At 65.9% G+C, this 56,674-nt stretch carries 55 protein-coding genes, 2 tRNA genes and 1 pseudogene; 45 read left to right on the forward strand and 13 right to left on the reverse strand.

What is annotated here, in order from left to right:
- Window positions 1–364: hypothetical protein (locus tag WDU99_RS06780; protein ID WP_337331690.1), on the forward strand; the 364-nt coding region annotated here is incomplete at its 5' end.
- Window positions 365–393: 29 nt separating this feature from the next.
- On the opposite strand, the gene WDU99_RS06785 is transcribed toward WDU99_RS06780, so the two are convergent.
- The 4 genes from WDU99_RS06785 to WDU99_RS06800 form a co-directional block, all read right to left on the reverse strand.
- The gene (locus tag WDU99_RS06785) at window positions 394–1,842 is read right to left on the reverse strand and encodes a rhamnulokinase (RefSeq protein WP_337331934.1); all 1,449 of its coding nucleotides are present in this window, start codon (window positions 1,840–1,842) and stop codon (window positions 394–396) included.
- Window positions 1,843–1,993: 151 nt separating this feature from the next.
- Window positions 1,994–4,030: a bifunctional aldolase/short-chain dehydrogenase gene (locus WDU99_RS06790; protein ID WP_337331691.1), complete on the reverse strand. Its 2,037-nt coding sequence runs from the start codon at window positions 4,028–4,030 to the stop codon at window positions 1,994–1,996.
- 68 nt (window positions 4,031–4,098) lie between these two features.
- Window positions 4,099–4,860, reverse strand: a complete 762-nt coding sequence (locus tag WDU99_RS06795) for a DeoR/GlpR family DNA-binding transcription regulator (RefSeq protein WP_337331692.1) — start codon at window positions 4,858–4,860, stop codon at window positions 4,099–4,101.
- Between the two features lie 52 nt (window positions 4,861–4,912).
- Window positions 4,913–5,962 carry a LacI family DNA-binding transcriptional regulator gene (locus WDU99_RS06800; RefSeq protein WP_337331693.1) on the reverse strand — a complete coding sequence of 350 codons (1,050 nt, stop codon included), beginning with the start codon at window positions 5,960–5,962 and terminating at the stop codon, window positions 4,913–4,915.
- A gap of 201 nt (window positions 5,963–6,163) precedes the next feature.
- On the opposite strand from WDU99_RS06800, the gene WDU99_RS06805 reads away from it, so the two are divergent.
- From WDU99_RS06805 to WDU99_RS06840, 8 genes are all read left to right on the forward strand, one after another.
- Window positions 6,164–7,210: an autoinducer 2 ABC transporter substrate-binding protein gene (locus WDU99_RS06805; RefSeq protein WP_337331694.1), complete on the forward strand. Its 1,047-nt coding sequence runs from the start codon at window positions 6,164–6,166 to the stop codon at window positions 7,208–7,210.
- 87 nt (window positions 7,211–7,297) lie between these two features.
- On the forward strand, window positions 7,298–8,812 hold the full coding sequence (locus WDU99_RS06810) for a sugar ABC transporter ATP-binding protein (RefSeq protein ID WP_337331695.1): 1,515 nt from the start codon (window positions 7,298–7,300) through the stop codon (window positions 8,810–8,812).
- A gap of 1 nt (window position 8,813) precedes the next feature.
- Complete coding sequence (locus tag WDU99_RS06815) at window positions 8,814–9,827, forward strand: ABC transporter permease (protein ID WP_337331696.1); 1,014 nt, start codon at window positions 8,814–8,816, stop codon at window positions 9,825–9,827.
- A 13-nt stretch (window positions 9,828–9,840) separates the two neighbouring features.
- Window positions 9,841–10,881, forward strand: coding sequence for an ABC transporter permease (locus WDU99_RS06820; RefSeq protein WP_337331697.1), 1,041 nt, complete (start codon window positions 9,841–9,843; stop codon window positions 10,879–10,881).
- The gene (locus tag WDU99_RS06825; protein WP_337331698.1) at window positions 10,878–11,441 is read left to right on the forward strand and encodes an RpiB/LacA/LacB family sugar-phosphate isomerase; all 564 of its coding nucleotides are present in this window, start codon (window positions 10,878–10,880) and stop codon (window positions 11,439–11,441) included. The genes WDU99_RS06820 and WDU99_RS06825 overlap by 4 nt, the downstream gene beginning before the upstream one ends.
- Before the next feature lie 13 nt (window positions 11,442–11,454).
- Entirely contained in the window at window positions 11,455–12,204 is a 750-nt protein-coding gene (locus tag WDU99_RS06830; protein WP_337331699.1) for a glutamine amidotransferase, read from the forward strand.
- Window positions 12,180–13,634 carry a rhamnulokinase gene (locus tag WDU99_RS06835; RefSeq protein ID WP_337331700.1) on the forward strand — a complete coding sequence of 485 codons (1,455 nt, stop codon included), beginning with the start codon at window positions 12,180–12,182 and terminating at the stop codon, window positions 13,632–13,634. Before WDU99_RS06830 ends, WDU99_RS06835 begins: the two co-directional genes overlap by 25 nt.
- A 23-nt stretch (window positions 13,635–13,657) precedes the next feature.
- The gene (locus WDU99_RS06840; RefSeq protein WP_337331701.1) at window positions 13,658–14,434 is read left to right on the forward strand and encodes a class II aldolase/adducin family protein; all 777 of its coding nucleotides are present in this window, start codon (window positions 13,658–13,660) and stop codon (window positions 14,432–14,434) included.
- 53 nt (window positions 14,435–14,487) lie between these two features.
- Here WDU99_RS06840 and WDU99_RS06845 read toward each other — a convergent pair whose 3' ends face one another.
- Genes WDU99_RS06845 through WDU99_RS06855 form a run of 3 tightly spaced genes read right to left on the reverse strand, consistent with a single transcriptional unit; the run spans window position 14,488 to window position 17,302 of the window.
- A complete protein-coding gene (locus tag WDU99_RS06845) occupies window positions 14,488–15,789 on the reverse strand; it encodes an MFS transporter (RefSeq protein WP_337331702.1) in 1,302 nt (433 codons plus the stop codon).
- Between the two features lie 2 nt (window positions 15,790–15,791).
- Window positions 15,792–16,955, reverse strand: coding sequence for an L-rhamnose isomerase (rhaI, locus tag WDU99_RS06850; protein ID WP_337331703.1), 1,164 nt, complete (start codon window positions 16,953–16,955; stop codon window positions 15,792–15,794).
- A complete protein-coding gene (locus tag WDU99_RS06855) occupies window positions 16,952–17,302 on the reverse strand; it encodes an L-rhamnose mutarotase (RefSeq protein ID WP_337331704.1) in 351 nt (116 codons plus the stop codon). The genes rhaI and WDU99_RS06855 overlap by 4 nt, the downstream gene beginning before the upstream one ends.
- Before the next feature lie 160 nt (window positions 17,303–17,462).
- Between WDU99_RS06855 and WDU99_RS06860 the strand changes: the two genes are divergently transcribed.
- Entirely contained in the window at window positions 17,463–18,476 is a 1,014-nt protein-coding gene (locus WDU99_RS06860) for a LacI family DNA-binding transcriptional regulator (RefSeq protein ID WP_337331705.1), read from the forward strand.
- A gap of 59 nt (window positions 18,477–18,535) precedes the next feature.
- Window positions 18,536–18,626 (forward strand) — tRNA-Ser (locus WDU99_RS06865).
- Between the two features lie 117 nt (window positions 18,627–18,743).
- Here the strand turns inward: WDU99_RS06865 and WDU99_RS06870 are convergent.
- Window positions 18,744–19,808 (reverse strand): integrase core domain-containing protein, encoded by a 1,065-nt coding sequence (locus WDU99_RS06870; protein ID WP_420063988.1) that lies wholly within the window; start codon window positions 19,806–19,808, stop codon window positions 18,744–18,746.
- 43 nt (window positions 19,809–19,851) lie between these two features.
- Between WDU99_RS06870 and WDU99_RS06875 the strand changes: the two are divergent.
- Window positions 19,852–20,770: pseudogene (locus WDU99_RS06875) on the forward strand (DDE-type integrase/transposase/recombinase); the annotation flags it as partial.
- 323 nt (window positions 20,771–21,093) lie between these two features.
- Here WDU99_RS06875 and WDU99_RS06880 read toward each other — a convergent pair.
- From WDU99_RS06880 to WDU99_RS06890, 3 genes are all read right to left on the reverse strand, one after another.
- Window positions 21,094–21,459 (reverse strand): L-rhamnose mutarotase, encoded by a 366-nt coding sequence (locus WDU99_RS06880; protein ID WP_337331706.1) that lies wholly within the window; start codon window positions 21,457–21,459, stop codon window positions 21,094–21,096.
- Complete coding sequence (locus tag WDU99_RS06885) at window positions 21,456–22,532, reverse strand: zinc-dependent alcohol dehydrogenase (RefSeq protein ID WP_337331707.1); 1,077 nt, start codon at window positions 22,530–22,532, stop codon at window positions 21,456–21,458. The genes WDU99_RS06880 and WDU99_RS06885 overlap by 4 nt, the downstream gene beginning before the upstream one ends.
- Window positions 22,533–22,620: 88 nt before the next feature.
- Window positions 22,621–23,382 (reverse strand): IclR family transcriptional regulator, encoded by a 762-nt coding sequence (locus tag WDU99_RS06890; protein ID WP_337331708.1) that lies wholly within the window; start codon window positions 23,380–23,382, stop codon window positions 22,621–22,623.
- 112 nt (window positions 23,383–23,494) lie between these two features.
- Here WDU99_RS06890 and rhmD point away from each other — a divergent pair, with 112 nt between their 5' ends.
- From rhmD to WDU99_RS06960, 14 genes are all read left to right on the forward strand, one after another.
- On the forward strand, window positions 23,495–24,715 hold the full coding sequence (gene rhmD / locus WDU99_RS06895; RefSeq protein ID WP_337331709.1) for an L-rhamnonate dehydratase: 1,221 nt from the start codon (window positions 23,495–23,497) through the stop codon (window positions 24,713–24,715).
- Entirely contained in the window at window positions 24,712–25,782 is a 1,071-nt protein-coding gene (locus tag WDU99_RS06900) for a Gfo/Idh/MocA family protein (RefSeq protein WP_337331710.1), read from the forward strand. The genes rhmD and WDU99_RS06900 overlap by 4 nt, the downstream gene beginning before the upstream one ends.
- 10 nt (window positions 25,783–25,792) lie before the next feature.
- Window positions 25,793–26,830 (forward strand): LLM class flavin-dependent oxidoreductase, encoded by a 1,038-nt coding sequence (locus WDU99_RS06905; RefSeq protein WP_337331711.1) that lies wholly within the window; start codon window positions 25,793–25,795, stop codon window positions 26,828–26,830.
- Between the two features lie 11 nt (window positions 26,831–26,841).
- On the forward strand, window positions 26,842–28,059 hold the full coding sequence (locus WDU99_RS06910) for a Gfo/Idh/MocA family protein (RefSeq protein ID WP_337331712.1): 1,218 nt from the start codon (window positions 26,842–26,844) through the stop codon (window positions 28,057–28,059).
- On the forward strand, window positions 28,056–28,547 hold the full coding sequence (locus WDU99_RS06915; RefSeq protein ID WP_337331713.1) for a VOC family protein: 492 nt from the start codon (window positions 28,056–28,058) through the stop codon (window positions 28,545–28,547). Before WDU99_RS06910 ends, WDU99_RS06915 begins: the two co-directional genes overlap by 4 nt.
- Window positions 28,544–29,680 carry a mandelate racemase/muconate lactonizing enzyme family protein gene (locus tag WDU99_RS06920; protein WP_337331714.1) on the forward strand — a complete coding sequence of 379 codons (1,137 nt, stop codon included), beginning with the start codon at window positions 28,544–28,546 and terminating at the stop codon, window positions 29,678–29,680. Before WDU99_RS06915 ends, WDU99_RS06920 begins: the two co-directional genes overlap by 4 nt.
- Window positions 29,677–30,747: an NAD(P)-dependent oxidoreductase gene (locus WDU99_RS06925; protein ID WP_337331715.1), complete on the forward strand. Its 1,071-nt coding sequence runs from the start codon at window positions 29,677–29,679 to the stop codon at window positions 30,745–30,747. The genes WDU99_RS06920 and WDU99_RS06925 overlap by 4 nt, the downstream gene beginning before the upstream one ends.
- Window positions 30,744–31,610 carry an amidohydrolase family protein gene (locus WDU99_RS06930; RefSeq protein ID WP_337331716.1) on the forward strand — a complete coding sequence of 289 codons (867 nt, stop codon included), beginning with the start codon at window positions 30,744–30,746 and terminating at the stop codon, window positions 31,608–31,610. Before WDU99_RS06925 ends, WDU99_RS06930 begins: the two co-directional genes overlap by 4 nt.
- A 28-nt stretch (window positions 31,611–31,638) precedes the next feature.
- Complete coding sequence (locus tag WDU99_RS06935) at window positions 31,639–31,935, forward strand: putative quinol monooxygenase (protein ID WP_337331717.1); 297 nt, start codon at window positions 31,639–31,641, stop codon at window positions 31,933–31,935.
- Window positions 31,932–32,966 (forward strand): fumarylacetoacetate hydrolase family protein, encoded by a 1,035-nt coding sequence (locus WDU99_RS06940; protein ID WP_337331718.1) that lies wholly within the window; start codon window positions 31,932–31,934, stop codon window positions 32,964–32,966. Before WDU99_RS06935 ends, WDU99_RS06940 begins: the two co-directional genes overlap by 4 nt.
- Window positions 32,953–34,377, forward strand: a complete 1,425-nt coding sequence (locus WDU99_RS06945; RefSeq protein WP_337331719.1) for an NAD-dependent succinate-semialdehyde dehydrogenase — start codon at window positions 32,953–32,955, stop codon at window positions 34,375–34,377. Before WDU99_RS06940 ends, WDU99_RS06945 begins: the two co-directional genes overlap by 14 nt.
- 99 nt (window positions 34,378–34,476) lie before the next feature.
- Window positions 34,477–35,787: an ABC transporter substrate-binding protein gene (locus WDU99_RS06950; protein ID WP_337331720.1), complete on the forward strand. Its 1,311-nt coding sequence runs from the start codon at window positions 34,477–34,479 to the stop codon at window positions 35,785–35,787.
- 125 nt (window positions 35,788–35,912) lie between these two features.
- A complete protein-coding gene (locus WDU99_RS06955; RefSeq protein ID WP_337331721.1) occupies window positions 35,913–36,749 on the forward strand; it encodes a carbohydrate ABC transporter permease in 837 nt (278 codons plus the stop codon).
- A complete protein-coding gene (locus tag WDU99_RS06960) occupies window positions 36,746–37,570 on the forward strand; it encodes a carbohydrate ABC transporter permease (RefSeq protein ID WP_337331722.1) in 825 nt (274 codons plus the stop codon). The genes WDU99_RS06955 and WDU99_RS06960 overlap by 4 nt, the downstream gene beginning before the upstream one ends.
- A gap of 20 nt (window positions 37,571–37,590) precedes the next feature.
- Here the strand turns inward: WDU99_RS06960 and WDU99_RS06965 are convergent, their stop codons facing one another.
- Entirely contained in the window at window positions 37,591–38,436 is an 846-nt protein-coding gene (locus tag WDU99_RS06965) for a LysR family transcriptional regulator (RefSeq protein ID WP_337331723.1), read from the reverse strand.
- On the opposite strand from WDU99_RS06965, the gene WDU99_RS06970 reads away from it, so the two are divergent.
- The 12 genes from WDU99_RS06970 (at window position 38,435) to WDU99_RS07025 (ending at window position 50,038) form a co-directional block, all read left to right on the forward strand.
- Window positions 38,435–39,817: an MFS transporter gene (locus tag WDU99_RS06970; RefSeq protein WP_337331724.1), complete on the forward strand. Its 1,383-nt coding sequence runs from the start codon at window positions 38,435–38,437 to the stop codon at window positions 39,815–39,817. The genes WDU99_RS06965 and WDU99_RS06970 overlap by 2 nt on opposite strands.
- Window positions 39,818–39,946: 129 nt before the next feature.
- Window positions 39,947–41,248 carry an ABC transporter substrate-binding protein gene (locus tag WDU99_RS06975; RefSeq protein WP_337331725.1) on the forward strand — a complete coding sequence of 434 codons (1,302 nt, stop codon included), beginning with the start codon at window positions 39,947–39,949 and terminating at the stop codon, window positions 41,246–41,248.
- A gap of 73 nt (window positions 41,249–41,321) precedes the next feature.
- Entirely contained in the window at window positions 41,322–42,233 is a 912-nt protein-coding gene (locus WDU99_RS06980; protein WP_337331726.1) for a carbohydrate ABC transporter permease, read from the forward strand.
- Window positions 42,191–43,129 (forward strand): carbohydrate ABC transporter permease, encoded by a 939-nt coding sequence (locus tag WDU99_RS06985; protein ID WP_337331727.1) that lies wholly within the window; start codon window positions 42,191–42,193, stop codon window positions 43,127–43,129. The genes WDU99_RS06980 and WDU99_RS06985 overlap by 43 nt, the downstream gene beginning before the upstream one ends.
- Before the next feature lie 47 nt (window positions 43,130–43,176).
- Window positions 43,177–43,935, forward strand: a complete 759-nt coding sequence (locus WDU99_RS06990; RefSeq protein ID WP_337331728.1) for an SDR family oxidoreductase — start codon at window positions 43,177–43,179, stop codon at window positions 43,933–43,935.
- A 352-nt stretch (window positions 43,936–44,287) separates the two neighbouring features.
- Window positions 44,288–44,908 (forward strand): amino acid deaminase, encoded by a 621-nt coding sequence (locus WDU99_RS06995; RefSeq protein ID WP_337331729.1) that lies wholly within the window; start codon window positions 44,288–44,290, stop codon window positions 44,906–44,908.
- An 87-nt stretch (window positions 44,909–44,995) separates the two neighbouring features.
- Window positions 44,996–45,706, forward strand: a complete 711-nt coding sequence (locus WDU99_RS07000; RefSeq protein ID WP_337331730.1) for an HAD family hydrolase — start codon at window positions 44,996–44,998, stop codon at window positions 45,704–45,706.
- Between the two features lie 7 nt (window positions 45,707–45,713).
- Window positions 45,714–46,724 carry a phosphate/phosphite/phosphonate ABC transporter substrate-binding protein gene (phnD, locus tag WDU99_RS07005; protein WP_337331731.1) on the forward strand — a complete coding sequence of 337 codons (1,011 nt, stop codon included), beginning with the start codon at window positions 45,714–45,716 and terminating at the stop codon, window positions 46,722–46,724.
- 39 nt (window positions 46,725–46,763) lie between these two features.
- A complete protein-coding gene (gene phnC / locus WDU99_RS07010) occupies window positions 46,764–47,549 on the forward strand; it encodes a phosphonate ABC transporter ATP-binding protein (RefSeq protein ID WP_337331732.1) in 786 nt (261 codons plus the stop codon).
- Complete coding sequence (phnE, locus tag WDU99_RS07015) at window positions 47,546–48,376, forward strand: phosphonate ABC transporter, permease protein PhnE (protein WP_337331733.1); 831 nt, start codon at window positions 47,546–47,548, stop codon at window positions 48,374–48,376. The genes phnC and phnE (WDU99_RS07015) overlap by 4 nt, the downstream gene beginning before the upstream one ends.
- A complete protein-coding gene (phnE, locus tag WDU99_RS07020) occupies window positions 48,373–49,191 on the forward strand; it encodes a phosphonate ABC transporter, permease protein PhnE (RefSeq protein WP_337331734.1) in 819 nt (272 codons plus the stop codon). Before phnE (WDU99_RS07015) ends, phnE (WDU99_RS07020) begins: the two co-directional genes overlap by 4 nt.
- Window positions 49,169–50,038, forward strand: coding sequence for a MurR/RpiR family transcriptional regulator (locus WDU99_RS07025; protein ID WP_337331735.1), 870 nt, complete (start codon window positions 49,169–49,171; stop codon window positions 50,036–50,038). The genes phnE (WDU99_RS07020) and WDU99_RS07025 overlap by 23 nt, the downstream gene beginning before the upstream one ends.
- Before the next feature lie 23 nt (window positions 50,039–50,061).
- On the opposite strand, the gene WDU99_RS07030 is transcribed toward WDU99_RS07025, so the two are convergent.
- Window positions 50,062–50,928 carry an LLM class flavin-dependent oxidoreductase gene (locus WDU99_RS07030; protein ID WP_337331736.1) on the reverse strand — a complete coding sequence of 289 codons (867 nt, stop codon included), beginning with the start codon at window positions 50,926–50,928 and terminating at the stop codon, window positions 50,062–50,064.
- Window positions 50,929–51,259: 331 nt separating this feature from the next.
- Between WDU99_RS07030 and trxA the strand changes: the two genes are divergently transcribed.
- The 7 genes from trxA (at window position 51,260) to WDU99_RS07065 (ending at window position 56,673) form a co-directional block, all read left to right on the forward strand.
- Entirely contained in the window at window positions 51,260–51,640 is a 381-nt protein-coding gene (gene trxA, locus WDU99_RS07035) for a thioredoxin (protein WP_337331737.1), read from the forward strand.
- 99 nt (window positions 51,641–51,739) lie between these two features.
- Window positions 51,740–53,359: a sodium-dependent transporter gene (locus WDU99_RS07040; protein WP_337331738.1), complete on the forward strand. Its 1,620-nt coding sequence runs from the start codon at window positions 51,740–51,742 to the stop codon at window positions 53,357–53,359.
- On the forward strand, window positions 53,356–53,490 hold the full coding sequence (locus WDU99_RS07045) for a methionine/alanine import family NSS transporter small subunit (RefSeq protein ID WP_337331739.1): 135 nt from the start codon (window positions 53,356–53,358) through the stop codon (window positions 53,488–53,490). Before WDU99_RS07040 ends, WDU99_RS07045 begins: the two co-directional genes overlap by 4 nt.
- An 83-nt stretch (window positions 53,491–53,573) precedes the next feature.
- A complete protein-coding gene (locus tag WDU99_RS07050; protein WP_337331740.1) occupies window positions 53,574–54,221 on the forward strand; it encodes a GntR family transcriptional regulator in 648 nt (215 codons plus the stop codon).
- Window positions 54,222–54,896 (forward strand): asparagine synthase, encoded by a 675-nt coding sequence (locus WDU99_RS07055; RefSeq protein ID WP_337331741.1) that lies wholly within the window; start codon window positions 54,222–54,224, stop codon window positions 54,894–54,896.
- Window positions 54,897–54,966: 70 nt separating this feature from the next.
- Window positions 54,967–55,039, forward strand: a tRNA-Arg gene (locus WDU99_RS07060).
- Between the two features lie 116 nt (window positions 55,040–55,155).
- Window positions 55,156–56,673, forward strand: coding sequence for an L-serine ammonia-lyase, iron-sulfur-dependent, subunit alpha (locus WDU99_RS07065; RefSeq protein WP_337331742.1), 1,518 nt, complete (start codon window positions 55,156–55,158; stop codon window positions 56,671–56,673).
- The last annotated feature ends 1 nt before the right edge of the window (window position 56,674 follow it).

The raw sequence follows: 56,674 nt of genomic DNA on the forward strand, positions 1-56,674 counted from the left end.
GTCCCGTGACAAGGTGGGTTTCGTCGGGGACAATGAAGGGATGCTGACCATGAACGAGCCGCAGGTGTGGACGCTGATCGGTGTGTTCGCCGGGTCGCTCGGCATCATCGTCACGCTGGTGGTGGCGATGATGAAGAACATGGCCACAGGCTTGCGGACCGAGATGCGGCTGGGCTTCGAAGCAGTCGGGGTCAGATTCGACGCTGTTGACAGACGATTCGACGGGATAGACAAGCGCCTTGACGGTGTCGACAAGCGCCTTGACGGTCTCGACAGCCGCGTAGGTCGGTTGGAAGCGCGATTCGACCACCTCGAGCGCGATGTGACGACGCTGTTCCGTCGGGACTTCGGCGAGTCGATCTGACCTGTCGCACCGCGCGCTGACAGAAGTCCTCAGCGCGGGTCGTACCGCACCGGCTCGTGCGTGCGGGCGACGAGGCCGCGCAGCTCTTCCAGCGTTGTCGGCGCGGCGCCCAGCGCGCGCGCCTGAACCAGCACGTTGCCGAGCGCTGTCGCCTCGACGGGGCCGGCCAGCACGGGGAGTCCGGAGCGGTCGGCGGTCGCCTGGCAGAGCAGCCGGTTCAGCGATCCGCCGCCGACGATATGGATGCTGTCCACCGAGCGGTCTGCCAGCTCTGCTGCGGTGCGCACCGCCTCGGCGAAGGCGGCGGCGATCGATTCGACGATGGTTCGGACGAACGCGGGGCGCCCCACTGGAACCTCGTGACCGGACGCCTGCAGCAGCGCAGCGATGCGGGCGGGCATGTCGCCGGGTGCGCTCAGGGCCGGATCGTTCGCGTCGAACAGCGGCACTGTGACATCTGCGGCGCCTGCGGCACCGGTGTCGCCCGCCGCGCCGGATTCGACCGCGCCCGCCTCGGCGAGCAGGGCGGGAAGGTCGATCGGGCTGCCGTCCTCGTCCTCCCAGGCCCGGATGCTCTCACTGAGCAGCCAGAGGCCGGTGACGTTGTGCAGAAAGCGGATGCGACCGTCGACGCCGAGCTCGTTGGTGAAGTTCGCCGCGCGTGCAGCATCCAAAAGCACCGGCGCCTCGAGTTCGAGACCGACCAGCCCCCACGTGCCGCACGAGATGTAGGCGGCGTTCGCGGAGACGAGGGGCGCGGCCACCACGGCCGAAGCGGTGTCGTGCGACCCGACGGCGATCACCGGTAGATCGGCGCCGATGCGTGCGGCGATCTCGGGTCGCAAGTGTCCGATCGTCTCGCCGGGGCTGACCAGCTCGGGCAGGATCCGATGGGGGATGCCGAGTTGCTCTGCGAGTTCGAGATCCCACTGGGCGGAGCGCACGTCGAGCAGCCCGGTGGTCGAGGCGTTGGTGCGCTCGGCGACCTGCCGTCCGGTGAGCAGCCAGGCCACCAGATCGGGGATCAGCAGAGCAGCCTCCGCCTCGGCCGTGCGGGCGTCGACACGGTACTGGTACAGCGTGTTGAACGGCAGGAACTGCAGGCCGTTGCGCTGATACAGCTGTGCGAACGGAACGATGTCGTGCACCTCGGCGACGCCGCGCTCGGTGCGCTCGTCGCGGTAGTGGAACGGCTCGCCGAGCAGTTGCCCGTCGCGCAGCAGGCCGTAGTCGACCGCCCACGAGTCGATGCCGATGCTCTCGATGGCCGGCTCGCGCCGCACCGCCTCGGCCAGCCCGTCGACGATGCTCGCGTACAGCGCGCCGAAGTCCCAGTGCAGCCCGTCTTCGCGTTCGACGGGGCCGTTCGGGAAGCGCGAGACGAGTTCGAGCTCCACCGCGTCGGCGGTGATCCGCCCGATCACCACCCGCCCGCTGGTCGCTCCGAGATCGACCGCCACCACGGCGCGGGCGCTCATCGCAGGCATCCGATCGCCGAGCGCGGTCATTCCCGGCATCCGATCGCCGAGTGCACCGGATGCTGCCGAGTGCACGCGCTACTCGCGTGAACGTCCCGCGCGGTCGGCGAGATCCCGTGCTGTCGACGGAAGGGAGGGCAACCGTACGCGCTCATCGCAGGAACGCGGCGGCCACGCCGGAGTCGACGGGGATGTGCAGTCCGGTCGTGCGGCTGAGCTCGGGGCCGGTGAGCACGTACACGGCATCCGCGACGTTCTCGGGCACGACCTCGCGCTTGAGGATGGTGCGGTTGGCGTAGAACTGGCCCAGGTCCTCTTCGGCGACGCCGTAGGTCGCGGCGCGATTGGCGCCCCAGCCCGAGGCGAAGATGCCCGAGCCGCGCACGACGCCGTCGGGGTTGATGCCGTTGACGCGGATGCCGTGCTCGCCGAGCTCCACGGCCAGCAGCCGCACCTGGTGCGCCTGGTCGGCCTTGGTCGCCGAGTAAGCGATGTTGTTCGGGCCGGCGAAGACCGAGTTCTTCGACGAGATGTAGATCACGTCGCCGCCGAGCTTCTGCTCGATGAGCACCTTCGCGGCCGCCTTCGAGACGAGGAACGAGCCCTTCGCCATGACGTCGTGCTGCAGATCCCAGTCCTGCTCGGTGGTCTCCAGCAGCGGCTTCGACAGCGACAGGCCGGCGTTGTTGACGATCAGGTCGACGCCTCCGAAGGCCAGCACGGCCTCGTTCAGCGCGGCCTGCACGGCGTCAGCATCCGCCACGTTCGCGGCGACGCCGATGGCGACGTCGGCACCGCCCAGCTCGGCGGCGGCGGCCTGGGCCTTCTCGAGGTCGAGGTCGGCGACGACGACGCACGCGCCCTCGGCCGCGAGACGGGTGGCGATCGCCTTGCCGATGCCCGACGCCGCGCCGGTCACGAAGGCGATGCGGCCCTGATGGGTCTTCGGCTTCGGCATCCGCTGCAGCTTCGCCTCTTCGAGCGCCCAGTACTCGATGCGGAACTTCTCAGCATCCGAGATGGGGGAGTAGGTCGAGAGCGCCTCGGCGCCGCGCATGACGTTGATCGCGTTGACGTAGAACTCGCCGGCGACGCGGGCGGTCTGCTTGTTCGCGCCGTACGAGAACATCCCGACGCCGGGGATCAGCACGATCAGCGGATCGGCACCGCGGATCGCGGGGGAGTCTGTCGAAGCATGAGCGTCGTAGTACGCCTGGTAGTCGGCGCGGTACTCGGCGTGCAGCTCGTGCAGACGCGCGATCTGCTCGTCGAGCGACGCGGTGGCCGGCAGATCGAGGATCAGCGGCTTGACCTTGGTGCGCAGGAAGTGGTCGGGGCAGCTCGTGCCGAGCGCGGCGAGGGCGGGCGCCTTCTCGGATGCCAGGAAGCCGGTCACCACGTCGGCGTCGGTGAAGTGCCCGACCATCGGCTTGTCGTGCGACGCGATGCCGCGGATCGTCGGAGCGAGGGCTGCCGCGCGCTCACGACGCTCGGCGTCGGGGAGTGCCTCGAAGCCGGTGCGGACGCCGCCGAACGGCTCGGCCTTCCCGTGCTCGGCGATGTAGGCCGCCGCGGTGTCGATGATCCACAGGGAGTTCGCCTCGGCAGCATCCGACGTGTCTCCCCACGCGGTGATGCCGTGGCCGCCCAGGATGCAGCCGATGGCATCCGGGTTCTGCTTCTTGATCTCGGCGATGTCGAGACCCAGCTGGAAGCCGGGGCGGCGCCACGGCACCCAGACGACCTTGTCGCCGAAGATCTTCGCCGTCAGCTGCTCGCCGTCGGCCGCCGTCGCGATCGCGATGCCGCTGTCAGGGTGCAGGTGGTCGACGTGCGCGGCATCCACGAGCCCGTGCATGGCGGTGTCGATCGAGGGAGCCGCTCCGCCCTTGCCGTGCAGGCAGTAGTCGAACGCGGCGACCATCTCGTCTTCGCGCTCGATGCCGGGGTAGACATCGACCAGCGCGCGCATGCGGTCGAGCCGCAGCACGGCCAGGCCCTGCTCCTTCAGCGTGCCCAGGTCGCCGCCGGAGCCCTTCACCCACAGCAGCTCGACCGGCTGACCGGTGACCGGGTCGGTCTCGGTGCCCTTGGCCGAGGTGTTGCCGCCCGCGTAGTTGGTGTTCTTCGGGTCTGCGCCGAGACGGTTCGAACGCGCGATGAGGGAGGCGGTGGTGGGGTTTGCCATGGGAGCTCCGCTCGAAGATGTTGTTACTTCATGTTAATTGTGACAAGAAGTAACGAGTCATGCAAGTGTCAGCGGATGTCGACGGACTCGCGGTAGGGGTCGAGTCGATGATCGGAGGGGTCGAGCTCGGTGATCATCAAATGGACCTCGGACAGTGTGAACGTCACAGAGGCCGCCATGGCATCCAGCTTCGAGGAGTCGACGCAGAGGATGATCTGCCGGCTGTTGCGGGCGAAGCAGCGCTTCACCTGGCTCTCCGCAAGCGAGATCTCTGAGCTGCCGTGCGTCGCGTCCACGGCGCTCGCAGAGGTGAAGAAGCGCTGGTACAGCATCGACTCGGCGGCCTCGCAGGCCAGCTTGCCCACGAAGCTCCCCGTCTCCGCCTCGAGCTCTCCGCCGACGAGCACCGGGGTGAGCCCCTGGCCTGTGCGCAGCACGCTGAAGTTCTCCCACGAGTTGGTGGCGATCATCAGGTTCGAGTGTGCGTTCAGGCTGGGAGCGAGTGCCGCCACCGTGCTCGAGGCGTCCAATGCGATCGCGCCACTCGACGGCAGCAGGTCTGCGGCCTTCGCGGCGATCATCTGCTTTGCCCGGGTTCGCACCGTGCGGCGCTCACGGAAAGGGCGAGGCCCGTCGACAGACAGCGCTCCGCCGCGCACCCTCCGCAGCAGGCCCTCGGCCTCGAGATCGTCGAGATCTCGTCGCACGGTCATCTCCGACACGCCGAGTTCTGCGGCCAGCGCGTCGATCTGCGCCGCACCCTCGCGGTTCACGGCGGCGAGGATCGAGGTGCGGCGCTCTTCGCCGCGGATGGTGCTGTTCGTCGCCATCGCGTGCCTTTCAGGTGATCGATCTTGTGACTTCGCACAGGATATCTCGCGATCAGCGGCGCAGGTCGATCCGTCTGTCGCTGGAGCGCCGCACGACGAGTTCGGGCTCGAGCACGACGCGGCGGTGTGTGTGGGCGGGATCGCCTGCAGAGTGCTCGAGCAGCAGCCGCGCCGCGATCTGCCCGAGCTCATCGATCGGCTGTCGGATGGATGTCATGGGGACCACCCAGTCTCGGGCGAATTCGATGTCGTCGTAGCCGACGAGAGCAATGTCGTCCGGCACGGAGAGGCCTGCTCCCGCCAGGGCTCGGTACGCGCCGAAGGCGAGCATGTCGTTGCCGCAGAAGATGGCATCCGGGGTTCCGGCCTCCAGCAGGAGCTCGGCTGCGCGCTGCCCGTCGCGGATCCCGATACCCGAGACGCTGATCTCGGTCAGATGCTCGTCCGGGTCGAGGCCGAGCTCGGTCATGGCGTGACGGGCGCCTGCGGCGCGCTGGGCGAACTGGCGCAGATCGGGGGAGCCTCCGAGGAAGGCGATCCTCCGATGCCCGAGCTCGAGCAGATGTCGCACGGCGAGGGCGCCGCCGCTGAAGTTGTCGACGGTGACCGAGCAGTGCTGGTCTCCGCCGTCGAAGTCGAGCAGGACGACGGGGAGGTCTCCGGGCAGGTGGACGTACCGGTCGGAATTGGGGTCAGGGGTGGCAGGGGCCAGGAGCGCGCCGCGTACGCGCTGGGCGGCGAGCATGGTCAGCAGAGCCGACTCGCGCTCGAGGTCGCCCTCGGAATTGCAGAGCATCACGACGTGATCCGATTCGCGTACCGCTCGCTCGAGAGCGTGGGCAGTCTCCATGTAGAACGGGCTCTCGACGTCGAGCACCACGAGTCCGATGACGCTGCTGGCCGCGCCGGTCAGCACGCGCGCCTGCTGGTTGGGCACAAAGCCCAGCGTGCGGATGGCGTCCTCGACGACCTTGCGGGTGCGAGGATGCACTCGCTCGGGGTGGTTGATGGTGTTCGAGACCGTCCCGGTCGCGACGCCCGCCAGTTCGGCCACGTCGCGCAATCGCACGGGACCGTTCGGAGCTGGCGTCTTGCTCGGCATGGTTCGCCCCCTTCTCGAAGACACTGCTGCTCACTTTACGGCCGCTCGCGGTGCTCTCTTGCGGGAACGACTGCGACCATGTACTTTTGAAGCGCTTCAGAAAATGAAGCGCTTCAAAACTGTTTATACCACGCGACGACGCGGGAATCCCTACCCGGCGTCGCCCCTATCTCGATCCGATGTCGCATCAAGGAGAAGAACATGAAGCAACGACGCTTTACCGGCCTCGCAGTCGGTCTGGCCGCAGTGCTGACGCTGGGACTCGCAGCGTGCACGCCCGGAGGCGAAACCGCCCAGCCAGGCGCCGACGGCGCGAAGGGCGACGGTGATTACACCATCGCCATCGTCCCCAAGGACTCCACGAATCCCTGGTTCGTGCGCATGGAGGAGGGCGTCAAGACGTACGCCGCCGACAGCGGCATGGAGGTGTACCAGAAGGGGCCCGCCGAGACCGACGCCACCATGCAGGCGCAGGTCATCCAGGACCTGATCGCGCAGGGAGTCGACGCCATCGGCGTCGTGCCGGTCGACCCGGGGGCGCTGGAGACTGTGCTCAAGCAGGCGATGGACGCAGGCATCGTCGTCGTCACGCATGAGGGCGCCAGCCAGGAGAACACGATGTACGACATCGAGGCGTTCAACAACAGCGATTACGGCGGGTTCATCATGGACAACCTCGCCGAGGCCATGGATGAGGAGGGTGTCTACACGACCATGGTCGGGCACGTCACCAACGCCTCGCACAATGAATGGGCCGACGGCGCCGTCGCGAAGGCCGAAGCCGACTACCCGAACATGACGCTTCTGGCCGCAGAACCGCGGGTGGAATCCCAGGATGACGGCGAGGTGGCCTACCAGGTCGCCAAGGAGGTGCTGAAGAAGTACCCCGAGATCAAGGGCATCGTCGGGACCTCGTCGTTCGACGCGCCGGGCGTTGCCCGTGCGATCGAGGAACTCGGTCTGACCGGCAAGGTCTTCGTCACCGGAACCGGCATGCCGGCCGCGAACAAGGGCATCCTCGACCAGGGGCTGGTGAAGAGCCTCACCCTGTGGGACCCGGCGGACGCCGGATACGCGATGGCCGCGCTCGCCACCAAGATCCTCGACGGTGAGGAGATCGCCGACGGCGTCGACCTCGGGATCAAGGGCTACGAGAACATGAAGTTCGCCGAGGGCAGCGACAAGGTCCTCGAGGGAGACGGCTGGATCGTCATCGACAAGGACAACGTCGACAGCTTCGGTTTCTGAGCCGAGCGGACGTGTCGCCGGGGCGGACAGCCTCCGCCCCGGCATCCCTCGTGCCATTCGCGGAACCCCGTATGAAAGGACGCACCGATGGTGCAGAACGTCATCGCAGTACGCGGCGTCAGCAAGGCGTTCGCCGGTGTGCAGGCGCTCGACGACATCTCATTGGAGATCGCCCCCGGCGAGATCCACTGCCTGGCAGGTGAGAACGGCAGCGGAAAATCGACGCTGATCAAGATCATCTCCGGCGTGCATGCGCCGGACTCCGGAGTCGTCGAACTCGGCGGTGAGCCCTTCACGAAGCTCAATCCGCGCATCGCCATCGCGCACGGCGTGCAGGTGATCTACCAGGACTTCTCGGTGTTCCCGAATCTCACGGTCATGGAGAACCTCGCGCTGCCGGCCGAACTCTCCGAGCGCCGTGCGTTCGTGAGCTGGCGGCGGATGCGAAAGATCGCCGCAGAGGCGCTGGCGAAGATCAACGTGGACATCGACCTGGACGCGATCGTCGGCACTCTGTCGGTCGCGCAGAAGCAGCTGATCGCGATCGCCCGCGCCCTCATGAGCGACGCGCGACTCATCATCATGGACGAGCCGACCACCGCGCTGACCAAACGCGAAGTCAACGCGCTCTTCGCGATCATCCTCGACCTGAAGTCCCGCGGGATCGCCACGCTCTTCGTCAGCCACAAGCTGGAGGAGGTCTTCGAGATCAGCGAGAAGTTCACCATCATCCGCAACGGCAAGCACGTCATCACCTGCCTGCCCGAAGAGCTGGACCACAAGACGTTCTCCTTCTACATGACCGGTCGCGAGTTCGACGACGCCAGGTTCACCCCGGACCTGGAATCGTCCCGGCCCGTGCTCGAGGTCGATGCGCTCTCGGCGCACGGCGCGTTCGCTGACGTCGACCTCTCGCTGCGTGCGGGGGAGATCCTCGGCATCACCGGGCTGCTGGGCTCAGGGCGCACGGAACTCGCGCTGTCGCTGTTCGGCGCACTCAAGACAGACGCAGGCGAGATGCGGATCGAGGGTGCGCCGGTGAAGCTGAAGACCGTGCGTGATGCGATCGCGCACCGCATCGGATACGTACCCGAAGACCGCCTCACCGAGGGGCTGTTCCTGGAGCGCTCGATCAGCTCGAACATCATCATCTCGGAGATCGATTCGTTCGTCTCAGGGCTGGGTGCTCTGGATCAGAAGAAGGCGGATGCCGAGGCGAAGCGGTGGGTGGAGCGACTGCGCATCGCGACACCCGACCCCGAGAACGCGGTCAACACGCTCTCGGGGGGAAACCAGCAGCGCATCGTGCTCGCCAAGTGGCTCGCCACCAACCCGCGCGTGCTCATCCTCAACGGGCCGACCGTGGGCGTCGACATCGGGTCGAAGCACGACATCCATCGGGCGCTGCGCGAGCTCGCCGCCGAGGGGCTCGGAGTGATCATCATCTCGGATGACATCCCCGAGGTGCTGCAGAACTGCAACCGCGTGCTCGTCATGAACGCCGGACGCATCATCAGCGAGATAGACCCCGAGACGACCGGCGAGGCCGAATTGGCAGCGCTCATGTCCGAGGACACGACCACAGGAAAGGAGGAGGACTGAGATGCGTTCGTACCTTCACAGGGTCGTCAGAGCCAACGAGTTCTACGTTCTGCTCGTCATCGTCGCGCTCAGCCTGATCATCCAGGCACGCAGCGGCCAGTTCTTCACCGCGAACAACCTCGTCGATCTCGCCAACGCCATGGTGGTGCCGGGCATCTTCGCGGTCGGCGCGTTCATGGTGCTCGTCTCAGGTGGCATCGACGTGTCCTTTCCCGCTCTCGCCTCCCTCGCGGTCTACGCCACGACGCGCCTGCTCGTGGACGCCGGATGGGAGGGCGGGATCTGGCTGCCGTTCCTGCTCGCCATGGCGTTCGGCGCCGTCCTCGGCGCGTTCAACGGCTTCTTCGCAGCTCGATACGCGGTCCCGGTCCTGATCATCACGCTGGGCACCGCCAGCGTGTTCTCCGGCATCATGCAGGGCGCGCTGGGATCCGTGCAGATTCCGAACATCCCACCGGCGATGGCGGAGTTCGGACGCAGCTCGCTGTTCGTCGCATCGAATCCGAAATCCGGGCTGACCTCCAGCATGCCGGTGTCGTTCCTGCTGCTCGTGGTGGTCGTGGCCATCGCCTTCGTGGTGCTGAAACACACCACCTTCGGGCGGGGCATCTACGCGATCGGCGGCGACGAGAGCGCTGCATCGCGGGCCGGATTCAATGTGCGCCGCACGAAGTTCTGGCTGTACGTCGCGGTCGGGGTGATCTCGGCGATCGCCGGACTGATCCGAACCAGCGGCATGGGGCAGATGCATCCCACCAACCTGCTCGGGATGGAGCTGATGGTCATCGCGGCCGTCGTGCTCGGAGGTACCGCGATCACCGGCGGCACCGGCACACTGACCGGCGCGATGCTCGGAACGCTGCTGATCGTCATCGTGCAGAACAGCATGATCCTCGTCGGAGTGCCCACGTTCTGGCAGGGGTTCGCGCTCGGCGTGCTCATCATCGTCGGAACCGGCATCTCGGCCATACAGCTCACCAGACGTGCCCGCCGACGCAGCGCGGCGCTGGTCTAGAAAGGACCGGACGATGTTCGAGACGACACAGACACAGCGTCCTGGGATGCGCTTCCTGCGGGATCAGCATGTCGTGAGACTGGGCGCGATCCTCGTGCTGCTGCTCATCTTCTTCGCGATCGTGAAGCCGAAGAACTTCTTCGGCGCAGCCACCTGGCAGTCGATGGCGATCCAGTTCCCGGAGTTCGGCCTGATGGCTCTGGGAGTGATGGTGACCATGATCATCGGCGGGATCGACCTGTCGGTCGTCGGCATCGCCAACATGACCGCGATCGGAAGCGCCCTGCTCATGCTGCAGATCGCGCCGACGGGCTCCGATCCCGGCAGCGGACAGCTGGCGCTGATCGCGGCGATCCTCTTCTCTCTCGTGGTGGGCGCCGCCGCCGGCATCCTGAACGGCATCCTGGTCGCCAAGGTGCGCATACCGGCGATCCTGGTCACGCTGGGAACATTCGAGCTGTTCACCGGCATCGCCGTCATCGTCAGCGGTGGCAAACCCACGAGCGGTCTTCCTCCGGAGTACGCCCAGGTCATGGCGAGTCGCATCGCGGGCATCCCGATGCCGGTGATCATCTTCATCCTGGCGACCGTCGTCATCGGCCTGATCATGTACAAGACGGCGTTCGGGACGAAGCTCTACATGCTCGGCTCGAACGAGACGGCGGCGCAGTTCAGCGGGCTGAAGACGACGAGTCTCATCATCCGCACCTACATGATCTCGGGCATCTACGCGTCGCTCGCCGGACTCGTCATGCTCGCCAACTACAACTCCGCGAAGGCCGACTACGGGTCGACCTACACGCTGCTGGCGGTGCTGATCGTCGTCCTCGGCGGCGTGAACCCCTACGGCGGCTCCGGACGCCTGTCCGGGGTGGTGCTCGCGGTCATCGTGCTGCAGCTGCTGTCGTCGCTGCTGAACACCTTCCCGAACATCAGCAACTTCTACCGCCCGCTCATCTGGGGCGGGGTGCTGCTGCTGGTCATCGTCGTGAACCAGTGGGACAGACGCGGCAACCTCACTCGACTACTCCGCTGGAAAGGGAGAACATCATGAAGCTGACCAAGGATCGTCACGTCGTCGTCGGCGCTGACTTCGCGGGCTACCCGCTCAAAGAAGCCGTGAAGGAGCACCTGCAGGAGCGCGGATGGACGGTCCACGACCTGACGCCGAGCCAGGAGGACGCCCCGATGTACCATCGCGTGGGCTTCATGCTCGGGGCGCAGATCGCGGAGCGCCAGTACGAGAAGGCGCTCGCGTTCTGCGGCTCGGGCATGGGCATCCATGTCGCGGCGAGCAAGGTGCCGCACGTGCACGCCGCGGTCTGCGAGTCGGTGCCGTCGGCGCTTCGCGCCACCACCGCGAACAACTGCAACCTGCTCGCCATGGGCGCGTTCTACACCGCACCCCGTCTCGGAAAGGCGATGGCCGACGCATTCCTCGACCACAGCTTCGGAGACGGCTACGAGGACTGGCAGGGCTTCGCCGAATACCACCGGATCGGGTTCGACGAATGCGAGAACTTCGATTACGAGGCGTATCGCGACAACGGATTCCAGATCGTCGACCCCGGCGTGGCGGTGCTCGGCGACGAGCCTCGCGGCCTCGCCTTCTGAGAACGGAGCTGAGATGGCCAAGATCCTGCTGGCGGGGGAGTCCTGGGCGACCACCACGATCCACACGAAGGGTTTCGACACCTTCACCACGTCGTCCTACGGCGAGGGAGCCGCGGACTTCATCGCGGCGGCGGAAGCCGGCGGGCACATCGTCGACTTCATGCCGAACCATGTCGCTGCCGAGAAGTTCCCGGCTCATGCCGAGGCGCTCGCCGAATACGACGTCGTGGTGCTGAGCGACATCGGGGCGAACACGCTGCTGCTGCCCGACAGCGTCTTCAGTCGGGGCGAGCGCATGCCGAATCGACTGCAGGTTCTCGCGGATTGGACCAGTGCCGGTGGTGCGCTGCTGATGGTCGGCGGATATCTGACGTTCCAGGGGATCGAGGGGAAGGCGAACTACCGCAACACGCCGCTCGCGCGAGTGCTCCCCGTCGAGATGGAGGTCGGCGATGATCGCGAGGAGACCCCGCAGGGCGTCGTGCCCACGGTCGTCGCCGATCATGCGATCACGCGCGGGCTAGCCGCGGAATGGCCCGCGATCCTCGGCCATCATCGGCTGACGCCGCGCGCCGATGCGGAATCGCTCGTTCAGGCGGGCGGGTATCCGCTGCTGGTCGTCGGCCAGCAGGGCGCAGGTCGAGTCGCCGCATTCGCCAGCGACATGGGGCCGCACTGGCTGCCGCCGGAGTTCCTGGCCTGGGAGGGGTTCACCCCGCTCTGGCAGCGACTCATCGGATGGCTGAGCAGAGAGATCGAGTGAGCGCGGTGCCGAGACGGGCCGGCCACGTCGCCGCTCTCGATTTCGGTGCGACCAGCGGTCGGGTGATCGTGGGTGAGGTCGGCGCGGATGTGCTGCGGATGCAGCAGTTCGCCCGCTTCGCCAACGAGCCGGTTCGCGTCGCGGGCCGACTGCATTGGAACGTGCTCTCGCTGTGGCAGGGTGCGCTGGACGGATTGGCGGCCGCAGGCAGGCACGCGGGGGCGCTGCTGTCGGTCGCAGCCGATACCTGGGGCGTCGATTACGGCATCCTCCGCAGCGGACGGATGCTGTCGACGCCTGTGCACTACCGCGATGAGCGCACGGCGGGGGCGGTGGAGCGCGTGGAGCGTCGGATGCCCGCAGCCGAGCAGTACGCGCGGGCCGGCACTCAGATCCTGCCGATCAACACGATCTACCAGTTCGCAGTGGACGCCGACGAGGGCGGATTCGAGGCGGCCGACGGGGCGCTGCTGATGCCGGACCTGTTCTCGTACTGGCTCAGCGGCGAGCGGGTCGCCGAACGCACGATGGCCTCGACCACCGGGCTCATGAATGCGCGCACGGGAAACTGGGACGACGCTCTCGTAGCGGCTTCGGCGGCCCCGTCGGGACTGCTGCCGCAGATCGTCGCGCCGGGCACGAGGATAGGTGCGCTGCGCGCGGACGTCGCCGAGGCGGTCGGTCTCGGCGCGGGAGTCCACGTGCTCGCCGTGGGGGCGCACGACACAGCATCCGCCGTGGTGGCGACGCCGATGCCCACCGACGGTGCGGCGTACATCTCCTGTGGAACGTGGGGGCTGGTGGGCATCGAACGCGCCGCCCCTGTGCTCACCGAGGAGGCCCGCAGGGCGGGCTTCACCAATGAGTCCGGGGTGGACGGACGGTACCTGTTCATGCGAAACGCGATGGGACTGTGGATGCTGAGCGAGAGCATCCGATCCTGGACGGCCGCCGGAATCCGGGCCGAGCTGCCGGACCTGCTCCGGGCGGCTGCCGAGCTCGCCGACGGGACGAGCATCGTCGACGTCGATGATCCGCGGTTCGCTGTACCGGGGAATATGCCCGAGCGCGTCGCGGAGTGGTGTCGTGAGCGAGGGCTCGCGGTGCCGCAGAGTCCTGCCGAGACGGTCCGGTGCATCGTCGAGTCTCTGGCCGCCGCGTTCGCCGACGCCACCAGAGACGCAGCGCGGCTGGCGGGTGCGGCACTCACACAGATCAACATCGTCGGCGGCGGCTCGCAGAACGAGCTGCTGTGCCAGCGGATAGCCGACCGGTCGGGCCTGGCGGTATATGCGGGTCCGGTAGAGGCGACGGCCCTGGGGAACACCCTCGTGCAGGCACGGGCGGTCGGCCTCGTCGACGGTGAGCTCGATGATCTGCGGGCTCTGGTGCACCGTGCGCATGCGCCGCGACGATACGACCCCCGATGACCGACGTATGAGAGAGAAGACCGATGACCGCACGCATTCAGCCCCAGTTCGTCAGCGATGACCTGATCGCGCTGACCCGCCGACTCGGACGCCCCGAGCGCGATCTCGTGATCCTCGCAGAGGGCAACACGAGTGAGCTCGTCACAGAGGGGACCTTCGCGGTGAAGGCCTCTGGATCGTCGATGGAGCAGGCCTCAGCCGAGACCTTCGTCATCGCCGATGTGGATCCGCTGCTCGCGATCATCCGGGATCCCGCGGCGACGCAGGACGATCTCACGGCCGCACTGACGGCGACGGACGCGGAGGGGACCGTGGTCCGCGCGTCGATCGAGTCGCTGGTGCATGCCGCAGCGCGGGCGCACGGGCCGGTGCGCTACGTCGCGCACACCCATCCGACCGATGTGGTCGCGCTGCTGTCGAGCGCCGAGGCCGAGCACGCGTTCGCCGAACCGGTGTACTCCGAGGAGTACATGATCCTGGGGCGCAGCCTGTTCGTGCCCTATGCGGAACCGGGGCTCAAGCTGGGGCGGGTCTTCCTCGAGCATCTCGACGGCTATGTCGAGCAGTACGGAGAGACGCCCTCGCTCGTGCTGCTGGGTAACCACGGAATCGTCGCGATGTCCGATTCGGCGGCGGGGGCCGAGGCCATCTCGCTGATGGCCGTCAAGAGTGCCCGGGTGCGGCTGGGCGCACGTCTGGCCGGCGGCGTCGCCGCCCTGGACGCCGCGACCACGGCCGAGTACTTCGACCGAGCGGACTTCCGGGAGCGTCGCGCAAACCTCGCGGGCACGCAGGCATGAGAAGAGCCCCTGCCGGTGCGTCGCCGGCAGGGGCTCCTTCAGATGCGCTCAGATCAACCGTTGGCAGGCACGGGCTCGCCGTAGCGCTCGCGCTCGATCTCGTCGAGCGTCTTGCCCTCGGTCTTCGGCGCCCAGATGGTGCCGATCAGCAGAGCGGCGACCAGCAGTCCGATGATGAGCAGGCCGAGCTTGCCGAGGCCGATCGACTCGAGCAGCACGGGGAAGACCAGGCTCAGCAGGCCGACCATGACGCGGGCGAGCATGAACAGCATGCCCTGCGCGCTCGCGCGGTACTTCGTGGCGAACAGCTCGGCGGTCCACAGACCGTAGAACGCCTGCGCTCCGATGCCGGCCGAGATGCCCCACGCGACGGCGAAGAACAGCAGCGAGAAGAGGCCGGGAGGCGCGTAGATCAGCACGACCCAGGCGACCACGCCCAGCAGCGCCCCGCCGAAGTACAGCCAGCGACGGCTCACCTTGTCGCCGTAGCGCATGAAGCCGAAGTACGTGGCCGCCGCGGTGAGCGTCCAGACGAGCACCTGCAGCAGGTTCTGCTGGGTCGCGTCGTGCAGTCCGGCGGCGTCGTACACGCGGGGCTGGAAGATCCCCGCCTGTCCGGCGACGGTGTTCCACAGTCCGTAGACGCCGAGCAGGAAGGCCAGGGCGCCGAGGTTCTTCTTGTTCGAGAGCAGTCCGCCGAGCCCCGAGAAGATGGAGACCTTCTGCCCGCTGGCGCGCTCCGCCTCGCGCTGCTCCTTCCAGCGGCGCGACTCGGGAAGACCGCGGCGCACCCACCAGGTGACGGCGGCGATCACGAAGAGATGGAAGAAGATCAGGCGTGCGCCGAGGATGCCGAGCGGGCCGACGATGACGGCGAGGAGGAAGCCGACGGCCGGCCCGATCGACCAGGCCAGCTGAGCGGTGCCGACGTGGGCGGCGCGCTGCTCGCTGGGTGCCTCTTCTGCGATGTAGGTCCACGATGCCGGGACACCGGCGCCCACGGAGATGCCCATCATGATCACGCCGATGAGCAGCACGGCGAAGTTCGGCGAGAACGTCACCATCAGCGCGCCGGCCATGAACAGGATCAGGTCATAGGTGTAGATGAACTTGCGTCCGAGACGGTCGCACAGCGGGCCGCCGATCGCGGCGCCGATCGCCGCGCCGAAGGCATTCGCGCTGAGTGCGGCGATGAGGCCGACGGCGGCGTTGTCGAATCCGAACTCCGCCTGCCAGAGCGACAGGCTCGTGGCGAGTGCGATGATCGCACCCGCCTCGATGTAGTTCGACATCGCGACCGCGATGGTGGCCTTCCACGCCGTGAGCGGACGGCGGGTGCGGGTCGTGGTGGTCATGTTCACGCTCCCCATCCGGCCTGGACGCCACCGACGCGGTCGGCGGCGATCTTCTGCTGGTAGCCCGATGCAGCATACGCGGCCATCGGGTCGGCGGGCAGTCCGCGGCTCTCGCGCCACTGTGCCAGGGCGGGGCGCGCGTCGGTGTAGAAGGCGTCCATGAACACGGCGTTCGCGGCGAGCACATCGCCGGAGCGCTGCGCGGCGGCGAGGGCATCGCGGTCGACGAGCAGGGCCCTGGCGGTCATCTCCTGCACGTTGAGCACCGACCGGATCTGGCCGGGGATCTTGTCTTCGACGTTGTGGCACTGGTCGAGCATGAAGGTGACATCGGGGTTGTTCAGGCCGTCGCCGCGGATGACCTCGAACAGGATGCGGAACAGCTGGAACGGGTCGGCCGCGCCGACGATCAGATCGTCGTCGGCGTAGAAGCGCGAGTTGAAGTCGAACGAGCCGAGCTTGCCCAGGCGCAGAAGCTGCATCACGATGAACTCGATGTTCGTGCCCGGGGCGTGGTGACCGGTGTCGAGGCACACGAGCGCCTTGTCGCCGAGCGAGGCGACCTGGGCGTACGAGGTGCCCCAGTCGGGAACGTCGGTATGGTAGAAAGACGGCTCGAAGAACTTGTACTCCAGCACCATGCGCTGGTCGTCTCCGAGGCGCGCATAGATCTTCTGCAGCGAGTCGTTCAGGCGGTCCTGGCGTCCGCGCATGTCGGCCTGGCCGGGGTAGTTCGAGCCTTCGGCCAGCCAGATCTTGAGGTCGCGGCTGCCGGTGGCGTCCATCACGTCGATGCACTCGAAGTGGTGGTCGATCGCCTTCTGGCGGATGGCCGCATCCTCGTGCGTGAGCGCGCCGAACTTGTAGTCGTCGTCCTGGAAGGTGTTCGAGTTGATGGTGCCGAGCGTCACGCCGTGATCCTCGGCGTGCTTGCGCAGGTCGCCGAAGTCGCTCATGTCCCACGGGATGTGCAGCGCGACCGTCGGAGCGAGCGCGGTGTGCTTGTGCACCTGGGCCGCATCGGCGATCTTCTCGAACGGGTCGCGCGGAGTGCCCGGCGTGCCGTACACCTTGAATCGCGTGCCGGAGTTTCCGAACGCCCACGACGGGAGTTCGATCGACTGCCTTTCGAGGGCGGTGAGTTGGTCGGGTGTGAGGGTGTTCATGATGCGGTGCTTTCTGCGGCGGTGAGCTGCGCTTCGAGGTTGAAGACTTTCAGAAGAGGGCGGGCGGCCTGGTCAGGGCGGCCGGCGAGATCGACGAAGAAGCGACTCATCTCGGCTTCCCAGCGGGTGGCGACGTCGGATGCTGCGAGGTAGGCCTGCGCGGCGGCGTCGTCATCGGTCTCGTAGTAGCCGAAGAGCGTGCCGCCTTCGGCGAGGAAGAGCGAGTAGTTGCGGCGACCGGCTGCGGCGATCTCGGCGAGCATCTCTGGCCAGACCGGGGTGTGCCGTGCGATGTACTCGTCGAGCAGTTCGGGGCGTACCTGCAGTTGGAAGGCCACGCGTGTCATGGGGTGCTGCTCCTCGTTGAGTGATGCATTTGAATCGTTTCATGCCACGATAGGTCGACGCTCGTGTGGTGTCAAACGAGGTGGCGCATGCATGCGGACCGCACGGAATGAGAAGGTGGAGAGGCTGCACCGCGAAGGTGGGGCGCGAAAGGGGAGCGACATGGCCGTCGGAGTCAAGGACGTCGCGGCGGCCGCCGGCGTATCGGTCGGCACCGTGTCCAATGTGCTCAATCGACCCGATCGCGTGTCGGTGAAGACGGTCGAGCGGGTGCAGGACGCCATCCGGGCGCTCGGATTCGTGCGCAACGACGCCGCACGGCAGCTGCGTGCCGGTCGCAGTCGCAGCATCGGCCTCGTCGTGCCCGACATCGGCAACCCGTTCTTCGCGGACGTCGCCCGCGGCGCGGAGGATCGAGCAGCGGATGCCGGGATGACGGTGCTTCTCGGCAACAGCGATGACGATGTCGACCGTCAGAGTGCGCACCTCGAGCTCTTCCAGGAACAGCGGATCAACGGCATCCTGCTCACGCCGGCGTCCGACGACCTCGCCGCCATCGGCAGGTTCGCAGAGGGAGGAGTGCCCGTCGTCCTCGTGGACCGTGAAGTCGAGGAAGGCGCGCTCTCGTCCGTATCGGTGGACGACGTCGAAGGCGGCCGACTGGCAGCCTCGCACCTCCTGGAAGCGGGGCGACGACGACTTGCCTTCGTCGGGGGGCCGAGATCGATCCACCAGGTCGCGGACCGCCTGCGTGGAGCGCAGGCGGCGGTGGCCGCCGTCCCCGAGGCGACGCTCGAGATCATCGAGAGGCCATCGCTCACCGTGCTGCAGGGGAGGGCTGCCGGCGAAGCGCTGGTCGAGCGCGAGGTGGACAGGCGACCGGATGCTGTCTTCGCCGCCAACGACCTGCTCGCCGTCGGCCTGCTCCAGGCATTCAGCTTCGGCTCGGGCATCCGCGTTCCGGACGACATCGCGATGGTCGGCTACGACGACATCGACTTCGCGGCGGCCGCCGTCGTGTCGCTCAGCTCGGTCCGGCAGCCCGCTCGCGAGCTGGGCTGGACCGGCGTCGATCTGCTGCTGAAACAGCTCGACGGTGTCGATCATGATCGCCGAGTGCGGTTCCAGCCCGAGCTGATCGTGCGCGACTCCAGTCGGGCCCGTTCCGATTCGTGACTGCTCCGCGGAGCGGTTATGATTGCAGTGGTCATCCGTGCTTTACGCGTCGGATGCCTGGAGACGTCGCATAGTGGCCTAGTGCACCACCCTGCTAAGGTGGAGTCCCCTCTAAGGGGACCGAGGGTTCAAATCCCTCCGTCTCCGCCATTGTCCTGAGTCGCGACATAGCTTACGAACTTGCCGCGGCTCAGGGCTTTTTTGGTTGTCTGGGGTGTTGACGTGTTATGCGGGGTCGGTGAGTCGGGTCATCGCTGACCGGGCGGGTCATGCTTTCTTGGGCTGGTAGTTCTTGTCGGGGTCGATGGTGAACTCGGCGATGATTTGGCCGGTGTTCATGCTGCTGACGGTGATGTCGCGGTCGTGGATGAGCAGAAGCACGGGTGTGCCGACATGGGAACGGCCGATGCCGAGGTGGCGGAGTTTGCCCGCGTAGCGGAGGGTGACTTTGCCGTTCTTGTCGACGGTGTCGGTGCGGGAGCGCCATTCGGTGGTGTCGGCGGTGCTGGTCGGGGTGGCTTTCGGGTGAGCCGTGTAGGCCTGTTCGGGGGTGCGGCGGCCGAGGGAGCGGTAGGGGCGGGCGGTGTTGTACCAGGTCTGGAATTCTGTCAGCAGTGTCTGCAAGTCTTCGATCGTGTCGGGCAGGGGGCGGGCTTTGAGCCAGCGTTTGAGGGTCTGGTGGAAGCGTTCGATCTTTCCCTGGGTTTGAGGGTGTCCGGGGCGGCCGTTCTTCTGCGTGATACGGTGCGCGGCGAGCAGTTTCTCGAACCCGCCGCGGGCACCTTTGAAGCGGGCCAAGCGAGTGGTAAACACCAGTCCGTTGTCGGTGAGAGTTGAGTACGGCGGGACGTAGCGGGTGATCAGTTCGGTCATCACGGTGACGACCATCGGGCCGGTGAATGCGGTGACGGGGCGGAGCTCGAGCAGGTAGCGGGCGTGGTCGTCGAGGAAGTCGAGGATCTCGACCCGGATTCCGGCCTGGAGGAACCAGTGGGTGATGTCAGCTTGCCAGCATTCGTTGGGCAGGTCGGCTTGGAAACGGATGTAGGAGCTGCGGGGGCGTTTCTGCGGGGCGGGATTGATGAGTCCGGCGGCGTGCAGGATCCGTCGGATCGTGGCCGTGGAGGGGGCGGGGTGGCCTTCCTGCTCGAGGTGCCAGGCGATGGTGACCGGTCCGGCCTCGGCGCCAGCGGCCTGCAGCTCCCGTCGGAGGGCGATGATGCGTTCCCGGACTGCGGGCGCGATCGTTCCTGGCCGGGTCTTCGGTGCGCGAGAGCGCGGGGCGAGTCCGTCCGGGCCCTCGGCCCCGTCGCGACGGACCAGCGTGTGCACCCATTGACGGGGGAGCTCGACTCCATCAACCGCTGATGATGAGCGCGTCTTGCGAGAGCAGGGCGTGAGCATCGCTGCGCGGATCCATCGGGCCTGACAAAGGTCTCGCACCGCGGTGCGGAGGATCTCCGACGCGATGGTCATTGACGTGGTTCGCGCGGCGGCGTGAACCACCGGCTGCGCGCGGACGGGGACGACGCGTCGGAGGATGACTCCGGAGGGGTTGTAGGGGCGGAAGAAGATGACCGCGCCGATCCGCGGCACCAGGATCGCGGACGCGTCGCGTGGCGCCGTCGACCGGGCGATGCGGACGCTCGGCCCATCGGACATCACGCACGCGAAGGGCATCCGGGCGACGATTCCGGGCGAACGGATATCGTGCCGGTGACCTCTTGAACCGGGGTTTCACCGCCCCGCGGCCGGATCACACCTAGGTGATGGTCTTCACGTATGCCAGATCATGGGGCGGGCTGGGTGTACGTCGCGTTCATCCTCGACGTGTTCTCACAACACCTCGTGGTCTGGCATGCACAGACCACCACGCACGTCGATCTCGTCATGAGCTCGCTACGTACCGCGCTTCGGGAAAGCGAACGGCAAGGCCACCTCGTTGGGCCAGACCAGCTCCGGGCGCACTCGAATACGGGAAGTCAATACACGTCGCTGGTGTGGACCGAGAAGCTCGCCCTCGACGGCATCGCCCCCGATCGGATCCATCCGCGACGCCTACGATTACGCGCTCATGGAGACGATCAACGGGATCCACACGGCCGAATGCGTGCGCACGACGATCTTCCACGACGGCCCGTACAAGACGATCGTCGACGTCGAGCACGCGACCGTCGGCTGGGTCGACTGGTGCAATCACCGCAGGCTCCACGGTAGCCTGGGATGGTCAATTCCGACGAGTTCGAGAATACCTGCTACGCAGTCCCTCAAAACCTGAGCCGCTTCACGCGTAGAAGCGGGAGAGAACCTGAGTTGGTTCGGCCTGCCTGACCCAACTTGCGCAGTGTCTACGCAGAACCGGTCCCGAGCGTCGAGGAGATCGTGCGGATCGCTCGAATTCGCTCGGAACGCGCCCCGCCGCAACGGACCCGACGGCCGCGGACAGCGTGCTGCCGCAACTCACCGGGTGCTAACTCGGACGTGCCATGACTTTATCCTCCGACCTATGAAGCTTCCAGACGCCCGGGTGCTTCAAGCCCCATGGCCTCACGGCCGAACCCAACTTGTCACCTATCGGTGCAGCAGTCCCATGCTTCGTTTCCTTGTCAGAGCCAAATCATGCGGACATGGGCTCAATCGAATCTTCAGTAGACTCGAGCAACTGGTCCTCGAGATTGAATACTTCGATCGGATTCGGCACGTGATTTCCCGGTGAGTCGGGAAGATCCGCGAACATCGGCTGCATGTCGGCATCCCACCGGGCGGCGATCTCGGAGCGAGACATGTAGGCATCGGTCTTCGCAACATCGGCGGTCTCGTAGTAGCCGATCATCTGGCCGTCACCCGCGTGGAAGATCGAGTAGTTGCCGATGCCGGCAGCAGTGAGTTCGGCAAGCATCTCCGGCCACAGCTCGCGGTGGCGTTCGAGATACACCTCCAAACTCTCGACGCGAACCCGGAACTGGAAGCAGATGCGTGTCATGTCAGCACCTCGTTTCGCTCTGCAATGACGCCTTCGGCGACGAGGGATGGGGTGAGAACGACGAGGACCTTTCCCGAGGTGGGGTGCTCCTCGAGAGAGCGGAATGCATCGTCGGCTCCGTCCATGTCCACCGTGCGGCTGATCAGCAGCGCCGCCTTCCCCGGCGCACCCGCCAGCCAGTCGGCAGCGGCCTGGAAGTCGCTGTTCGCGTAGGTGAAGCTCCCCACGATAGAGCGCTCGGCGGTGCTCACGGAGAACGCGTCGATGGTCAACTCCGTCTGGCCCATGCCGACCAGGCACACGCGACCGCCCAGCTTGATCGAACTCAACGCGTCATTGACGGTTGGCGATGCGCCGACGGCGTCGATCGCGGCATCGGCCGGGCGTCCGAGGATTCGTCGAACGGCCTCGTTCACAGGCTCCGCTGTGGGGTTGATGACGGTGGCGCCGAGTGCAGTCAGGAGGTCGCGTCGTTCGGGGAGTACCTCGGTCACCAGGATTCTCTCGACTCCGGCCATCTGGAGGGCGAGGATGACGGATTGGCCGATCGGCCCACCTCCGAGCACGAGGACTGCGTCGTCCTTGGTGATTCCGGCGCGCCGCACAGCGTTGACGGCGACGGCGAGAGGCTCGACGAGGGCGCCGAAGAGCACGGGCATGGTGTAAGGCAGGGGGACGACGTTCCGCTCTGGTACGACGATGTATTCGGCAAAAGCGGAGACGACCTCTTGGGCCACCCCCAGAACCCACTTCTCGGGGTGGTGCTGCTCGCGGCCGGTGAACTCTTCGATTCCCTCTCGGGGGATTACGACGGGATTCACCGTGACGATCGTTCCTGGTGAGATGTCGTCTCGAGTGACGTCTGGGCCGACGGCGCTGACGACGCCGACCGTTTCGTGTCCCATCACCTGGCCGGGCGCGCGTCTGCCGTTTGCCCCGCTGTACCCGTGAAGGTCCGAACCGCAGATGCCGGTGGCAATAATGCGAACCTTGACCTCATCAGCGTCAGCCGACGGTTCGTCAAGGTCAGCTACGGCGAGCTTCCCAAAACTCTCGAGAACCAGCGCCCTCATGGATGCCTCCACAAGTCGTTCGCAACCATGAACTCCAACCTTTCATTATGAACTAGCTACTTCATAATGGCGATGGAGGGTTCAGAAGTCAACGAGGCGACTTCGGCACGTCCTTCAGTCCGATCGCTTCTCGGATCTCTGCGGCCGTCCGACGCAGCGCGGGGAGCAGATCCCCGGGCCATTCGGCTGAGGTCCTGAAGGTCGGCATGGTGATGCTGAGGGCTGTCTCGATTCCGATGCTTCCGGTGTGCAGTGGCACGGCGACGCAACGGCAGCCGATCACGTACTCCTCGTCATCCAGAGCGACGTCGTTGATCGCACACTGTGAGAGCACTGACAGCAGCTGCTCATGGTCGACGATGGTGTGCTCGGTCAGCGGCGTCAGCGTCACAGAGCTCACACGCTTGGCTCGCTCCTGCGGATCTAGCTGGCTCAGCAGAGCCTTGCCGATTCCTGTGGCGTGCGAGGGGAGTCGCATTCCCACCGAGGAGGCCAGGCGCATGGGATTCGGGGACTCACTGATTCCGATATAGACGTTCTCGGTGCCGTCCAGGCGTGCCAGCTGGACCGTTTCGCCGGTGTCGCGCGCGAGTGCGTCCATCAGGGGGCGAGCCCGCTCGGCGATGTTCTCGTGACCGCGATAGCCCCTGCCAACCTGCCAGGCGCGCAGGCCGACGGTGAACCTGCGGTCTGAGTCGCGCTCGATCCAGCCAGCGCTCTCCATCGTGGCGAGCAGTGCGCTGGTGCTGGACTTGGGCAGGTTCAGGTCGGACGAGAGTTCAGAGAAGCTGGCGCTCCCTACTTCGGCCAGGTGCTCAAGCACAACCAGGGTACGGTCGGCCGACTTCACTCCGGATACTTCTGGCATTGACACAGCCCCTTCGCTTGTAGATGATGTTGGTACAAAGACATGATCCTAGGTTCACACACCTGAACCTATCGAGCAAGGAAGCCCAGTATCAATGTCCAATTCGGATCTGATCGTCTCCGTTCGCGCTTACGTCGTCCCGTCGGTAGGTGGCATCAATTCTGCCCCCGACCCCCAAGCTACTGAAGAAGTCTTCAACTGGCAGCGTCAGAAGGTAGCGAACCCGATGACGAAGTACCCCGAGTTCCGCGACAACCGCTCTGCAGCCACCGGTCGCGACTCCGGTGCCACGGTGCTGGTCGAGGTCGAGTCGGCCTCGGGAGTGATCGGCATCGCGACGACGAACGGCGGAGTCGTGGCGGCATCGATCATCGAACTCCACTTGGCAGATATGGTCGAAGGTGAGTCCCCCTTCGCCCACGAGCGGGTGTGGGACCGCATGTTTCGCAGCACCATGGCATACGGCCGCAAGGGTGTCGTCATGCACGCGATCTCCGCGGTCGACCTTGCTGTCTGGGATCTCCACGGAAAGCTCACCGGCATGCCTGTGTGGGCACTGCTCGGAGGAAAGGTCCTCGATGCGATCGAGGTCTACGGCACCGGTCCCACCGCATCCAGCATCGAGAAGCTGGGGTTCTGGGGCGCGAAGCTGCCGCTCACCTGGGGTCCCAGTGAAGGCGCCGAAGGCTTCCGCCGAAACATCGAGCGGGCACGGATCGCGCGAGAGACCGTCGGGGATGACTTCCCGCTGTTCTATGACTGCTGGATGGCACTCGACGTCGACTACGCCGCGCGTCTCGCGGCTGAACTCGAACCGCTCGGCTTCCTGTGGATCGAAGAGCCTCTGCTTCCCGACGACTACGCCGGCCACGCCGAGCTTCGTCGACGCATGCCCTCCACCATGATGCTCAACACAGGAGAACACGAATACACCGCCTACGGACACAAGCTTCTCTGTGAAGCCGGCGTCGATGTCCTCCAGCCCGACCCGAACTGGTGCGGTGGCATCACCGAGCTGCGTCGGATCGCCGCGGTCGCCAACGCGCATGGCAAGCGCATCATTCCCCACGTCGGCGGGCAGTACACGTACCACTTCCTCACCTCGTACGCCCAGACATTCGTGGCTGAGTTTCCGGTGATGCAGGGCAACGGCGATGAGATCAAGCCGTTCCACGCGCCGCTGCTCCTCGGCGAAGCACTGCCGGTGGACGGCAAGATCGTGCTCGACGACAGCCCCGGCTTCGGACTCACCCGCAATGAAGACGTGCGCATCGTGCGCCCCATGTCGCGCGAGGCGCTGGCAGGACTTGCATGACCGCGCGGGCGCGGATCGCCGTCATCGGGGCCGGTTGGTGGGCGACCACGGTGCACATCCCGGCGCTCATGGTCAATCCGCACGCAGAACTGGTCGCGATCTGCGACCCGAATCCTGCGCGGGCGCAGAGTGCCGCGGCCGAAGCGGACGCACACGGATACACCGATGTCACTGAGATGCTGGCCGCCGAGGGGCTGGACGGTGTGATCATCGCGACGCCGCACTCGACGCACTACGCGATCGCCGCAGAGGCGCTGAAGGCGGGAGTCAATGTGCTCGTCGAGAAGCCACTGGCGACGTCGGCTTCGGATGCCTGGGAGCTCGTGACCATGGCTGCTGATCGCGGCCTGCTGCTGGCCGCCGGGCTCACATATCACTACGCCGCGCAGGCACCGGCGATCCGAGATGCTGTACGGCACGAGATCGGCGAGTTGCGCAGCGTCAACGCTGAGTTTTCGTCGAGCACGGGGGACTTCTTCGTCGTGGTCGACGAGAACAGCGCGAACCCGAACGATCCGAAGGCTCCGCATGCGACGACCTACTCAGATCCGAGCACGGGCGGCGGTCAGGCGCACACGCAGCTGACTCATCTGCTCGGCGGCCTGCTGTGGGCCGCCGAGGAGCAGGCCACCCACGTCGCGGCGATGACCGAGAATCACGGTCTGCGGGTCGACCTCGTCGACTCCTTCTCATTCCGTCTGGAGGGCGGCGCGCTCTGCGTCGCGAGCTCGACCGGGACGACAGCTCCGGGAGTGCCGCCTCGTCACCGCATCCGCTTCCACGGAACGAAAGGCATGGTCGAGTGGGACCTGCTCAAGGCACAGGCGGATGTCTTCCTCGAGGGCGGCACAGTCCGTCAGCTCGAGAACCCCGACCACCTGCCTGCGTATGGGCGCGAGCGCGTCAGCGAGTCGTTCGTGAACTCGATTCTGACGAATGCGCCCACGCCCGCCCCGGGGGCGTTCGCGGCCGCGTCGGTCGCGCTGATCGAGGCCGCGCTCTTCGCTGCGGAATCGGGCAAGACGATCACGGTGCCCCAGGCGCCCTTCGACATCAGGGAAAGCTGACGGACAGACCATGCAGCAGACACCGCGGCTCTCGTTCGCAGCACCCGTCTTCGCGGCTGCCGGCATGCCGACGATGCGCACTCCATCGATGCGAGAAGCGTCCTGGAGTGACGTACGCGCCATGGTGCTCGACGTCGAGCGGCTCGGGTACGCCTCGGCCTGGTTCTCGGATCACCTCTTCCACGGTCGTGACGGAGCTTTCCACGAGAGCTGGACTGCCCTCTCGATGGCGGCGGGGTTCACCGATCGAATCAAGCTGGTGAACAACCACCTCGGAAACGGCTTCCGCGACGCGCGTGTGATGGCGAAGATGGCGACCACGCTCGCGGACGCGACAGGCGATCGATTCGAGCTCTTCCTGGCCACCGGATACCGTGAGCGCGAGTTCACCGCCTACGGGCTGGACTGGCCGAGTGAGGAAGAGCGACTTGCTCGACTGGCCGAGGCGATCAAGGTTATCCGTCTGCTGTGGTCCGGCGAGCAGGTCAGCTTCGACGGCGAGTTCTACTCACTCGATGACGCCGTCGCGATGCCCACGGGCAAGACCGCGCCCTTCCTCTGGCTCGGCGGTCCCCTGAACGAGATTTCGCTCGAGCTCATCGCGCGAGAGGCCGATGGATGGAACTCGTTCCCTCTGAGCCTCGACGCTTACCGTGAAGCATCCGCGCGAGTAGAGGCGGCATGCCGTGCGATCGGCCGCGACCCCGCCACTCTCCGTCGATCGCTCGAGACCCAGGTGCTGGTGCTCGACAATGACGCGGAGTGGGGCGAGTGGCTGCGCACGTGGCGCACACTCCGCGGGGAGATCTCCCTCGGTCCCACCTACGACGCCGTTGCGCCGCGTGACCTGGACGACGATGTCGTCACGGAAGCCTGCTACCGGGACTTCATCGTCGGCACCCGCGACCAGGTGGAAGCGCGCATCAGTGCCTACAGCGAACTCGGCGTCACAGATCTCGTGTGCTGGTTCATGGATGCGCCGGGCACGTCATCGATGACGAAGCTCGCAGAGATCACCGCTTTGAACCCCCCAACAGAACTCAAGTAAGGAGAGCTTCGGTGCAGAAGCTTGGAGTTGCACTCATCGGTGCAGGATTCATGGGCAGACGACACCTGCTCGGATACGCAGCGCTCAAACGCGCTGGGTACGACAGGATCAGCGTGGAGGCGGTGCTCGACCTCAACGCAGAAGTCGCGACCGCACGCGCAGAAGAAGCAGAAGAGCTGCTCGGACACCGGCCACGGATCTACACCGATCTCGACGAACTGCTCGCTGACGAGAATGTCGCAGCGGTGGACATCGTCACCGACCCCCGTACGCACCACTCGATCGGCGTCGCCGCCATGGACGCCGGGAGACATGTCCTCTGCGAGAAGCCCCTCGCCCTGACGGTCGCCACAGGCCAGCGGATGCTGGACGCAGCTGAGCGCAACGGCGTGGTGCTGGCGACGGCAGAGAACTATCGTCGAGGCGGTTCGAACCGACTCGCCAAGGCCGTCATCGACTCGGGAGTGCTCGGGGAGCTGTTCCTGTTTCGAGAGCTCCGCGTCGGTGGAGACGACGGGGTGATCATCAGCCCGTGGCGCCACATGAAGCGCTCGGGCACGATCGGGCTTGACATGCCGATCCACTACGCAGACATCGTCGAATATCTTCTCGGTCCGGTGGAAACGGTGTTCGGTCGCGGCTTCATCGCCGAGCCTGTGCGCTACCCCGCAGACGGTGGCGAAGCCATCATCCCGGACGGAGAGGATTCCCTCGTCGTCTCGATGACCACGAAGGACGGCATCGACGTGCAACTCGCCTACATTCCGTCGGGACGTGCTCCCGGCTACGGTGAGCGCGTTCTGCACGGGCGCCTCGGATCTCTGGAGATCCCGAACGACCGCACAGATGGAGACGTCGTGCTCCACCTGCCCGACGGCACTCGGCGCGGCACCGAGGTCGCGGAGTTCCTCGGCGACCGCTTCGCTCTCGATCCCGTGACGACCGCAGTGATGGGGCCCGACGGCACAGGCGGCAAGGGTGCGCCCTGGGCTGATGTCGATGCAGGCCACCTCGCTATCGAGATCGCCGACTTCGCAGATGCAGTTCTCGACGGTCGTCCCGCTGAAGTCGATGGCACCGGCGGACTCCGCGCTCTTGCGATCGTCCTCGCGGGCTTCGAATCCGGCATTCTGGGCCGCTCCGTCAGCGTCGATGATGTGCTGGACGGCACGCTGCACGCCTACCAAGACGAGATCGACGCCCAGTTCGCAGAGGGGGCGCAGCGATGACCAAGCCCTTCCACCAGGTTGCGTACGTCGTGCGCGATCTCGATGCCGCCGTGCGGCACTGGGCAGATGTGCTCGGTGTCGGCCCATGGAGCGTCTGGACCGTCGGCGCGGAGGTCACTCGCGATCAGGTGTATGGCGGTCAGCCCGCGTCATTCCGCTTCCGGCACGCGCTGGCATGGTCGGGCGAGATGCAGTTCGAACTCGTCGAGCCCCTCGACGGTCCCAGCATCTTCGCGGATCAGCTTGAACGTTCAGGCCCCGGTCTCAATCACGTCGGACGCCTGACCGATGACCATGCTGCGGAGAGCGCGGCGCTTGTCGCCAAGGGCTGTGTGCCCCTGCAGTCCGCCACGTTCGGCGAAAGCCAAGACGGCCGGTTCGCGTACTTCGCGACACCTGAGAACGAGGGAATCCTCGAGCTCATCTCACCCCCGACTGTGCGATTCGCACCCGACTACGTCTATCCGATCGCAGGAGCCACACAGTGACCACCGTGCACCGCATCGACCAGATCGAGACATTCACCTCTGGGGCATCCGTCTTCGTGCGCATCACCACCGATACCGGACTGCGGGGAATCGGCGAGTCGACGGCCTTCGCCTTCCCGCTTGCCGTCGTCGCTGTGGTCGATGCCATGCGCCCATCGCTCATCGGCGCCGACGCCTTCGAGACCACGCGCATCTGGATGCGCGCCTATCGCGCGCTGGGCTGGCGCGGGATCACGCTCGGTGGCGCCATCAGCGCGATCGATCAGGCGCTGTGGGATATTCGCGGACGCCACTATGAGGAGCCGGTATGGCAGCTTCTCGGCGGGCGCACTCGCGAGGCCGTGCGTGCGATGAAGGTCATCGCGACGGGAACAGTCGACGAGGTCGCTCGTTCGGCGCGGGATGGTCAGAGCGAGGGGTACACCGCGATCAAGGTGCTGCTGCACCAGCACGAGCACCACACGATGAGCCACGCTCAGCGCATCTCGGATCTCGTCGATCGGATGGCGGCTGTTCGCGAGGCCACCGGCAACGAGATGGACATCGGCGTCGAGCTGCACCGCAACATGCAGCCAGGCAATTCGATTGCGCTCATTCGCGAACTCGCTCAGTTTCGTCCGCTCTTCGTCGAGGACCCCATTCCGCCGGACAGCGCGCTGTCCTTCGGCGAGGTATCGGCGAAGAGCGACATGCCGATGGCTGCCGGTGAGCGGAACACGACTATCTATGAATTCCGCGAGTACGTGGAGAAGGCGGGCGTCTCGTTCATCCGTCCTGACATCGGCATCGCTGGCGGCTTCACACACGGAATGAAGATCTGTGCGCTGGCCGAGGCGCATCACCAGGGCATCATCCCCCACTGCGTGCCCTCGGGCCCCGTGGCGACGATGGCGCACGTGCACCTCGGCATGGCTGTGTCCAACTGGGAAGTGCAGGAGCACGTCGACCAGAACGTCGAACCGCACCAGAGCATGGTCGACCGTCTTCCCCCCGTGATCGACGGGTACCTCCACCCGTTCGATGCACCCGGTCTCGGCATGGAACTCCGTGACGACCACTTCACAGACAGCACGGTCGCTGTCTTCCCCCTCTCCCCAGACCTCACCCGCGACGGATCGGTGGCACTTCGATGAACTCTCAGAAACTCAAGGTCGGGATCGCCTGCAGCGCAGAGACGCACGAACTGTACATCGGCAAGACCGAGCTGGTTCAGCTTCGCGAGTTCGCAGACGTCTCGTTCATCGAGATCGAAGACCCGAACTCGGGCTGGGTGCGTCCGTCGCTCGACGAAGAGCTCGAAGCGCAGATGTGCCAGTTCGTCGAAGACCTCGATGCGCTCATCGTCTGCCACGGAGCTCCCTACGTGAGCGAGCGTGTCATCGCAGCGGCTCCACACCTCAAGCTCATCGGCGACCTCGAGGGTGACCGCTTCGCTCACCGTATCGATACAGCAGCGGCCCACGAAGCGGGAGTGGTCGTGGTCGACACGACGCACTCGTCGTCGTGGCCCGTGTCGGAGTGGGCGCTGGCGCTGATCCTGGTCGGACTTCGCCAGCAGGCGCGCTTCCGCGACATCATCGAGGGCAAGGAGATGAGTCACGACGACTACCGCACGGATCCTCCAGCTCGCGAGCTCACCGGACGTACGGTCGGTCTCATCGGCTTCGGCCGTATCGCGTGGCGTCTGCGGGAGTTCCTCGCACCGTTCCGCGTGCGCGTGATCGCTCACGACCCGTTCGCGCCCCGCGAGCTGGCGGATGCGCTCGATGTCGACTTCGCACCCCTCGACAAGGTCATGGAATGCGAGATCGTCGTGTGCCTGGCTCCGCAGACGCCGACGACGGTGGGCATGATCGGCGCGCGCGAGCTCGATCTGCTGCCCGAGGATGCTGTATTCGTGAACGTCTCGCGAGGCCTCGTCGTCGATCGGCCTGCGCTGGAGGCGAAGGCCGCCAAGAACGACGCCTGGTTCGGTCTTGACGCGCACGATCCTGAGCCCATCGCGGTTGACACCCCCCTGCGGGGGATGCGCAATGTATTCCTCTCGCCGCACATCGGCGGAATGACCGTCGAAGCGCAGCCGCGCTTCTTCGAACTCATGGTTCGCGAGCTCGCTCGCTTCCATGAGGGCGTGGAGCCGCGTGCTGAACTGACTCCCCGCGCCCTTCAGGGGCGCGGCACCGCGGTGGGTGCGCGATGATCATCGACACGCACTGTCACGCATGGCGCAACTGGCCGTATGACACTCAAGTGCCCGATCCGAGCACCCGCGGGAGCATCGAGGCGCTGCTGTATGAGATGGACACCCACGGCGTCGACCACTCGATGGTCGTGTGCGCGCGGATCGGCGGAGGCCAGGGTGGCGACGGCTACGCCAACGAAGACAACAACGAGTACGTGCTCGAGGCTGCCGCAGCACACCCCGACCGGATCACCGCGTGGATCGATGTGGACTGCGCCTGGCGCCCGGATCATCATGCACCCGGTGCTGCGCGGCGACTGCACGACGCTCTCGATCAGACGGGAGCCAGCGGCTTCACCCACTATTTCGCCGGAGACAACGATGGCTGGCTGCGGACGAACGAGGGCCGGGACTTCTTCCGCGTTGCGGCGGAAGCCGGAGTCGTCGCCTCACTGGCTCTGTCTTCGTCTTGGCTGCCGGATCTGTCGGAGATCGCTGAGGAGTTTCCTGAGCTTCCGATCCTGATCCACCACATGTCGCACCCGTCACGGGGTGAGCAGCGTGCGCAGGACATCAGTCGCATCGTCGCGCTGGCGGAGCACCCATCCATCGGAGTCAAGATCTCCGGCTTCAACTACAACGCCGAGACCTACTGGGACTTTCCATACCCTTCATCGATCGAGCTCTTCCGCACGCTCTTGAAGGCATTCGGCACCGAACGACTCTATTGGGGATCCGATTTCCCGGCATCCCGGGACCAACTGACCTACCGACAGTCCATCGACGTCCTGCGCACCCACTGTGCGTTCGCCGGCGAGGACGCGATCGCGCGCATTCTCGGAGGCAACGCGCAGCGATTCCTGACCTCCACAACACGCTGATCTCAGCACACAGAAAGAAAGAAGGATCATGACCGTTACCCTCATCGCTCGCTACTACGTTCAGCCCGGCAAGGCCGAGGTCGTCGAGGCTGCGCTGGCGCGCATGGGCGAGGCCGTAGCCGCCGACGAGCCTGCATGCCTCCTGTACAACGCGAACGTGTCGACGGATGACCCCAACCTCTACTGCCTGTACGAGGTGTATGAAGACGAAGCAGCGCTGGTCGCACACCGCGACACGCCGCACTTCAAGGAGATCATCGAAGGCATCATCGTTCCGGTTCTCGACAAGCGCGAGCGCGAGGTCTACCGTCGGGTGCTCGGATGAAGCTCCTGCAGTTCGCCACTTCGTCGCACCTCGGTCGGCACCAGCACCTCGGTGCGCTGGTCGACGGAACCGCTGACGGCGGCACAGTCGTCGACCTGACTGCGGCGGCTCGCGTGCTTCTGGCACGCGAGCACGTCTCGGTCGCGGGCATCGATGCGCTCATCCCCGCCCTTGCGCCTTCTACGATGCTGGCGTTCATCGAAGGCGGAGAGCGCACGCGCGGCCTCGCTGAAAGAGCGCTCGACGAGGTGCTCACCGTAGGAGACGAGCGGGACCCGCAGGGCGCACAGGTGCGCTACGCAGCCAGCGACATCGAGATTCTGCCCGCAATCACCCAGCCGCCCATGCTGCGTGACTTCATGGCGTTCGAGAAGCACCTGCTCAACGTCTTCCCCAAGCTGGGTCGCGAGATCCCTGATGAGTGGTACCGGCGTCCGGTGTACTACAAGGGCAACACCGCCAGCATCGGGGCGCACAACCAGGACGTCGAGTTCCCGGCATACACCGAGCAGCTCGACATGGAGTTCGAGTTCGCCGCCATCCTGGGCCGCGATGGCACGGATATCGCCGAAGGCCGCGCGCTCGACCACATCTTCGGTTACACCGTGTACAACGACCTCTCAGCGCGTGCGATTCAGACGCAGGAGATGACGGTCGGCCTGGGGCCGGCGAAGGGCAAGGACTTCCATCACGGACATGTCCTCGGGCCCGTTGTCGTCACCGCAGACGACGTGCCTGACCCGTACGCGCTCGCGATGACGGGAACGGTGAATGGAGAAATCTGGACCGACACCAGCTCTTCGGACATGACCTGGCGGTTCGAGCAGATGATTTCATACGCGTCGATGGCTGAGCCTCTTCGCGCGGGCGAGGTCTTCGGTTCGGGCACGGCAGGAGATGGCTCCGGTGCCGAGCTCGGTCGGTGGCTTGAGCCTGGTGACGTGATGGAGTTCACGGTCGAAGGGATCGGAACGCTGCGCAACCGCGTGATCGCGAACCGCGAACGAGGAGGACAGCATGGCACTGCGTGACCAGCTCTATATCGACGGCGCCTGGCGCACGACGACTACGACCCGTCCGGTGATCGATCCCAGCGATGGGTCGGTGATTGCGAACGTCTCGATCGCGAGTGAGCAGGATCTCGATGACGCGGTGGATGCTGCGGCGAAAGCATTCCCGCAGGTCGCCGCCATCTCACCGCGAGAACGCGGCGAGATGCTGCGTCGCGCATTCGAGATCATGACCGCCGAACGTGATGAGATCGCGCGGATCGTCTCGCGCGAGAACGGCAAGGTGCTTGCGGATGCCATCGGCGAGGTCACCTATGCGACGGAGTTCCTGCGATGGTTCTCTGAGGAGGCAGTGCGCACGGCGGGTGATTTCCGGCAGTCTCCCTCGGGGGACAAGACCATCATTGTGACGCATGAGCCGGTCGGCCCGTCGCTGTTGATCACACCGTGGAACTTTCCCGCGGCGATGATCACGCGCAAGGTGGCGCCGGCGCTCGCGGCAGGATGCTCCGTGGTGATCAAGCCGGCCACCGAGACGCCACTGACGGCGCTGGCCATCGCCGATGTCTTCGAGCGGGCGGGAGTCCCCGCCGGTGCGATCAACGTCGTCGTGGCCAGCCCCGCGGGCCCGGCGGTGGATCGCATGCTCGACGATGGGCGCATCAGGAACCTGTCGTTCACCGGTTCGACCCCCGTCGGCAAAGTCCTGCTGCGCAAGGCCGCTGACAGAGTCATCCGCACGTCGATGGAGCTGGGTGGAAACGCCCCGTTCCTCGTGCTCGACGATGCCGACCTCGACTTGGCGGTCGAATCGGCCATGGTCGCCAAGCTCCGCAACGGCGGAGCAGCATGCACCGCGGCGAACCGATTCTATGCCGCACGGGCAGTGGCGGAGGAGTTCTCTCGCCGCCTCTCCGAGGCGATGGCGTCCGTTGCCGTGGGGCCCGCGCTCGACAGCACCAGCCAGCTCGGCGCGAGTGTCTCGCTCGCTGAGCGGGACAAGATCGCCGATCTCGTCGATGAGGCGATCACGAAGGGCGGCGACGCTCTCGTAGGCGGCAGCACGCCGGACGGCTCTGGGGCCTTCTACCCAGCGACCGTCCTGCGGGTAGCCGCAGACAACCCGATTCTGGAATCGGAGATCTTCGGCCCGGTGGCACCCATCGTGGTCGTCGACTCCGACGAAGAGGCGGTTCGCCTCGCCAACTCGTCGGAGTATGGCCTGATTGCCTACGTGCAGTCGGGCGAAACAGGTCGCGCGATGCGAGTCGCGCGGCAGCTGGAGGCCGGAATGGTCGCCATCAACCGCGGAGTGATCTCCGACCCGGCAGCGCCCTTCGGCGGTGTCAAGGAGAGCGGCCTCGGTCGCGAAGGCGGGTTCGCCGGGATCCATGAGTTCCTGGAGAGCAAGTACATCGGACTGAGCTTCTGAAGTCCGTAGCCGTTTTCCCTTCGCAGTGACGTAGTGAGAACAAGTTCTACAAACCCGAAACACATCAATTCAATCCCTGGAACGAGAAGGAGTGACGACGTGGTCACAAAAGCAATGAACTGGAGAACGATCACCGCCGTCGGAGCGGCTTCTGCACTGACGCTGAGCCTCGCCGCGTGCGGGCCCAGCGGCGGTGGGGGAGCGGAGGAGTCCGGCAGCAAGGAGATCACGATCGGGATGAACTCCGGTCTGGTGCCGGCGTTCGAGCAGTACGCAGCCGACTTCACCGCTGAGTTCCCCGAATACACCGTCACAGTCAACGCGGTGCCAGATGCACAGCCCGACTACATCCAGCAGTTGGTGACGCAGGGCTTGTCTTCGACGACGCCTGACATCATCTTCAACTACGACACGCTGAACCAGACACTTGCCAACAACAAGCTGCTGTTCGACATGGGGCCGTGGCTGGAAGAGGGTAAGGACGGCCTGACGGCGGATGGCTTCATCCCGAACTTCCTCGACCAGTATCGCGTCGGCGACCAGATCACCGGCATGCCGGTGAGTGCTGACTCGGGAATGCTCTTCTACAACGAGGAGGTCTTCAAGAAGTACGGCGTGACCGAACTGCCCACGGCCGAGTGGACCCTTGAAGACATGTACCGTGTCGCCGAGGAGATCACCGACAAGGCTGGCGGTGAGGCGTACGGACTGGGAACGCCTATCGGCGACAGCACGGGGTATTTCACCTTCTACCCGACGATCAAAGCGTTCGGAAGTAACATCTACGACCCCGCGAGCGAGAAGTTCGTGTTCGCAGACAAGGGGGGTCTGGAGGCATGGGAGGTTCTTCTCGCGCCGTACCTCGAGGAGTGGGGCACCCCGTACGCCACTCGCCAGGATGGGCTGAAGATGTTCAACAGCGGTCAGATCGCGATGATCGTGAACGCGCGACCGAACGTGGTCACCTACCGTGAGTCGCTCGATGGAGCATGGAACGTCCAGCAGCTGCCGACCGTGAACGGCAAGTCGACCACAGGAGGCGGCTCGTACTCGCTCTCGGTGAGTGACAAATCCTCTAACAAGGAGGGTGCCTGGAAGTTCCTGAGCTGGTTCTACTCGACCGACGGCGGCATGAAGTCGGCTGAGCCGAACGGCGTGGTGCCGGCCACCAAGGACGGCCTTGCGAACGGCACTTGGAAGGAAGACACGAATCCCGTGCCCTCCAACCTGATCGTTGTCACCGAGTACGCCGTGGAGAACGCCATCCTCCCCGATGCAATTCCTGACGATGTGCAGCCGAAGGTCGCACCGGCGTTGACGAAGGCGCTGGAGCTGGTCGTCCTCGACGGGAAGTCGATCGAGGAGGCATACACGGCTGCCCAGGATGAACTCAACGGGCTGCTGAAGTAGTGACCAATCTCCTCAATACGAAGCGGGGGGCCGAGGACAATCGGCCCCCCACGACGTCCACGATCGTGCTGGGAGGGCGCAGCCTGAGGCGGCGCTACTCCCGGCACGATTCCACAGCAGCGTGGGTGCTGCTGGCACCCGCGCTGGTGCTCTTCACGACCTTCATCGTCATCCCCACGATCGTGGCGCTGGCGTTGAGTCTGTTCGAATGGCATTTCTTCGACACCCCGCAGTGGGTGGCGTTCGCGAACTTCGAGCGGCTTTTTCAAGACTCGGACACCTGGAGATCGCTCGGAGTGACCTTCCAGTTCGTGCTCCTGGGCGTGATTCCCACGATCCTCCTCGGCTTCATGATGGCGGTACTCGTCAACGTGGGCCTCCGCGGGATCGGCGTGCTGCGCGTGCTGTACTTCGTGCCCGTCGTCGTCTCGGTCGCTGTCTCGGGCGTGATCTGGTCTTTCCTGTACGACTCGCGATCCGGTCCGATTGCCTCTGCTCTGCGCGCGTTCGGCATCACGATGCCCGATATCCTCAACAACCAGCAGCTCGCTTTGCCGGCGCTCGTCATCATGATGATCTGGGGTGGGCTTCCGATCGTGATCATCCTCTACCTGGCCGGACTCCAGCGGATCTCGCCAGACATCTACGCCGCTGCAGCGCTGGATGGAGCGGGCTCCTGGCGAATCCTCTGGTCGATCACGTGGCCCAACGTCGCGTCGACCACCATGATCGTGGCGGTGCTGCAGATCATCGGCTTTGTCGCGGGCTCTCTCGACCTCGCCCTCATCATGACCAGTGGCGGTCCGCTCGGTGCGACGCGCGCCCTCGGGTTGTACGCCTACGAACAGGCCTTCGCCTATCAGGACGTGGGGTACGCTACCGCGCTGTCCGTGCTGCAGCTCGTGGTGATCGTCGCCATCGTGGCCACTGGGCAGCTGATCATCAGAAGGGTGAACCGATGAAGCTCGGTCGTCTCCACATAGGCCGCTACACGGCCATCACGCTCATCGGCGTGGCCGTCGCGCTCCCGCTGTTCTATCTGCTGTCGGGCTCGCTCATGACCTATCGGGAGATCATCTCGTATCCCCCTCAGTTCATTCCGACCGACCCGCAATGGTCGAACTTCGCAGCGGCAATGGAGTTCCTCACGCCTCGCACGATCGGGAACACCTTCATCTTCGTGCTCGGTGTTCTCGGCCTGCAGCTGGCGATCTGTCTTCCTGCCGGATTCGCCTTGGCGAAGATCAGGTTCCGGGGCGCATCGTTCCTCTTGGTGTTCTTCGTGATCCCGATCTTCGTTCCGACGAACCTCATCCTCATTCCCACTTACATCGTCACCTTCCAGCTCGGTCTGATCGGGAGCTTCCTCGGAATGATCCTGCCGATCGCGGGACAGGCGTCGGTGGGCGTGCTGCTGTTTAGACAGTTCTTCGCGGGTCTTCCTGATGGGCTGATGGATGCTGCCAGACTCGACGGGGCGGGATGGTTCAAGACGTTCTTCAGCGTCGCGCTGCCCCTGTCGAAGCCGATCGTCGCAGCGTACTCGGTGGTCACCTTCCTGACCGCGTGGAACATGTACATCTGGCCGCTGCTTGCCGGTCCTGGCAAGGACACCCAGGTGCTCACCGTCGCGATCGCTCCGCTGGCGCAGTCGCAGTACTCGAACATCTCGCCATCGATCGGCTTCGCCGCTGCGGTGATCGCGATGGTTCCTGTGCTGGTCGTGTTCGTCGTGTTCCAGAAGTGGTTCACGAAGGGTGTGATCGGCAGCGGGCTGGAATAGGCCAGCTCACTCGGCCGCCTCTACTGAAGAGAGTGTCGCCTGATCTCCTCGATCAGAGCCTCAACGGGCTCAGAGGGGCGGGCGGCACTCTCTGTGAGAACGACGAAGTCGACGGTGCCCAATGGCGGCAGCGGATGGGAGACGTTGAGCACGGTTAGCCCCTGCGGCAGCATCGACAGGGGGAAGGTGGCCACGCCTATCCCTGCTCGCACTGCGGCAAGGATTCCGTTGATGTCTCGGGCTGCGCACGCAACCGTCCACGCGATTCCCGCGGTTTCCAGCGCATTGATGGCCGCCGCGCGGGTGGGACTGCCCGGCTGATAGGTCACCAGCGGCAAGGGGCTCTGCGGATCCCAGACGAAGGATCGATGTGCGGCCCACACCAGCTGCTCGCATCGGATGAGTGAGCCATCCGGCATGTCCGGGTCGTGGCGCACATATGCCAGGTCCAGCCGCCCCGCGCGCAGCTGACGAGCCAGTGCAGGGCTCTGACCCACGGTGATCTCGATGGAGACGTGCGGGTTCGTGCGTCGGAAGCCGCGCAGAATGTCGGCGATCTGGTTGTGTGCGAGGTCGTCAGCGGAGCCGATGCGGATGCGCCCGCTGGGCTGTGGAGTGGTAAAGCGCGCGAGCGCTTCATCGGTGGTGCGGACGATCTGCCTGGCGTAGCGAAGCAGCGTCTCTCCGTCAGCGGTGACACGCACCCCGTGAGTGTCACGGTCGAGAAGGGTCCTTCCCACCTCGTCCTCAAGTCGCCTGATGCGCTGGCTCACGGTGGGCTGACTCAGCGCAAGTTCTTTGGCTGCGGCTGAGAAGCTCAAGAGCTCGGCCACAGAGATGAACGTACGAAGCTGGTCGGATTCCATGCTCCCCAGCCTATTGGAGATACTGATAACCGATATTCCTGTTATCGCCTTATCAGTTCACCTGATCGTCGGTACGGTAGCCGATGTGAGTGTGGACGAGCACCGGAGCACTTCCCCTGAGACAGCACCGATGCCGGTCGTCGGGGGGCCTCGGCGTTGGCAGAATTCCGTGGAGTCACTGAGCCACTCCGAGTACCGCAGATATGCGCTCGGCCTGTTGAGTTCAAGCGCAGGGCTGTGGATCGCGCGCATCGCCACGGACTGGCTCGTGCTCGAACTGACGGGTAGCGTCGCGCTGTTGGGAATCGTGATCGCCGTGCAGCTCGCGCCGCCGATGCTCTTGGGCGCCTGGGGTGGCGTCATCAGCGACTGGATGCCTGCGCGGATCGCGGTGGTGTCGACTCAGCTCCTTTTCGCGGGGCTCTACGTGCTGCTGGGAATCATCGTGCTACAGGGCGACGTCGCGCCGTTCTGGGTGTTCGTCGTGTCAGCCGGTGTCGGCATCGTCAGTTGCCTTGATGGACCCAGCCGAGCGGTACTGACATCTCAGACGGTCACAGTGAGTGCCTTCCCGAACGCGATCAGCGTCAACGCGGTCATTCCTCAGCTGGGCGGCATCTTCGGGGCGATGCTCGCAGGCGCGGCCATCGCGATCTTCGACATCGGCATCACGATGATCTTCGCTGCTGCGGGTCTCGCGGTCGGTGCAATCGCCACAGCTTTCATCCGCTCCCAGCGCCTTGTGCCCCGACCTGCGGCCTCGGGCGCGTTGAATCAGCGCGGACAGATACGCGAAGCGATCCGCTATGTTCGCCGCAAGCCCGCGATCATGCTCTCGATCCTGATGCTCGGAGTGCTCTCGCTGAGCGGCCTCTCGGCATCGGTGCTGCTGGCGTGGATGGCAGACACCAAGTTCGACTCTGGGGCGACCGGGTACAGCCTGTATGCGACCGCAGCCTCTGTGGGCGCACTGGTGGGCGGGTTGCTGTCGACGAGCCGCCGAAATTTCACAGTCCGAGGCAACGCCGTCGCTCTCGCCGTCTCGGCGCTTCCCTGGCTGCTGTGCGGACTGACGACCTGGCCAGGGGTATTCCTCGTAGCGATTGCGGGCGCGAGTACTGCGCGTCTGATCTTTCTCATCGGGAACGACACGCTCACCCAGCTTTCGACCAACCTGAGAATTCGCGGACGCGTGGTAGCGCTCTACCTCATGGTCGCCACCGCGGGTCAGGTCATCGCATCGGTGCTGCTCGGCTGGATCGTCACCGCGTGGGGCGGAGACGTGGCATTCCTGTTGACGGGTGCCTTCACTCTCGTCACCGCGATAGCGGTCTACGCCCTCGCGCCGTGGGCGGAGAGGCCCGCACTGACGCGGGCCTAGAAGTTGCGCACCGACGCACTATTTCATGTATCTGAACCGCTTTACATAGGTGTGGAACTACGGCATGCTAAGGGCAGTCGAATTCCCCGACCGATTCCCACAGTTACATACCTCAACGAGGAGAAGCCTATGTACAAGCGCACCAAGGCGACTATTGCACTTTCTGCCGTTGTCGTCGGAGGTCTGCTCCTAGCCGGATGCTCAGCAGGGGCCGCCAACGGACCCGCACCCGAAGCGCAGGAGCTCGAGACCGACCCATCGAAGATCTCGGGAGACATCCGGTTCATGACGTGGTGGGCGTACGCGGATGACGCCGTGATCGCGGCGTTCAAGAAGGAGTACCCGAACGTCAATGTCGAACTGGACTTCACGCCGATCGACTCCTACCAGCAGAAAGTGCAGTCGCTGGCATCGTCCGGCGACCTGCCCGATGTCTTCGGCTCACAGCAGATCCTTCCTCTGGCCAAGGGTGGCCAGTTGCTCGACATGAACGCAGCGCTTGACACCCCTGCGCACGACATGGAGGGCAACTGGCGCGAAACCTTCATACCCGCTCTCCTCTCGGGTGCGAATCAGGGTCTCGACGAGGTGACGGCAAACGGTGAGATCTGGGGCGTTCCTTTCAACGCCATCAGCGTTGCCAACATCTACAACAAGGACATCTTCGCCGAGGTCGGCATCGAGCCGGCAGAGGACTTCGCAGGTCTGCTCGACAACTGTCGTGCGCTAGACAAGGCGGGCTACATTCCCATGTCGCTCACCGGTGCTGTGTGGGGCGGATGGTGGCCGTCGCTCGCCTGGGACCAGACGATGCGGGATGAATCCGTTGCTGACTTCACCGTCGAGAGCCCGGGTTTCATCCGGGGTCTGGAGATCGTCTCAGAGATGGCAGATGCTGGTTGCTGGGATCCCTCGCAGGTGACGACCGACATCGCGGCAGAGACTGCGCTCTTCCTGCAGCAGAAGACCGCACAGTTCGTCTCGGTTCCCGAGAACTTCCTCAAGTCCGTCGCAGACGGTGCTGACTTCGAGCTCGCCACGAGTATGCTGCCCCCGTTGGACGGCAAGACACCCAACCGCATCCTCGGCGGTGGCAACGCGAACGTCATCGTCGTCAATGCAAAGAGCGAGAACCTCTCGGCCGCAGTGGCACTCTCGAAGTTCCTCACCTCAGAAGGGCTGCAGCGTGAACTGGCTTCAACCCAGTTCACGATCCCCAGCATCGACATCAGCCTGGAGTCCGCCAACCCGCTGATGGGCGCCTACCTGGAAGCCACAGCGGATGGCTTCATCGATCCCAGTGGGTACATGCCTGCATTCTCCACAGAGGGCCAGACGACGTGGAACTTTGAGGTTCTGCCGAGCCTGCTTCTCGACAAGCTCACTCCGCAGGAGGCCGCCGCCGCTGCTGCCGGCCTCTTCAACGAATAGATTCCGTACTCAGCATTCGGGTGAGGTGCCCTGAATCAGGGCGCCTCACCCGCCTACCCCGAGGTGCAGTCTCATGGCGCGTTCACGCACCAGATATCGGCGCTCCGCCTTTCTTGGCGTCGTCCTGTCGCTCCCTGCGATCATTCTGGCCTTCTTGTTCCTTTTCTGGCCCGTCTTCGTCGCGGGTCAGTACAGCTTCACGAGCGCATCAGGTTACGGCGACCGCGATCCCGTCGGCTTCGAGAACTACCTCACCGCGTTCACCGACACCCGCTTCCACGACGCGATCGGGCGGAACGTCATCTTCGCCATCGGAGTGACCCTGTGCTCCACTGTCATCGGCTTCGTTCTCGCCTACATGCTCTTCTTGAGAGTGCGTGGGTGGCGGGCACTTCAGGTGATGTTCCTGGTGCCGTTCATCATGCCGGTGGTGGTCGTCGGACTGCTCTGGCAGTTCATGCTTGAACCCACCAACGGCCTGGTCAACTCCGTGCTGCGTCAGATCGGTCTTGGCAGCCTCGCCGGCCCTTGGCTCACGGGGGAATCCACCGCATTGGCAAGCGTCGGACTGGTGCATGTCTGGACACTGGCTCCGTTTGCAATGCTCTTGATCTTCAGCGCGATGATCGGTCTTCCCGCAGATGTCTTGGAAGCAGCATCCATCGATGGAGCCGGGCACCTGGTGAAGATGTGGCGGATCGTGCTTCCCATGGTGCGCCCAACACTGGTGCTGGTGCTCTTTGTGCTGATGCTCCAACTCTTCCGATCTTTCGACCTCGTCTATCTGCTGACCAAGGGCGGGCCGATCGGATCGACGACGATCGCAACCCTTTATCTCTTCGTTGAGGGATTCACCAACAACAAATATGGCTACGCGAATGCCCTGGGCATCATCCTGGGCCTCGTCCTCGGCACCATCGCGATGATTCCCCGAATCGTCACGTGGCGACAGGCGCGAATCTCGGCAAAGCGAGGAGCACTGTGAGTACGCAACTGCGTGAACAGGAGACGCGAGTCATCGTCGTTCCCAACCCCCGGCAGCGCCGACGGCAGGGCAAGGGCCGCGCGCCGAGAGTCGCAACCGTCCTGGCATGGGCATATGCCGCCTTGTGCACGTACCCTCTGCTGTGGCTCATTCTCCAGTCGTTTCGCACGGACGCGGAGATTCTCAGCAAGCCGTGGGGGCTGCCGCTGCGGCCGACGTTCGATGCCTACGCGACGGCGTTCGAGACGACCCCACTCCCTCAGTATTTCCTGAACAGCCTCCTCGTGACGGTGGCGGTCATGCTCTTGGTCGTCGCGTGCTGTGCGGGCGCGGGGTATGCACTTTCAAAGCTGCGCTTTCCAGGTAGCGACTTCGTTCTGCTGGCCTTCATCGGGGTTCTGGTGCTGCCCGCACCCATCCTGCTGCTGCCGGTGTTCCTGATCTCCAGCGACCTGGGCATCATCAACACGCACATCGGTCTCATCGGGCCGTACGCCGCAGGCGGACTCCCCTTGGGTATCTTCCTCATGAAGACGCACTTCGACGCGATCCCCGCGTCATACGCCGAAGCCGCCGAGATCGACCGGGCGAGCTCGTGGCAGATCTTCCGCATGATCATGCTTCCGCTCATCGGGCCGGCCGCGGCAACGGTGGCCGTGCTTGCGTTCATGTCGTCCTGGAACGAGTACATCTACGCGCTCGTGTCGATTCGGAGCGCCGAGCTCTTCACGCTCCCCATCGGCATCGCAGACCTCTCAGCGAAGCGGTTCCTCTCCGGGTACGCGCCCGTATTCGCTGCGATGGTCGTAACGGCATTGCCGGTCTACATCATGTTCATCGCCGCGCAGCGCGCGTTCATCCGTTCGCTGACTTTGGGCGGCGGGGTCAAGGGTTGAGCGCCGAGCAAGACGAGTCGCATGGAAAGAATACGGAGTTGTGCAGCATGAACAATACGAAGTACGAAAGCATCATCATCGGGGCGGCCCAGGGAATAGGCGAGACGCTCGCCCGGCGGCTGGCTCGACGGGGTACATTGCTGATCGTCGACGTGAATGCGGGGGCCAACGACGCACTCGCAGTGTCGCTGAGAGATGAGGGGCACCGCGTCGACGCACGCACACTCGACATCACAGACACCGCGGGAGTGGCGGAGTTGGTGCAGGAAGCTGGTGCCCCACGCTATCTCGCCTTGGTTGCCGGAATCTTCGCTGCGTCTCCTTCGCTGGAGTCAAGCCCGAGCCAGTTCGAGAGCATCTTCGCCGTCAATACGATCGGCATCTACGACGTCGCTCGTCAGTTCGCCGCTGTGATGGCGACGAGTGGAGGGGGCGCGATCTGTGCGATTGGATCGATCGCGGCACGAATGCCACGAATGAGACAAGCAGCCTACAGTGCATCCAAAGCGGCGATGCGCCAAGCGCTGCGCGTGTTGGCGATGGAAGTGATCGCTGATGGCGTGCGAATCAATTTCGTTGCTCCGGGTCCTACGGTGACGCCGATGGTGCGAGCGCTGGCCGCGGACCACACCGGGGTGGATCTGGCCGCAGGCGAGTCGGAGGCGTTCCGGCCGCGAATTCCCGATGGTCGGCTTGCAGAGACAGACGACATCGCCGCGGCGATGGAGTTCCTGCTTTCCGACCAGTCGGCGCACATTGTGATGCATGACTTGTTCGTCGACGGAGGAGAGAGCCTGGGCATCTGAGCGGGGGCTGCTGGAGGGGAGGGGCGGACGACAATTCCGGTTGTGTCGCGCGATCCAGGCTCTTGGCGATGATGGTCTTGAACTCGATGGGTGTCACGGCCCTGGTGGGACTGCCCGCGGCGCCGCGCGCAAGTGTGTTCGATCCAGGTGACGATCGTGATCAGCAACACTTCTCGGTGGTCCTCGACCGGCAGCTTTGGGCGATTGACTGGAACCGCGACTCGTCATCGTGGGCTGGACCAGGGGAGCAATCGTCAATATCCCGCACTCGACGAAGTTCAGAAGCAAGACTTTCGCTGTGGTCGGTCTGAAAGACCCACCGAGTCATAGTCGCTCGTGTCATAGTCGGCAAGTGCGCACCCGTTCCGTCCCTAATCTCGCCCCGGTGCTCGAACTCATCGAGCGCGACGCGCGGCACGACCGCTTCTCGCACTGGGGTCTCTCCACGGTGATCGACGAGAACACCGGCGAGCCGGTCATCGATCGGCCCCTGTTCGACGCGCTTCACGCGGCGGCGGGGATCACCGCCGAGTACCCCATCGGCAACGCCGGGGTGATCCACGTCTACGGTTACTGGTTCTCGACCGCGGTGACGCCGTACGGCTACAAGCGCGACAGATGGCAGAACGGCGAGCTCGCGAGAGCGCTCGGCAAGAGCGAAACTCACTTCCACCTGTTCTCGGACCCCGACTCCACGCCGCTGCAGCGCGTCACCGCGGCGACGCTGCCGCTGCTGCGCGACCCGCCGAAGAGCACCGAAGGCACGGCGGATGCCAGGGCGGGCGCCCTCGACACCCGGGTGGTCCTGGTCGCCGAACGCGACTCGCCCGTCAGCGCGCTCATCTACGGCATCCGCGCCGCCGACGCGTGGCGACTGATCACGACGTTCCCGCTGGCGGGGGAGCCCGCCGCCGTCATCGACGATTTCCTCGCCGACCGCAGGCTGCGGTGGAATGCGGCGATCCCGCTCTGATTCCGTAATCGAACGTTCACCTTCCCGTAGACAATGCGTCCACTCCGCTCGCTTATAGTGGACGCATCGTCCACAGAAGGAGCACGAGTGAATCCCAGCATCATCTTCGACTTCGACGGCACCCTCGCCGTCGGCAACGGTCCGGTTCTGGCCTATGCCCGCTACGCAGCGGAAGCCGCCGCAGATGATTACCTCACTCGCGTCGCCGCCGAGCTCACGATCTACGATCAGGGTGAGTCGCGATTCCGCGACGGGTACGACGTCGTCGGCACTCTCGCCCGTGAAGACGGCGTCGACGAGATCACCCTCCAAGCCGCCTACCAGCACAGCCGGACCCATCTCGGCACCGACGATGCCCCCGTCTCACCCGCACCGGGACTGCTCGACCTGCTGCAGAGCCTCGACCCCGGCATCCGGATCATCCTCGCGACGAATGCGCCCGGTGAGGGCATCCCCGCCCTGCTCGAGAGCTGGGGGCTCACAGATCGCTTCGCGGCGACGCACTTCACCGTCGGCAAGCCGGTCGGCCTCGAGCCGATCCTGACAGCCGCCCTGGCCGACGGACCCGTGCTCTCGATCGGCGACATCTTCGCCTTCGATCTCGCCCCGGCACAGGCGCTCGGCGCCGACACCGCGCTGGTCGGCGCCACCGCGCACACCTCGCCCGCCTCGCCTACACTGCGCGGCGCGACGCTCGCCGATCTGGCGCCCGACATCCACCGCTGGGCCGCCTCGGCGCTCGGCGCTTCTGCTTCACCCCTCAGCACGACACCTCATCACACCAGCACCGAAAGGTAATCCGCGCATGCGTAAGCCCATCGTCGCCGCGAGCATCTTCGCCGCAGCCGCTCTCGTCCTCACCGGCTGCGGCGCAGCCGACAACGGCGACTCCACAGCATCCGACACCGAGTGGCCCGAAGAGATCACGATCTCGCTCGTGCCCTCGACCGAGAACGCCGACCTCGCCGAGGCACTCACCCCGCTGACCAGCTACCTCAGCGACGAGCTCGGCATCAAGGTCAACGGTGTCGTCGCCAGCAACTACGCCGCCACTGTCGAGGCGCTCGGCGCCGACCAGGCACAGGTCATCATCACCGACGCCGGTTCGCTGTACAACGCGATCAACCAGTACGACGCCGAGCTGATCCTGCGCGACGTGCGCTTCGGCGCGAGCTCGTACGCCGCCGTCGCCTACACGAACAACCCCGACAAGTACTGCGACGACGAGCCGGTCAAGGCGACCTACGCCGCCAACGACGTCGAGCTCAGCTTCTGCAACGGCATCGAGCAGGCGGGTGAAGCCTCCACCGGCACCGGCCCCGCCGCCACCGAGTCGCTCGAGAACATCGACAAGGGCACCAAGGTCGCCCTGCAGGCGGCCACCTCGCCCGCCGGCTACCAGTACCCGGTCGTCGCCATGCAGGCCGCAGGAATCGACACCGACAAGGACATCACCCAGGTGCCCGTCGAGGGCAACAACAACGCGGTGCTCGCGGTCTACAACGGCGATGCCGAGGTGGCCTTCGGGTTCTGGGACGCCCGCTCCAGCGTGCTCACCGAGGCTCCTGACGTCGCCGACAAGGTCGTGGCATTCGCCTACACCGACATGATTCCCAACGGCGGCGTGGCAGTCAGCAGCAACCTGCCCGACGACCTGGTCGCCCAGCTCACCGAGCTGATGGACGGGTACGTCGACTCGTCCGACGAGGCCAAGCAGGTCATGACCGACCTGGTGAGCCTCACCGACTGGACCGCCGAGATCAACCAGGACGAGATCGACCGCTACGGCGAGATCCTGCAGAAGTTCTCGAACTGACGCCACCTGTAGAGAAGTCCGACCTGTAGAGAAGAACGCATGGAAACCTCCTGGCACGTAGAGCTCGACCGCGTCTCGGTCACCTATCCGAACGGCACCCGCGCTCTGAAGGAGGCCTCCCTGCGGATCGAAGCGGGTGAGATGGTCTCGATCGTCGGCCTGTCCGGCTCGGGCAAATCCACCCTCATCCGCACGATCAACGGGCTCGTGCGGGCCACCGGCGGCACTGTCGCCGTGGGCCCGCACGAGGTCACCGCCCTGCGCGGGCGGGCGCTGCGCGAACTGCGCGGACACGTCGGCATGATCTTCCAGGGCTTCAACCTGGCCGAGCGCACCGATGTCTACCACAACGTGCTCGTCGGCCGATTCGCGCACGCGCCCGCCTGGCGCAACCTGCTCGGCATCCCCTCGCCCGACGACCGCGAGATCGCCCTCACCGCCCTCGACTCGGTCGGCATGCTCGAGAAGGTCTGGGCCCGCGGGGGAGCGCTGTCGGGTGGGCAGAAACAGCGCGTCGCCATCGCGCGCGCCCTCTCGCAGGAGCCGAGCATCATGCTCGCCGACGAGCCGGTCGCCTCGCTCGACCCGCCCACCGCCCATGCCGTCATGAGCGACCTGCGGCGCATCAACGCCGAGCGCGGCCTGACCGTGCTGGTGAACATCCACATGATGGACCTCGCCCGTGAGTACACGACCCGCATGATCGGACTGCGCGCCGGCGAGATCGTGTACGACGGCCCGGCCCAGGACGCCACCGACGCCGACTTCGAGCAGATCTACGGGCGCCCGATCCAGGTGCGTGACCAGATGGGCGCCGCCGGATGAGTGCCCCCACCCTCGAGGCTGTCAAGGCCCCACCGCGGCACGAGCTGCCCCCGAAACCGCGCAACCTGCGCAGGACGGTCCTCATCGTCGCGGTGCTCGTCGTCTTCACCGTCGCCACCTGCATCCCCGCCATCGGCGGGGTCGAGATCGACCTCGCATCGATCGCCAAGCACTGGAGCAACGGCGCCAAGAAGCTGGCGCAGATGCTGCAGCCGAACTGGGCGTTTCTGCCCCGCACCATCGACCCGATGCTCGAGACGCTGCAGATGGCGCTCGTGGGCGCCGTGGTCTCGGCGATCATCTCGGTGCCGCTGACCCTGTGGGCGGCCAAGCCGACCAACCCCAACAGCATCACCCGCTTCATCGTCCGCACCATCGTGAACGTCATCCGCTCGGTGCCCGACCTCGTCTACGCGGCCGTGCTGGTGGCCATGGTCGGAGTCGGCGTGCTGCCTGGTCTGCTGACCCTGGTGCTCTTCGACATCGGCATCATCGTGAAGCTCGTCTCCGAAGCCATCGACTCCGCAGACCACGGATACATGGAGGCGGGCAAGGCCGCCGGCGGAACGCAGTTCCAGATCAACCGCACCACGGCGCTGCCGCAGACCATGCCGCTGTTCGCCAACCAGTGGCTGTACGTGCTCGAGCTCAACGTGCGCATCTCGGCGATCCTCGGCTTCGTCGGCGCGGGCGGCATCGGCCGGCTGCTCGACGAGCGCCGCAACTTCTATGCCTACGGCGACGTCTCGGTGATCATCCTCGAGGTCCTCGTCGTCGTGGTGCTCATCGAACTGCTCTCGAACGCCCTGCGAAGGAGGCTGGCATGACCGCGCTGTCGGTGCCCCCGCGGCCTTCTCGCCTGTGGCCGACGATCTTCGCCGTCCTCGCCGGAATCATCATCATCTCGGCGACCGTCGGACTGCAGATCCCCTGGGCGGACGTGCCGAAGATCCCCGAGAACGTGGCCAAGTACTTCGGCCTGATGTTCGCCCCGCCCAGCTGGGAGAAGCTGCCGCGCGCCCTGATGGAGATGTGGCGATCGATCTCGATGGCCTGGCTCGGCGCGATCCTCTGCGTCGTGATCTCGATCCCGCTCGGCATCCTCGCCGCGCGGGGCGTGGGACCCGTCTGGCTGCGCACGGTGCTGCGTGGCGGCTTCGCGCTCATCCGCGCCATCCCCGAGGTGATCATCGCGCTGATCCTGCTCACGGTCACCGGGCTCACCCCGTTCACGGGGATGCTCGCGCTGGGCATCGCCGGCATCGGCACCCAGGCCAAGTGGGTGTACGAGACCATCGAATCCGCCGAGGAGGGCGCCTCCGAGGCGGTGCGCGCGGCCGGCGGCACGACCCCCGAGGTCACCCGCTGGGCGCTGTGGCCCGCGGTCGCTCCGGCGCTCATGTCGTTCGCTCTGTACCGCTTCGAGATCAACATCCGCACGTCCGCCGTGCTCGGCATGGTCGGTGCGGGCGGCATCGGCAGTATGCTCGCCAACTACACGCAGTTCCGCGAGTGGGACACCGTCGGCATGCTGCTCATCGTGGTGGTGGTCGTGACCATGATCATCGACGCGATCTCTGGTGCGGTGCGCCGCCGGATCATGGAAGGAGACCGTTCCGGTGAACTGGCACGGGTCGTCTGACGCACCACCACTCGCCCGCATCGCGGCGCTGGCGCCTTCGCTGCAGCCGGGGGAGCGACGCGTCACCGAGGCGATCATGGCCGATCGGGAGGCGACCGTCGAGCGCACTGCGCAGGAGCTCGCCGATGCGGTCGGCGTGGGGCGGACCACGGTGATCCGCGCCGCGCAGTCGCTCGGCTACGAGGGGTACCCGCAGCTGCGGGTCGCTCTCGCGCAGGAGCTCGCACTCGAGTCCACCGGGACCGATGACGCCGACGCGGCCGACGGCACGCTGCTCGGCTCGGTGCGAGCCGGAGTCGGCCGATTCGCCGCCCGGCTCGGCAACACGACCGCCGCGCTCACCGAAGACGATGTGCAGCAGTTCATGCGGCTGCTCGACGAGTCGCAGCGCGTTCTCGTGCTGGCGAACGGCCTGTCGGGGGCGCTGGGCATCGATCTGGTGCTGCGTCTGAACTCGGCCGGTCGACCCGCCGAGATCCTGATGGATGCCATGTCGCAGCAGATCTCGGCGCGTCAGCTCGGCCCTGAATCGCTGTGCGTCGTGATCTCGGGCTCGGGAGCGAACCGCGCCACGCTGGAGGGCATCAGCGCGGCGAAGAAGGGGGGCGCGAAAGTGGTCGCGATCACCTCGTTCGCCCGTTCGGCGGCGGCGGATGCTGCCGACGTGGCGCTCGTGGTGCCGCCGATCAACGAGAGCTTCCAGGACGAGCTCATCCACACGTCGCGGGCCGCGATCATGCTGCTGATCGAACTGCTCGTCGAGCAGTTCGTCGCCTACCGCGGGGAGCGCGGACGCGAGGCGCAGGCCGTCGCCCTGTCGATGCTCGGCGGGGGCATCCTCGAATAGCCGGCACCGCGGCGGTCACCGACTCAGCTGACGAGCCGTGCGACCTCGCCGACGGCCCGCAGGAACGCAGGGAAGTCGGGCTCGCCCTCGGCGGGATCGAGGATGACAGCATCCACCCCGACCTCTGCGAAGCGGGCGATGCCGGCGACGACCTCGACGGGCGACCCCGCCAGGCCACGATCCACAGCGAGAGCGTCGTCGCCGTGCTGGGCGGTCACCCTGGCATCCGCCCCCTCGCCGAAGGCCGCCGTGACGTACGCGACGACTGTCGGCTCGCCGGCGCGGCCGGCGGCCTCCCGCCCGGTGCGGACGTGGCCGATCTGCTCACCCACCTCCGCCGGAGTGAGCCCCGAGACCAGCACCGTGCCATCGGCGATCTCGCCGGACAACGCGAGCGTCTTCGCGCCCTGACCGGCGGCGTACACCGGCGGCGCCGAGGCGACGGGCCAGTCGAGACGCACGCCCTCCAGCGTGACGTACCTGCCTGACGCGGTCACCGCGTCACCCGCGAGCAGAGCACGCAAAGCCGTCACCTGCTCGCGCATCAGCGTCAGCGGCGAGGTGGCCTTCGCCCCCACCTGCGCCATCCACGACTGCACGCCGTGCCCGAGGCCCGGCAGGAACCGGCCGGGGAACATCCGCTCGATCGTCGCGATCTCCATGGCGGTGACGGCGACGTTGCGCAGCGGCAGGGGAGCGATGCCGAGCCCGATGCGCAGGTTCTCACTCCAGGCGAGGGCAGCCGCGGCCGACGCGTAGCCCGATTCGCGGAAGCAGTCCTCCCACAGCCAGAGCTCGGGAACAGCTGCCGTCTCGGCGACCTGCACGGCCGCGCGCAACTCTTCGGGGGCGTGGTGATACGGGTTGAACACCGCGCCGATGCGGGTCATGCCGCACCTCCATTCTCAGGTCGGGCAGCCGAGCGGATAACGTGGGTGCGCATGGCGCGAGTCTTGCACATGCGCGGCTCCGCGACGAGGTGAGTGAGCGCACCTCGAATGCGCCCATCGGCTGGGGCGTGCACGCACCTCACAGCTTGATACCCCCGGGGGTATAGTACGATGGACGAAACCACCCGAAAGGACCTGAACCATGTGCGCACGAGTGACCTGTGAGACCTGCGGCAAGGCGACCTGGGAAGGCTGCGGCGAGCACATCGAGCAGGCCCTCGCCGGCGTTCCCGCCGACGAGCGCTGCGCCGGCCACTGAGCTGAGGGACATATGACGACCAAGAACATCACCGCAGCCGACCTGCGCAGCACCATCGACGACAACGACATCGTGCTGCTCGACTTCTGGGCTGCCTGGTGCGGTCCGTGCCGCGCGTTCGCGCCGGTGTTCGAGAAGGCGTCGGATGCCAATGCTGACATCGTCTTCGGAAAGATCGACACCGAGGCCGAGCAGGAGCTCGCCGCCGGTTTCCAGATCCGCTCGATCCCGACGCTGATGGCGTTCCGCGGCGGCATCCTGGTCTTCTCGCAGCCGGGTGCCCTGAACGAGGCTCAGCTCGACCAGGTCATCACCGCCGTGCGCGGTCTCGACATGGACGAGGTGCGCGCCGAGGTCGCCCGCCAGCAGGCCGCCGCTGAAGCAAAGGCCTGACGCCGGCGGCATCCGAGTCTGATGCGGGCCGCATCCGACTCTGCCGGCGAGCCTCGTCGGCTCTGACGCGCGCCGAGGCACTCAGGTAGGGTCGCTGTCATGGCTACCGCGACGACGCAGGCACCACGACGCGAGGCATTCGGCTCTCGCAACGTGTTCATCCTCTCGGCCATCGGCTCGGCCGTCGGCCTCGGCAACATCTGGCGCTTCCCGTACGTCGCCTACGAGGGTGGCGGCGGGGCATTCCTGATCCCGTACCTGTGCGCGCTGCTCACCGCGGGCATCCCGCTGCTGTTCTTCGACTACGCGATCGGCCACCGCTTCCGCGGCTCGGCACCGCTCGCCTTCCGGCGCATGCACCGCGCCGCCGAGCCGCTCGGCTGGTGGCAGGTGCTCATCTGCGTCGTGATCGCGACCTACTACGCCGTGATCATCGCGTGGGCGGCGATGTACACCTGGTTCTCGGCGCAGCTCACCTGGGGTGCCGGCAATGAGGAGTCGTTCTTCTTCACCGACTTCCTGCAGATGGGCGATGTCACCGGTGGCGTGTCCACCGACTTCGTGCCGCAGGTCGGATTCCCGCTGATCGGCGTCTGGCTGGTCGTCATCGTCATCATGGCGCTCGGCGTCAAGCGCGGCATCGGCGCCGCCAACATGGTGCTGATGCCACTGCTGACGGTGATGTTCGTGATCCTCGTGGTGCAGGCGCTGTTCCTGCCCGGCGCCATGGAAGGTCTGAACGCGTTCTTCACCCCGAACTGGCAGGCGCTCGCCGACCCGGCCGTGTGGGCCTCCGCATACGGGCACATCTTCTTCTCGCTGTCGGTCGCCTTCGGCATCATGGTCACCTACGCGTCGTACCTCAAGCGCCGCACCGACATGACCGGCTCAGGCCTGGTCGTCGCGTTCGCGAACTCGGGCTTCGAGATCCTCGCCGGCATCGGCGTCTTCGCCGCCCTCGGGTTCATGGCTCAGGCGGCGAGCACCGATGTCTCGGGCGTCGCGACCTCGGGCATCGGCCTGGCGTTCATCGCGTTCCCGACGATCGTCTCGCAGGCCACCGGCGGCTCGATCATCGGAGTGCTGTTCTTCGGCGCGCTGGTGTTCGCCGGGGTCACCTCACTGATCTCGGTGCTCGAGGTCATCGTCGCCGCACTGCAGGACAAGCTGGGCTGGCGGCGCGTGCGCACCACGCTGATCGTCACGATCCCGATCGCGCTCATCTCGATCGCGCTGTTCTCGACGACGACCGCGCTGGCGGTGCTCGATACGACGGATGCTTTCGTGAACGCGTTCGGCATCATGGCCGTCGCGCTCGTGGCGGTCATCGTGGTGGCGTGGATCCTGCACAAGCTGCCGGTGCTGCGCGAGCACCTCAACCGCCGCTCCAGCTTCAAGATCGGCCGGATCTGGATCCTGCTGGTCGCCGTGCTCGCCCCGCTCGTGCTCGGCTACCTGCTGATCAGTGAGATCGTCGCCAAGATCACCACGCCCTACGGCGACTATCCGGTCTGGTTCCTGTCGATCTTCGGCTGGGGCATGGCGATCGGGCTGGTCGTGATCGGGATGCTGCTGGCGGTGCTTCCGTGGAGCAGGCGCTCGCACGCGAAGGACGATCCGGACTACGACGAGTTCCTCGCGGTGGAGCGGTACGAGGCCGATCCCGAGACCGGCACCGTGAGAGTGTCGGATGCCACACAGAACGGAGCACGCCCATGACCGCCACAGCCGTCGTCATGATGATCATCGCGATGGTCACCGTCTGGGGTGGGCTGATCGCGGCGGTCGTGAACCTGGCCCGCCACCCCGAGGTCGCCGAAGCCGAGCCCGCTCCGCCCGTCGAGCTGTGAGCCCCGGGTGCCGGGCCCTGCCCTGACGCGACAGGCTGGGGCGCATGCTGGCGCAAGCGCCACGCGGGTGGTTGAATCCGATCATGGGGAACCATCCGAGCGCCGACTTGGAGTCGGTACGCGTGGCCACGGCGCTGCGCGACGACATCATGCTCGGTCGGCGTCCGCCCGGCTCCCGTCTGATCGAGCGTGACATCGCCGCCGAACTGCGGGTATCGCGGCTGCCCGTGCGTGAGGCGATCAGGGCGCTCGTGGCCGAGGGCGTCGTCGTGGCGAGGCCGCGCACCTGGGCCGTCGTGCGGGAGTTCTCCTCGCGCGACCTGCAGGATTTCGCCGAGGTGCGCGAGGCGATGGAGACGCTGGCGTTCGTGCTGGCCACCAAGCGCATAGACGCCGAGGGGATCGCGCGGATGGAGGCGCTCGTCGCCCGCGAGGAGCAGGCCGCGCTCAGCGGCGACGCGGATGCCGCGCACGAGGCATCCGCAGCCTTCCACATCGCGGCTGTGGAGCACTCGGGCAACAGCATGCTGATCGAGCTCGCCGCTTCGCTGGTCACACGACTGCGCTGGCTGTTCGGGCAGCACGAGGATCTGGGGCAGATGGTGAGCGCGCACCGGGTCATCCTCGACGCGATGCGCCTGCGCGACGTGGAGGCGATGCGCACACTGATCCCCGCGCATCTGGCCGAGGGGCGGGCCGCGGCGGAAGAGAGACTGCACCAGCGTCGGTGAGTGCCGCTACGCTCGATTCTGGAGGTGCTCGTGGGACGAACAGCGGATGCTATCGCCGAGGGCCTGGCCATCGCCACGGCGGCTGCTCGCCTGACCGTGAAGAACCAGATCCTGGTCGGCACGATCGCGCGCGGCGGAACCTTCGACATCGATCACTACATGTCTGAGGCGCGCGCCGCGCTGCTGGCGATGGCGCACGAGTCCGACGAGGCGGCCGAACTGCTCACGCGGCTGCGCAAGCGCGCCCGCGGGCGGCATTCCGACCCGCACGGCACGCACGACTACCGTGACCGCGATGTGCGCAATCTGCGTCGTCGGGCGAAGCAGTCGACGGGCGTGGCCGATCAGCTGCGCAAGATGACCGAAGACCCCGATGCGCTGCGCGTTCTGGTCGAAGACGCCAGGGCCGCGGCCTGGGCTGATGTGCGCAGCAACCTCGATCGGCGACTGCGCGTCGAGGGGATGCGCCCCGACCAGGACCCCGACTACGACACCATGCGCGAGGCGCGCATGCAGGCCCTCAAGCTGGTCGATCTGCAGGCGCTCTCATCGGAGCAGAGGTCGCGTCGCAAACGCGAGAAAGCCGCCGAGAAGGCGGCCGAGAAAGAGGCTGCGAAGATCAAGACGCGTGCCGAACGCGGCAACCGTCGTGACGCCAGGGCGGTCAATAGCTGAGCCGGTACCGCGATTTCACTTCTCGGCAGATCGTGTTGTAGGCTGTTCCCTGGCCCGCTGAGCGGGCCGTGCGCCCCTAGCTCAATGGATAGAGCATCTGACTACGGATCAGAAGGTTGGGGGTTCGAGTCCCTCGGGGCGCGCACTGTGTTGAGACAGTAGTCAAAACCCCCGTCGCTGAAGCGGCGGGGGTTTTCTCATGCCTGGGCCCTGAGGCTGTCGAGGAGCCGACGTTCCGCTGGCGACGTAGGCTGGAGGGGTGACTGCGTACGTCTCGGCTTTCGACCTGTTCTCCATCGGTGTAGGACCTTCGAGCTCCCACACCGTGGGGCCGATGCGGGCCGGGGTCGACTTCGTCGCCCGGCTGCGCGCGCTGGGGCTGCTCGAGAGCGTCGCACGGGTGCGCTGCGAGCTGTTCGGCTCATTGGGTGCCACCGGTCTCGGCCACGGCACCCCCGATGCCGTGCTGGCGGGGCTGCAGGGACTGCACCCCGAGACGTGCGACCCCGACGACGTCCGCGCGCTGTGGAGCGACTGGCCTGAAGGGCGCGACCTGCTGCTGGACGGCGTGCACGCGATTGCGTTCGTCAAGGACGACATGGCGTTCGTTCCCCGCACTCGGCTTCCCGGGCATCCGAACGCGATGACTCTGCATGCGCTCGACGCCGCCGGTGCCGCCCTGCTCGAGGAGACCTACTATTCCGTCGGCGGCGGGTTCATCCGCCGCGACGGCGAAGAGGCGCGCGTCACCGTCGCCGAGCAGCCGTTCCCCTTCCGCGACGCGGAAGAGCTCATGGCGCTGTGCGACGAGAACGGCCTGTCGATCGCCGAGATCGCCCGCGCCAACGAGACCGTGCTGCGTTCCGAAGAGGACGTCGCCGCCGGGCTGGACGCGATCTGGGATGCGATGGCGTCGTGCGTCGACGCCGGTCTGCACTCCGAGGGCACACTGCCGGGCATCCTCAAGGTCAAGCGTCGTGCCGGCGACATCCGCGCGCAGCTGGAGGCCTCTGAGGCCGGCGGCCATGCCGCACTGCCCGGGGAATGGCTGGGCGCGTTCGCGCTCGCCGTCAACGAGGAGAACGCCGCCGGTGGTCGGGTGGTCACCGCGCCGACCAACGGCGCAGCGGGCATCCTGCCCGCCGTGGCGATGTACTGGTGGCGCTTCCTCGCCGACTCCGGACTCGGCGTCGGCAACGCGGTCACCCCGCACGGTGAGCTCGTCGGCAGCGCCCTGTTCGGATTCCATCGGGCCGAGTCGTCACCGGGTGGGTCCCTGAGCCTGTCGAAGGGCGAGGAGCGCAGCGACGAGACGAGACGCGCCGAGGCGAACCGGCGCCGTGGCATCCGACGTTTTCTGCTGACGGCGACGGCGCTGGGATCGCTGTTCAAGGCGAATGCATCGATCTCGGGTGCCGAGGGCGGCTGCCAGGCCGAGGTCGGCTCGGCGTGCGCGATGGCCGCCGGCGGCCTCACCGCCGTGATGGGGGGCACCGTTCGACAGATCGAGAACGCCGCCGAGATCGCCATGGAGCATCACCTCGGGCTCACCTGCGACCCGATCGGCGGGCTGGTGCAGATCCCGTGCATCGAGCGGAACGCGATCGCCGCATCCACCGCCGTCACCGCGGCGCGGCTCGCGCTGCGCGGCGACGGTCGCCACTACGTGTCGCTGGATGCCGTCGTCGAGACGATGCGGCAGACCGGGCTCGACATGTCGACGAAGTACAAGGAGACCAGCGAGGGCGGCCTCGCGGTCAACGTCATCGAGTGCTGAG

It is taken from the genome of Microbacterium bandirmense, assembly GCF_037204185.1.
GTDB lineage: Bacteria > Actinomycetota > Actinomycetes > Actinomycetales > Microbacteriaceae > Microbacterium > Microbacterium bandirmense.

Coding starts and splice junctions, on each gene's coding strand:
- trxA (WP_337331737.1), top strand. CDS start 51,260: ATGACGACCAAGAACATCACCGCAGCCGACCTGCGCAGCACCATCGAC.
- WDU99_RS06980 (WP_337331726.1), top strand. CDS start 41,322: ATGGCGCGTTCACGCACCAGATATCGGCGCTCCGCCTTTCTTGGCGTC.
- rhaI (WP_337331703.1), bottom strand. CDS start 16,955: ATGAACACCCTCACACCCGACCAACTCACCGCCCTCGAAAGGCAGTCG.
- WDU99_RS06900 (WP_337331710.1), top strand. CDS start 24,712: ATGACCGCGCGGGCGCGGATCGCCGTCATCGGGGCCGGTTGGTGGGCG.
- WDU99_RS06825 (WP_337331698.1), top strand. CDS start 10,878: ATGAAGCTGACCAAGGATCGTCACGTCGTCGTCGGCGCTGACTTCGCG.
- WDU99_RS06880 (WP_337331706.1), bottom strand. CDS start 21,459: ATGACACGCATCTGCTTCCAGTTCCGGGTTCGCGTCGAGAGTTTGGAG.
- WDU99_RS06805 (WP_337331694.1), top strand. CDS start 6,164: ATGAAGCAACGACGCTTTACCGGCCTCGCAGTCGGTCTGGCCGCAGTG.
- WDU99_RS06830 (WP_337331699.1), top strand. CDS start 11,455: ATGGCCAAGATCCTGCTGGCGGGGGAGTCCTGGGCGACCACCACGATC.
- WDU99_RS06885 (WP_337331707.1), bottom strand. CDS start 22,532: ATGAGGGCGCTGGTTCTCGAGAGTTTTGGGAAGCTCGCCGTAGCTGAC.
- WDU99_RS07030 (WP_337331736.1), bottom strand. CDS start 50,928: ATGACCCGCATCGGCGCGGTGTTCAACCCGTATCACCACGCCCCCGAA.
- phnE (WP_337331734.1), top strand. CDS start 48,373: ATGACCGCGCTGTCGGTGCCCCCGCGGCCTTCTCGCCTGTGGCCGACG.
- WDU99_RS06930 (WP_337331716.1), top strand. CDS start 30,744: ATGATCATCGACACGCACTGTCACGCATGGCGCAACTGGCCGTATGAC.
- WDU99_RS06940 (WP_337331718.1), top strand. CDS start 31,932: ATGAAGCTCCTGCAGTTCGCCACTTCGTCGCACCTCGGTCGGCACCAG.
- WDU99_RS06990 (WP_337331728.1), top strand. CDS start 43,177: ATGAACAATACGAAGTACGAAAGCATCATCATCGGGGCGGCCCAGGGA.
- WDU99_RS07040 (WP_337331738.1), top strand. CDS start 51,740: ATGGCTACCGCGACGACGCAGGCACCACGACGCGAGGCATTCGGCTCT.
- WDU99_RS06835 (WP_337331700.1), top strand. CDS start 12,180: ATGGCTGAGCAGAGAGATCGAGTGAGCGCGGTGCCGAGACGGGCCGGC.
- WDU99_RS07050 (WP_337331740.1), top strand. CDS start 53,574: ATGGGGAACCATCCGAGCGCCGACTTGGAGTCGGTACGCGTGGCCACG.
- WDU99_RS06790 (WP_337331691.1), bottom strand. CDS start 4,030: ATGGCAAACCCCACCACCGCCTCCCTCATCGCGCGTTCGAACCGTCTC.
- WDU99_RS06820 (WP_337331697.1), top strand. CDS start 9,841: ATGTTCGAGACGACACAGACACAGCGTCCTGGGATGCGCTTCCTGCGG.
- WDU99_RS06795 (WP_337331692.1), bottom strand. CDS start 4,860: ATGGCGACGAACAGCACCATCCGCGGCGAAGAGCGCCGCACCTCGATC.
- WDU99_RS06965 (WP_337331723.1), bottom strand. CDS start 38,436: ATGGAATCCGACCAGCTTCGTACGTTCATCTCTGTGGCCGAGCTCTTG.
- WDU99_RS06860 (WP_337331705.1), top strand. CDS start 17,463: ATGGCCGTCGGAGTCAAGGACGTCGCGGCGGCCGCCGGCGTATCGGTC.
- WDU99_RS06840 (WP_337331701.1), top strand. CDS start 13,658: ATGACCGCACGCATTCAGCCCCAGTTCGTCAGCGATGACCTGATCGCG.
- WDU99_RS06945 (WP_337331719.1), top strand. CDS start 32,953: ATGGCACTGCGTGACCAGCTCTATATCGACGGCGCCTGGCGCACGACG.
- phnC (WP_337331732.1), top strand. CDS start 46,764: ATGGAAACCTCCTGGCACGTAGAGCTCGACCGCGTCTCGGTCACCTAT.
- WDU99_RS06815 (WP_337331696.1), top strand. CDS start 8,814: ATGCGTTCGTACCTTCACAGGGTCGTCAGAGCCAACGAGTTCTACGTT.
- phnE (WP_337331733.1), top strand. CDS start 47,546: ATGAGTGCCCCCACCCTCGAGGCTGTCAAGGCCCCACCGCGGCACGAG.
- WDU99_RS06845 (WP_337331702.1), bottom strand. CDS start 15,789: ATGACCACCACGACCCGCACCCGCCGTCCGCTCACGGCGTGGAAGGCC.
- WDU99_RS06935 (WP_337331717.1), top strand. CDS start 31,639: ATGACCGTTACCCTCATCGCTCGCTACTACGTTCAGCCCGGCAAGGCC.
- rhmD (WP_337331709.1), top strand. CDS start 23,495: ATGTCCAATTCGGATCTGATCGTCTCCGTTCGCGCTTACGTCGTCCCG.
- WDU99_RS06915 (WP_337331713.1), top strand. CDS start 28,056: ATGACCAAGCCCTTCCACCAGGTTGCGTACGTCGTGCGCGATCTCGAT.
- WDU99_RS06785 (WP_337331934.1), bottom strand. CDS start 1,842: ATGAGCGCCCGCGCCGTGGTGGCGGTCGATCTCGGAGCGACCAGCGGG.
- WDU99_RS06960 (WP_337331722.1), top strand. CDS start 36,746: ATGAAGCTCGGTCGTCTCCACATAGGCCGCTACACGGCCATCACGCTC.
- phnD (WP_337331731.1), top strand. CDS start 45,714: ATGCGTAAGCCCATCGTCGCCGCGAGCATCTTCGCCGCAGCCGCTCTC.
- WDU99_RS06810 (WP_337331695.1), top strand. CDS start 7,298: ATGGTGCAGAACGTCATCGCAGTACGCGGCGTCAGCAAGGCGTTCGCC.
- WDU99_RS06975 (WP_337331725.1), top strand. CDS start 39,947: ATGTACAAGCGCACCAAGGCGACTATTGCACTTTCTGCCGTTGTCGTC.
- WDU99_RS06855 (WP_337331704.1), bottom strand. CDS start 17,302: ATGACACGCGTGGCCTTCCAACTGCAGGTACGCCCCGAACTGCTCGAC.
- WDU99_RS06925 (WP_337331715.1), top strand. CDS start 29,677: ATGAACTCTCAGAAACTCAAGGTCGGGATCGCCTGCAGCGCAGAGACG.
- WDU99_RS06970 (WP_337331724.1), top strand. CDS start 38,435: ATGCTCCCCAGCCTATTGGAGATACTGATAACCGATATTCCTGTTATC.
- WDU99_RS06800 (WP_337331693.1), bottom strand. CDS start 5,962: ATGCCGAGCAAGACGCCAGCTCCGAACGGTCCCGTGCGATTGCGCGAC.
- WDU99_RS06905 (WP_337331711.1), top strand. CDS start 25,793: ATGCAGCAGACACCGCGGCTCTCGTTCGCAGCACCCGTCTTCGCGGCT.
- WDU99_RS07045 (WP_337331739.1), top strand. CDS start 53,356: ATGACCGCCACAGCCGTCGTCATGATGATCATCGCGATGGTCACCGTC.